Source organism: Arthrobacter alpinus (assembly GCF_900105965.1).
GTDB lineage: Bacteria > Actinomycetota > Actinomycetes > Actinomycetales > Micrococcaceae > Specibacter > Specibacter alpinus.
Window position 1 is genome coordinate 3,328,232 of the sequence record NZ_FNTV01000001.1, and the last position, 55,935, is coordinate 3,384,166.

General features: G+C 61.0%; 56 protein-coding genes (2 of these 56 only partly in view). 22 read left to right on the top strand and 34 right to left on the bottom strand.

What is annotated here, in order from left to right; genetic code table 11:
• From BLV41_RS15215 to BLV41_RS15225, 3 genes are all read right to left on the bottom strand, one after another.
• Nucleotides 1–453: the 5' end (the start) of an alpha-ketoacid dehydrogenase subunit beta gene (locus BLV41_RS15215; RefSeq protein ID WP_044574702.1), read on the bottom strand. 522 nt of this gene lie to the left of the window's left edge; 453 of the gene's 975 nt are visible here — the first part of the coding sequence; it begins with the start codon at nt 451–453; its stop codon lies beyond the left edge, outside the window.
• Nucleotides 450–1,715 carry a pyruvate dehydrogenase (acetyl-transferring) E1 component subunit alpha gene (gene pdhA / locus BLV41_RS15220; RefSeq protein ID WP_083360813.1) on the bottom strand — a complete coding sequence of 422 codons (1,266 nt, stop codon included), beginning with the start codon at nt 1,713–1,715 and terminating at the stop codon, nt 450–452. Before pdhA ends, BLV41_RS15215 begins: the two co-directional genes overlap by 4 nt.
• A 165-nt stretch (nt 1,716–1,880) precedes the next feature.
• Nucleotides 1,881–3,002: a histidinol-phosphate transaminase gene (locus tag BLV41_RS15225; protein WP_074712354.1), complete on the bottom strand. Its 1,122-nt coding sequence runs from the start codon at nt 3,000–3,002 to the stop codon at nt 1,881–1,883.
• Nucleotides 3,003–3,067: 65 nt separating this feature from the next.
• Here BLV41_RS15225 and BLV41_RS15230 point away from each other — a divergent pair, with 65 nt between their 5' ends.
• The gene (locus tag BLV41_RS15230; RefSeq protein ID WP_074712355.1) at nt 3,068–3,496 is read left to right on the top strand and encodes a phage holin family protein; all 429 of its coding nucleotides are present in this window, start codon (nt 3,068–3,070) and stop codon (nt 3,494–3,496) included.
• Nucleotides 3,497–3,522: 26 nt separating this feature from the next.
• On the opposite strand, the gene BLV41_RS15235 is transcribed toward BLV41_RS15230, so the two are convergent.
• On the bottom strand, nt 3,523–5,037 hold the full coding sequence (locus BLV41_RS15235) for a PGAP1-like alpha/beta domain-containing protein (protein WP_074712356.1): 1,515 nt from the start codon (nt 5,035–5,037) through the stop codon (nt 3,523–3,525).
• Nucleotides 5,038–5,155: 118 nt separating this feature from the next.
• The gene (locus BLV41_RS15240) at nt 5,156–5,548 is read right to left on the bottom strand and encodes a hypothetical protein (protein WP_074712357.1); all 393 of its coding nucleotides are present in this window, start codon (nt 5,546–5,548) and stop codon (nt 5,156–5,158) included.
• 140 nt (nt 5,549–5,688) lie between these two features.
• On the opposite strand from BLV41_RS15240, the gene purB reads away from it, so the two are divergent.
• Nucleotides 5,689–7,131: an adenylosuccinate lyase gene (purB, locus tag BLV41_RS15245; protein WP_074712358.1), complete on the top strand. Its 1,443-nt coding sequence runs from the start codon at nt 5,689–5,691 to the stop codon at nt 7,129–7,131.
• Between the two features lie 132 nt (nt 7,132–7,263).
• Here purB and BLV41_RS15250 read toward each other — a convergent pair whose 3' ends face one another.
• Entirely contained in the window at nt 7,264–8,040 is a 777-nt protein-coding gene (locus BLV41_RS15250; protein ID WP_074712359.1) for a nuclease-related domain-containing protein, read from the bottom strand.
• Nucleotides 8,041–8,249: 209 nt separating this feature from the next.
• The gene (locus BLV41_RS15255) at nt 8,250–8,687 is read right to left on the bottom strand and encodes a hypothetical protein (RefSeq protein WP_074712360.1); all 438 of its coding nucleotides are present in this window, start codon (nt 8,685–8,687) and stop codon (nt 8,250–8,252) included.
• 205 nt (nt 8,688–8,892) lie between these two features.
• Here BLV41_RS15255 and BLV41_RS15260 point away from each other — a divergent pair, with 205 nt between their 5' ends.
• Nucleotides 8,893–9,327, top strand: a complete 435-nt coding sequence (locus BLV41_RS15260; protein WP_074712361.1) for an acyl-CoA thioesterase — start codon at nt 8,893–8,895, stop codon at nt 9,325–9,327.
• A gap of 23 nt (nt 9,328–9,350) precedes the next feature.
• Here the strand turns inward: BLV41_RS15260 and BLV41_RS15265 are convergent, their stop codons facing one another.
• Nucleotides 9,351–10,562, bottom strand: a complete 1,212-nt coding sequence (locus BLV41_RS15265; protein ID WP_074712362.1) for an aminotransferase class I/II-fold pyridoxal phosphate-dependent enzyme — start codon at nt 10,560–10,562, stop codon at nt 9,351–9,353.
• An 88-nt stretch (nt 10,563–10,650) separates the two neighbouring features.
• Between BLV41_RS15265 and BLV41_RS15270 the strand changes: the two genes are divergently transcribed.
• Complete coding sequence (locus BLV41_RS15270) at nt 10,651–11,343, top strand: peptidyl-tRNA hydrolase (RefSeq protein ID WP_083360815.1); 693 nt, start codon at nt 10,651–10,653, stop codon at nt 11,341–11,343.
• A gap of 51 nt (nt 11,344–11,394) precedes the next feature.
• On the opposite strand, the gene rlmN is transcribed toward BLV41_RS15270, so the two are convergent.
• The gene (gene rlmN, locus BLV41_RS15275) at nt 11,395–12,648 is read right to left on the bottom strand and encodes a dual-specificity RNA methyltransferase RlmN (RefSeq protein ID WP_074712363.1); all 1,254 of its coding nucleotides are present in this window, start codon (nt 12,646–12,648) and stop codon (nt 11,395–11,397) included.
• 200 nt (nt 12,649–12,848) lie between these two features.
• Between rlmN and BLV41_RS15280 the strand changes: the two genes are divergently transcribed.
• On the top strand, nt 12,849–13,859 hold the full coding sequence (locus BLV41_RS15280) for a YdcF family protein (protein WP_074712364.1): 1,011 nt from the start codon (nt 12,849–12,851) through the stop codon (nt 13,857–13,859).
• Nucleotides 13,860–13,920: 61 nt separating this feature from the next.
• Here BLV41_RS15280 and BLV41_RS15285 read toward each other — a convergent pair whose 3' ends face one another.
• Genes BLV41_RS15285 through BLV41_RS15295 form a run of 3 tightly spaced genes read right to left on the bottom strand, consistent with a single transcriptional unit; the run spans nt 13,921 to nt 16,326 of the window.
• Entirely contained in the window at nt 13,921–14,112 is a 192-nt protein-coding gene (locus tag BLV41_RS15285; protein WP_044574733.1) for a hypothetical protein, read from the bottom strand.
• Nucleotides 14,113–14,164: 52 nt separating this feature from the next.
• Nucleotides 14,165–14,551, bottom strand: coding sequence for a DUF1304 domain-containing protein (locus BLV41_RS15290; protein ID WP_074712365.1), 387 nt, complete (start codon nt 14,549–14,551; stop codon nt 14,165–14,167).
• A gap of 26 nt (nt 14,552–14,577) precedes the next feature.
• Complete coding sequence (locus BLV41_RS15295) at nt 14,578–16,326, bottom strand: pyruvate dehydrogenase (protein ID WP_074713366.1); 1,749 nt, start codon at nt 16,324–16,326, stop codon at nt 14,578–14,580.
• A 167-nt stretch (nt 16,327–16,493) separates the two neighbouring features.
• On the opposite strand from BLV41_RS15295, the gene BLV41_RS15300 reads away from it, so the two are divergent.
• Nucleotides 16,494–17,975, top strand: coding sequence for a mannitol dehydrogenase family protein (locus BLV41_RS15300; RefSeq protein WP_074712366.1), 1,482 nt, complete (start codon nt 16,494–16,496; stop codon nt 17,973–17,975).
• A 100-nt stretch (nt 17,976–18,075) separates the two neighbouring features.
• Here BLV41_RS15300 and xylB read toward each other — a convergent pair whose 3' ends face one another.
• The gene (xylB, locus tag BLV41_RS15305; RefSeq protein WP_074712367.1) at nt 18,076–19,482 is read right to left on the bottom strand and encodes a xylulokinase; all 1,407 of its coding nucleotides are present in this window, start codon (nt 19,480–19,482) and stop codon (nt 18,076–18,078) included.
• Nucleotides 19,479–20,432, bottom strand: coding sequence for a sugar-binding transcriptional regulator (locus BLV41_RS15310; protein ID WP_083360816.1), 954 nt, complete (start codon nt 20,430–20,432; stop codon nt 19,479–19,481). Before BLV41_RS15310 ends, xylB begins: the two co-directional genes overlap by 4 nt.
• 128 nt (nt 20,433–20,560) lie before the next feature.
• On the opposite strand from BLV41_RS15310, the gene BLV41_RS15315 reads away from it, so the two are divergent.
• The 4 genes from BLV41_RS15315 to BLV41_RS15330 all read left to right on the top strand — a co-directional run bounded on the left by BLV41_RS15315 (nt 20,561) and on the right by BLV41_RS15330 (nt 24,838).
• Complete coding sequence (locus tag BLV41_RS15315) at nt 20,561–21,949, top strand: ABC transporter substrate-binding protein (RefSeq protein WP_074712368.1); 1,389 nt, start codon at nt 20,561–20,563, stop codon at nt 21,947–21,949.
• A gap of 80 nt (nt 21,950–22,029) precedes the next feature.
• Nucleotides 22,030–22,905, top strand: coding sequence for a carbohydrate ABC transporter permease (locus BLV41_RS15320; protein WP_244517030.1), 876 nt, complete (start codon nt 22,030–22,032; stop codon nt 22,903–22,905).
• Between the two features lie 3 nt (nt 22,906–22,908).
• Nucleotides 22,909–23,796, top strand: coding sequence for a carbohydrate ABC transporter permease (locus BLV41_RS15325; RefSeq protein WP_074712370.1), 888 nt, complete (start codon nt 22,909–22,911; stop codon nt 23,794–23,796).
• A gap of 4 nt (nt 23,797–23,800) precedes the next feature.
• The gene (locus tag BLV41_RS15330) at nt 23,801–24,838 is read left to right on the top strand and encodes an NAD(P)-dependent alcohol dehydrogenase (RefSeq protein WP_211481635.1); all 1,038 of its coding nucleotides are present in this window, start codon (nt 23,801–23,803) and stop codon (nt 24,836–24,838) included.
• 93 nt (nt 24,839–24,931) lie between these two features.
• Here the strand turns inward: BLV41_RS15330 and BLV41_RS15335 are convergent, their stop codons facing one another.
• The 3 genes from BLV41_RS15335 to BLV41_RS15345 form a co-directional block, all read right to left on the bottom strand.
• Nucleotides 24,932–26,074 carry a mannitol-1-phosphate 5-dehydrogenase gene (locus BLV41_RS15335; protein WP_074712371.1) on the bottom strand — a complete coding sequence of 381 codons (1,143 nt, stop codon included), beginning with the start codon at nt 26,072–26,074 and terminating at the stop codon, nt 24,932–24,934.
• Entirely contained in the window at nt 26,074–27,999 is a 1,926-nt protein-coding gene (locus BLV41_RS15340; protein ID WP_074712372.1) for a PTS mannitol transporter subunit IICBA, read from the bottom strand. The genes BLV41_RS15335 and BLV41_RS15340 overlap by 1 nt, the downstream gene beginning before the upstream one ends.
• Before the next feature lie 62 nt (nt 28,000–28,061).
• On the bottom strand, nt 28,062–28,784 hold the full coding sequence (locus BLV41_RS15345) for a TetR/AcrR family transcriptional regulator (protein WP_074712373.1): 723 nt from the start codon (nt 28,782–28,784) through the stop codon (nt 28,062–28,064).
• Between the two features lie 145 nt (nt 28,785–28,929).
• Here BLV41_RS15345 and ptsP point away from each other — a divergent pair, with 145 nt between their 5' ends.
• Both ptsP and BLV41_RS15355 read left to right on the top strand, forming a co-directional pair.
• Nucleotides 28,930–30,615, top strand: coding sequence for a phosphoenolpyruvate--protein phosphotransferase (gene ptsP, locus BLV41_RS15350; protein ID WP_074712374.1), 1,686 nt, complete (start codon nt 28,930–28,932; stop codon nt 30,613–30,615).
• 45 nt (nt 30,616–30,660) lie between these two features.
• Entirely contained in the window at nt 30,661–30,939 is a 279-nt protein-coding gene (locus tag BLV41_RS15355; RefSeq protein WP_044574758.1) for an HPr family phosphocarrier protein, read from the top strand.
• Between the two features lie 14 nt (nt 30,940–30,953).
• Here the strand turns inward: BLV41_RS15355 and BLV41_RS15360 are convergent, their stop codons facing one another.
• Together BLV41_RS15360 and BLV41_RS15365 are read right to left on the bottom strand one after the other, a co-directional pair.
• Nucleotides 30,954–31,244 carry a MoaD/ThiS family protein gene (locus tag BLV41_RS15360; protein WP_074713369.1) on the bottom strand — a complete coding sequence of 97 codons (291 nt, stop codon included), beginning with the start codon at nt 31,242–31,244 and terminating at the stop codon, nt 30,954–30,956.
• A gap of 10 nt (nt 31,245–31,254) precedes the next feature.
• A complete protein-coding gene (locus tag BLV41_RS15365; RefSeq protein ID WP_074712375.1) occupies nt 31,255–32,367 on the bottom strand; it encodes a WD40/YVTN/BNR-like repeat-containing protein in 1,113 nt (370 codons plus the stop codon).
• 115 nt (nt 32,368–32,482) lie between these two features.
• Here BLV41_RS15365 and BLV41_RS15370 point away from each other — a divergent pair, with 115 nt between their 5' ends.
• Genes BLV41_RS15370 through BLV41_RS15380 form a run of 3 tightly spaced genes read left to right on the top strand, consistent with a single transcriptional unit; the run spans nt 32,483 to nt 35,373 of the window.
• The gene (locus BLV41_RS15370; protein WP_044574765.1) at nt 32,483–32,797 is read left to right on the top strand and encodes a metal-sensitive transcriptional regulator; all 315 of its coding nucleotides are present in this window, start codon (nt 32,483–32,485) and stop codon (nt 32,795–32,797) included.
• 5 nt (nt 32,798–32,802) lie between these two features.
• Nucleotides 32,803–33,030 (top strand): heavy-metal-associated domain-containing protein, encoded by a 228-nt coding sequence (locus BLV41_RS15375; protein ID WP_044574767.1) that lies wholly within the window; start codon nt 32,803–32,805, stop codon nt 33,028–33,030.
• A 24-nt stretch (nt 33,031–33,054) separates the two neighbouring features.
• Nucleotides 33,055–35,373, top strand: a complete 2,319-nt coding sequence (locus BLV41_RS15380; protein WP_074712376.1) for a heavy metal translocating P-type ATPase — start codon at nt 33,055–33,057, stop codon at nt 35,371–35,373.
• On the opposite strand, the gene BLV41_RS15385 is transcribed toward BLV41_RS15380, so the two are convergent.
• Nucleotides 35,347–36,369 carry an EamA family transporter gene (locus tag BLV41_RS15385; protein ID WP_074712377.1) on the bottom strand — a complete coding sequence of 341 codons (1,023 nt, stop codon included), beginning with the start codon at nt 36,367–36,369 and terminating at the stop codon, nt 35,347–35,349. The two genes, BLV41_RS15380 and BLV41_RS15385, sit on opposite strands and share 27 nt — an antisense overlap.
• 72 nt (nt 36,370–36,441) lie before the next feature.
• Between BLV41_RS15385 and BLV41_RS15390 the strand changes: the two genes are divergently transcribed.
• The gene (locus tag BLV41_RS15390) at nt 36,442–37,014 is read left to right on the top strand and encodes a CGNR zinc finger domain-containing protein (protein ID WP_074713370.1); all 573 of its coding nucleotides are present in this window, start codon (nt 36,442–36,444) and stop codon (nt 37,012–37,014) included.
• Between the two features lie 81 nt (nt 37,015–37,095).
• On the opposite strand, the gene BLV41_RS15395 is transcribed toward BLV41_RS15390, so the two are convergent.
• The 5 genes from BLV41_RS15395 to BLV41_RS15415 all read right to left on the bottom strand — a co-directional run bounded on the left by BLV41_RS15395 (nt 37,096) and on the right by BLV41_RS15415 (nt 42,266).
• Entirely contained in the window at nt 37,096–37,887 is a 792-nt protein-coding gene (locus BLV41_RS15395) for a carbohydrate ABC transporter permease (protein WP_425284296.1), read from the bottom strand.
• A gap of 101 nt (nt 37,888–37,988) precedes the next feature.
• The gene (locus BLV41_RS15400) at nt 37,989–38,888 is read right to left on the bottom strand and encodes a carbohydrate ABC transporter permease (RefSeq protein ID WP_083360977.1); all 900 of its coding nucleotides are present in this window, start codon (nt 38,886–38,888) and stop codon (nt 37,989–37,991) included.
• 92 nt (nt 38,889–38,980) lie between these two features.
• Entirely contained in the window at nt 38,981–40,396 is a 1,416-nt protein-coding gene (gene ngcE / locus BLV41_RS15405; protein WP_044574779.1) for an N-acetylglucosamine/diacetylchitobiose ABC transporter substrate-binding protein, read from the bottom strand.
• 141 nt (nt 40,397–40,537) lie between these two features.
• Nucleotides 40,538–41,311, bottom strand: coding sequence for a sugar isomerase domain-containing protein (locus BLV41_RS15410; protein WP_244516933.1), 774 nt, complete (start codon nt 41,309–41,311; stop codon nt 40,538–40,540).
• Complete coding sequence (locus tag BLV41_RS15415; RefSeq protein ID WP_044574782.1) at nt 41,295–42,266, bottom strand: MurR/RpiR family transcriptional regulator; 972 nt, start codon at nt 42,264–42,266, stop codon at nt 41,295–41,297. The genes BLV41_RS15410 and BLV41_RS15415 overlap by 17 nt, the downstream gene beginning before the upstream one ends.
• Before the next feature lie 92 nt (nt 42,267–42,358).
• Between BLV41_RS15415 and BLV41_RS15420 the strand changes: the two genes are divergently transcribed.
• Entirely contained in the window at nt 42,359–43,390 is a 1,032-nt protein-coding gene (locus BLV41_RS15420; protein WP_074712379.1) for an N-acetylglucosamine kinase, read from the top strand.
• A 76-nt stretch (nt 43,391–43,466) separates the two neighbouring features.
• Here BLV41_RS15420 and BLV41_RS15425 read toward each other — a convergent pair whose 3' ends face one another.
• From BLV41_RS15425 to BLV41_RS15440, 4 genes are all read right to left on the bottom strand, one after another.
• The gene (locus BLV41_RS15425) at nt 43,467–43,817 is read right to left on the bottom strand and encodes a hypothetical protein (protein ID WP_074712380.1); all 351 of its coding nucleotides are present in this window, start codon (nt 43,815–43,817) and stop codon (nt 43,467–43,469) included.
• A 73-nt stretch (nt 43,818–43,890) separates the two neighbouring features.
• Nucleotides 43,891–44,487 carry a hypothetical protein gene (locus tag BLV41_RS15430; RefSeq protein WP_244516934.1) on the bottom strand — a complete coding sequence of 199 codons (597 nt, stop codon included), beginning with the start codon at nt 44,485–44,487 and terminating at the stop codon, nt 43,891–43,893.
• A 9-nt stretch (nt 44,488–44,496) separates the two neighbouring features.
• Entirely contained in the window at nt 44,497–45,870 is a 1,374-nt protein-coding gene (locus tag BLV41_RS15435) for an MATE family efflux transporter (RefSeq protein WP_074712381.1), read from the bottom strand.
• Nucleotides 45,863–46,804, bottom strand: a complete 942-nt coding sequence (locus BLV41_RS15440; RefSeq protein WP_074712382.1) for a LysR family transcriptional regulator — start codon at nt 46,802–46,804, stop codon at nt 45,863–45,865. The genes BLV41_RS15435 and BLV41_RS15440 overlap by 8 nt, the downstream gene beginning before the upstream one ends.
• 92 nt (nt 46,805–46,896) lie before the next feature.
• On the opposite strand from BLV41_RS15440, the gene BLV41_RS15445 reads away from it, so the two are divergent.
• Complete coding sequence (locus BLV41_RS15445; protein ID WP_211481636.1) at nt 46,897–47,826, top strand: DMT family transporter; 930 nt, start codon at nt 46,897–46,899, stop codon at nt 47,824–47,826.
• Here BLV41_RS15445 and dnaB read toward each other — a convergent pair.
• On the bottom strand, nt 47,823–49,202 hold the full coding sequence (gene dnaB / locus BLV41_RS15450) for a replicative DNA helicase (RefSeq protein ID WP_044574795.1): 1,380 nt from the start codon (nt 49,200–49,202) through the stop codon (nt 47,823–47,825). The two genes, BLV41_RS15445 and dnaB, sit on opposite strands and share 4 nt — an antisense overlap.
• A gap of 528 nt (nt 49,203–49,730) precedes the next feature.
• Between dnaB and BLV41_RS15455 the strand changes: the two genes are divergently transcribed.
• Nucleotides 49,731–50,177 (top strand): DUF1801 domain-containing protein, encoded by a 447-nt coding sequence (locus BLV41_RS15455; protein WP_074712383.1) that lies wholly within the window; start codon nt 49,731–49,733, stop codon nt 50,175–50,177.
• 73 nt (nt 50,178–50,250) lie between these two features.
• Here BLV41_RS15455 and rplI read toward each other — a convergent pair whose 3' ends face one another.
• The 4 genes from rplI to rpsF form a co-directional block, all read right to left on the bottom strand.
• Nucleotides 50,251–50,700, bottom strand: coding sequence for a 50S ribosomal protein L9 (rplI, locus tag BLV41_RS15460; RefSeq protein WP_044574800.1), 450 nt, complete (start codon nt 50,698–50,700; stop codon nt 50,251–50,253).
• 15 nt (nt 50,701–50,715) lie between these two features.
• Entirely contained in the window at nt 50,716–50,955 is a 240-nt protein-coding gene (gene rpsR / locus BLV41_RS15465) for a 30S ribosomal protein S18 (RefSeq protein WP_003800144.1), read from the bottom strand.
• 91 nt (nt 50,956–51,046) lie between these two features.
• On the bottom strand, nt 51,047–51,655 hold the full coding sequence (locus BLV41_RS15470) for a single-stranded DNA-binding protein (RefSeq protein ID WP_044574803.1): 609 nt from the start codon (nt 51,653–51,655) through the stop codon (nt 51,047–51,049).
• A gap of 62 nt (nt 51,656–51,717) precedes the next feature.
• The gene (rpsF, locus tag BLV41_RS15475; protein WP_044574807.1) at nt 51,718–52,023 is read right to left on the bottom strand and encodes a 30S ribosomal protein S6; all 306 of its coding nucleotides are present in this window, start codon (nt 52,021–52,023) and stop codon (nt 51,718–51,720) included.
• Between the two features lie 324 nt (nt 52,024–52,347).
• On the opposite strand from rpsF, the gene BLV41_RS15480 reads away from it, so the two are divergent.
• The 3 genes in view from BLV41_RS15480 to BLV41_RS15490 are tightly spaced (each overlapping or abutting the next) and all read left to right on the top strand, a layout consistent with a single transcriptional unit that may run on beyond the window.
• Nucleotides 52,348–53,805: a DUF3375 domain-containing protein gene (locus tag BLV41_RS15480; RefSeq protein ID WP_074712384.1), complete on the top strand. Its 1,458-nt coding sequence runs from the start codon at nt 52,348–52,350 to the stop codon at nt 53,803–53,805.
• Nucleotides 53,802–54,554, top strand: coding sequence for a DUF4194 domain-containing protein (locus BLV41_RS15485; RefSeq protein WP_083360820.1), 753 nt, complete (start codon nt 53,802–53,804; stop codon nt 54,552–54,554). Before BLV41_RS15480 ends, BLV41_RS15485 begins: the two co-directional genes overlap by 4 nt.
• Nucleotides 54,551–55,935, top strand: the 5' portion of a protein-coding gene (locus tag BLV41_RS15490; RefSeq protein WP_074712385.1) for an ATP-binding protein. The gene runs 1,912 nt beyond the window's last position; only the first 1,385 of its 3,297 coding nucleotides appear in the window; it begins with the start codon at nt 54,551–54,553; its stop codon lies beyond the right edge, outside the window. The genes BLV41_RS15485 and BLV41_RS15490 overlap by 4 nt, the downstream gene beginning before the upstream one ends.

The following is a 55,935-nucleotide window of genomic DNA, read 5'->3' on the forward strand; positions in this document are numbered from 1 at the left end:
GGCGTTGGAAGGGGTGATGATGCGCAGACCCGGAGTGTGGGCGAAAAGTGCTTCAGGGGATTCCGAGTGGTGCTCGATGGATCCGATTCCGCCTCCATAGGGGATGCGAATGACAACGGGTGCACTGAGTTGACCGTCGGTACGGGTGCGGATTTTGGCCAGCTGCGTGGTGATCTGGTTGAAGGCCGGGAAGACGAAACCGTCGAACTGGATCTCGCAAATGGGTCGGTGTCCACGCAGGGCCATGCCGATCGCGGTGCCAATGATGCCGGATTCAGCCAACGGAGTGTCCATCACGCGGTGGGCACCAAATTCCTTCTTGAGCCCCTCCGTGACACGGTAGACGCCGCCGAGAGAACCAATGTCCTCGCCCATGAGGAAACTCTTGGGGTCGTTGGCGAGCTTTGCACGCAGACCCTCGTTAATAGCCTTGGCAATGGTCATTGTGCTCATGCTGCACCACCCTGAGTTTCAGAAGTTGAGGATTGTGCATCAACAAATGACGCCTCGTACTTTTCAAACCACGCAAGTTCTTCGGCCACCAACGGGTGGGCCTCGGCGTAGACCGTGGCGAACTTCTGACGGATGTCGGCCCCGCCCAGCGCCAGCGTTGCGCGACGGACATGGGCAGCCAGCTCGTCGCCGTCGTTCTTGACCTGGGCAAAGAAGTCATCGTCAGCCAAGTTCTCGGCACGCAGGTACGTCTCCAGACGCTGCAGTGGATCCCGGGTCTTCCAGAGCTCTTCTTCGGCGTTCTCCCGATACTTAGTGGGATCGTCGGCCGTGGTGTGTGCCCCGACGCGGTACGTGGAAGCCTCAATCAAAACTGGGCCGTGGCCGTCGCGGGCATGGTCAAGGGCCCACTTGGACACCGCGTAGACGGCCAAAACATCGTTGCCATCAACACGAATTCCGGGGATGCCGTAGCCCCCGGCACGGTTCACGAGCGGAATCTTGGACTGCACTTCAAAGGGGACCGAAATGGCCCAGTTGTTGTTCTGGCAGAAGAATACAACGGGCGCGTTGTAGGAGGCGGCGAAGACCATCGACTCATGAACGTCGCCTTCGCTGCTTGAGCCGTCGCCGAAGTAAGCCACGACGGCGGCCGGTTCAGTTGTGGGGTCGGCGGCCAGGTCTCGCTGGATGCCCATGGCGTAACCCACCGCGTGAAGCGTTTGGGCGGCCAGAACCAGCGTGTAGAGGTGGAAGTTGGTCTCGCGAGGATCCCAGCCACCGTTGGAAACGCCACGGAAGAGTTTGAGCAAGTCGGCAAGATCCAGCCCGCGCGTCAAGGCAACACCATGTTCGCGGTACGTGGGGAACGCGTAGTCGGCCTGGTTCATGGCACGGCCAGAACCAATCTGCGCAGCTTCCTGACCTACAACCGGCACCCACAGGGCCAGTTCACCCTGGCGCTGGAGGGCCGTAGCCTCGGCGTCAAAGCGCCTAACCACTGCCATGTCGCGGTAGAAGCCGCGGAGCATCTCCGCGCTGAGCGCTTCTATGTAGGGGCTAAAGGTCGCGTCGTGGACGGAGTTACCCTGCTCATCCAGAAGCTGAACAGCGTCCTGGGGGCCCACTGCGTTGGTGCGCAGGACGCCCGCAGCCCCTCCAGCCTGCGGGCGCACCGAGGCAGCCTGAGGCGTGTTGATTGAATCTGTGCTTACTGAAGCGTCTTCGCGTGAATCACTGGCAGCTTTTTGGGCGGCGCCCATGCTGTCTCCTCGTCTGCCGAATCCCAGGGGCATCATGCTCCCCGTCCCGACTCGTTGGTGCCGATATATGCCTCTTCGGGAATGCATTCCTTTTGGCGCATATATATACGTTTTCGATTTACAACTGTATCCGTACGTGTAGGCAAATCATGCCTTTGTTAATCGCTAGGAACGTCGTGGCTCTTTTGTATAGGCCGCACAGATTTTTAGGAAACGAGTATTGGCGGCTACTTCGCCGATGGTCACGCGCACTCCCTCATCGCCAAAGGGCCGTACAGAGAGGGCGTGTTCCAACGCCACTGCCGCAAAGTCCTGGGTGTTGGGGCCAAGGTCCAGCCAGATGAAGTTTCCTTGGGCGTCAGGAATTTCCCAGCCTAGGTCCTTCAAGCCAGCAACAACGCGGGTGCGTTCATCCACCAGGCTTTGTACTCTTTCTACAACTTGGCTGTAGTTCTCCAAGGATGCAACGGCCGCCTGTTCCGCGATGCCCGATACGGCGAATGGCGTAGACGCCGCACGCAGATACTGAGTGATCTCCGGCTGGGAAAGGGAGTAGCCAACACGCAGCCCGGCCAGTCCATGCGCCTTTGAGAATGTGCGCAACACCATGACGTTGGGGTACTTGCGGTACAGCTCTACCCCGTCCACGGCATCTTGGGCCCGAACAAATTCTTGGTAAGCCTCATCAACAACAATGACCACGTTGGTGGGGATGCGGCGGATGAAGTCTTCGGTTTCCTGCGAGCGCAGCGCCGGTCCGGTGGGGTTGTTGGGCGTGCACAGCAAAATTACCTTGGTGTGTTCGGTAACGGCGTCGGCCATGGCCTGAAGATCGTGACTGCCGTCGGCCAGGACGGGAATCTGGACGCTCGAGGCACCAGCAAGACCTACGCAGATTGGGTACGCCTCAAAGGACCGCCAAGCATAGATGACTTCATCGGGCACACCATCGGTGTTCTGGCCGGAAAATGCTGCCAAAATCTGATTCAGGGCGCCCAGGCTTCCTGCCCCTGTAACGATGTCCTCGGCGGGGACGTCCAGGAATTTCGACAACGCATTGCGCAGGAGGGTGCAGCTGGAATCCGGGTAACGGTGGACTTCCACCTCGCCGCGGAGTACCTCAAGAACAGCCGGGACCGGCCCCAACGGATTCTCGTTGGAGGAGAGTTTAAAACTTTCCAAACCGGGAATTTCCGCCGGCGGTTTGCCTGCCGCGTATTTAGGCAATCGGCCCACAACGGGTCGAGGTTGCACGCCGGTTGGTCCAGTGCTGTTTGTCTCGGTCATGCCACAAGCTTATGACAGCGCCGCCAGACAGGTTCTCCGGGTCTGAAATGTGGAACTATGGAGTCATGGGAAGAATAGTTATTCGAGTTGCCATCAACGCCCTTGCCTTGTGGGTTGCCGGCTGGATCCTGCCAGGGATGGATATTGCCTCAACAACGATTGTTGGCAATGACGTCGCCGGTGCAAGTGGCAGCGCCAACGTGATCAACACTGTTTTGGCCTATCTCTTTATTGGCCTGCTCTTCGGCATCGTCAATGCGCTGGTCAAACCCGTGGTGAAGTTACTGTCCCTGCCGGTTACGGTGCTGACCCTTGGCCTCTTTACGATTGTCATCAACGCCGCCATGCTGTGGCTGACGGCGTGGGTCACGACCTTTACTCCGATCTCACTAACTATCGACGACTTCTTCTGGACAGCTATCTTGGCCGCATTGATCATCAGTGTGGTGTCGATGCTGGCCGGCGGCCTGGGTAAATCCGATTCCCGCCGCTAGTTAGTGCGCCGTCGAGTGCTGTCTTGTCAGCGGACGCCAAGACTGTAGCGTTCAGTTTCTCCGGGCTTCTTAGTGCCAGGTGTTTGCCCCTTTTGCTTCGGCCAATCATCAACATCGCTCCCTTGATAGACCCACTTGGCACCTACCATGGCAGTTCCGCCGGCCCCAGCTCCAAGGACCGCCTGTAACTGTTGCCGCGAGGCCACCATCGAGGGATCGTCGCTTTGATCCAGTGCCGCGGCATCGTCCATGTAATTCTCGAGGGAATGGGCCTGGGCTAAAACACCAAAGAGGTCGTCCGCCTCGCCTGTTGGCGGTCGGCGGGAGGTCACTGTCACCCAGTTTTGGGTGGCAGCCGGGGGGCCAAAGTCAACGGCCGTAACAATGTCATCCTCGTTCTGCAGGTCCACGACGTTTATGCCCTCCCCCACACCGGTATTCTTTGCTGGCGATCCCGCGATCACAATCATCTTCACGTTCACTTCCGCTAGGAATGCCGGATCGGCTGCCGCCGCCGCGGCATGGATACCCCCACCGCTGTGTCCGGTGAGCACTACATCTTCCCCAGGTAGTGCTCCAGATGCCGTGAGGGATTCCTTAATCAGCTCCTGCACCAACACCTCTTGCTGCTTGAACTCTTCCTGGTGGGCCGCCGTCATACCTTCCATATTCCCCTCCATGTCAAAGGGGTTTGAGCTATCAAAGGTTGACCAGTCCTCCGTGCCGGGCAAATGAACCACCCAAGCCGTGCTGCCATCGGGCCTGTCTACCCGAACGACCCCGATGGAACCCGGCGGGTAACCATAGGCATCATTGCTGCCACCGAGCATGGCCTGAAAACTGGCGAGCCCGCTCCAGGGCTCTCCTTCCGAAGAAATTGCGTGCCCGGGTGGATAGAAATCGGCATGAGCCGGGTTCCATTCTTGTTCAGGTACTTGCCGCACCACAAGGTGTCCGGGGCGGGCAAGTCCCCCTGCATCGGCGACTTTCCTCAGACCCCAGGCTGAGGCGGCCCCCGCCGAACCAGCATCTCTTTTTCGCAGTTGGGCGAGCATGTAGATGAAAGCTACTCCCGGCCCCAAGGCGCCTGCGGTGTAGGCACCGCCATCGTTAAGGGCCGTTTCCATCATGTCGCGAAACCCTTGTTCCTTGCCGGTTTTCAGCAGGCTAAGGAGGTCATGGCCAATCTTGAGCGCGGCAAAGGTTCCTAAGCCCCACGTATTTTGGCCGCTGCCCAGGGCCTTCATACGCCCAGCCCGATCCACAGCGTTAGCATTGCGAGCTTCCGCCTCGGCGTAGTTCACGCTCGCCTGACCCGACTTTTCGGCCAGCTTCAAGATACTTCCGTGCAGATTCATCGAGTGAAAGTAGGCGTCTCGCATGGCCTCCAGACTGGAGAGGGGATAGACAGGCGCACCAACGGCAGCATCCCCCAACCACGTCCATTCTGAGCGTAGGCGGCTTTCCAAAGAATCGATGAGCTGGGCGATCCGGTGCAACTCGTCGGCGGCGGCCGTAATTTCGGCGAACGTGACGCTCATGGACCCTAGACCACCTGAATAAGTAAATGAGGTCCCGTCTTGGCTACACAGCCCCATGACACCCTGCTCTCTTTTTCAACGCCCTAGATTAACTTGCCTGCCCTGAGAAACCGTTGGCCTAAAATCGGGGCCACACCCGGCTCGTGCCTAAATTGCCGCCCCAGCCGGGCCCAATACCGGGGTTCGCACGCCAACAAACTTCGCCGCCTGCGACGGGATCGGCGGCAGCGCGTAGATATTCGGCGTAGTTGCCGAGTAGCTCCACGGCAGTGCCAATTTGCTTACTGGCGTTGATGAACCTGAAATCAACATCGTCGAGAGATTTTCGGAATGCCTCGGCCGCAACAGAATGCCAATCCACGCCATCGAGCTGGGCTGTTCTCAAACGCAGGGCATCCAGCTCCTGTGCCACGCCCGCCAGCCGCTGAGCAACTACCACCACGGCGTCCGCCGATGGTCCGGCAGTCGCAACTCCGAGCGGTCCCGGAGCAAAACCTCCTGGGTATCCCATTGCTGTCCCCTTCTCCCATGTCTTAACGCCAGCCTAGAAAATCCCACAGGAGGGGACTAGGGCGGCCCTGCGGATTGTGGAATATTGCCCTCATGGACCCCGCTGTGGAGGAATGGGCGGTTCATGGAAGAATTAGGGGCATGTCTGATTCAGCAAACGCCACAGCCCGCATCCCTTCCGGCCGCCTGTCCTTGGCCGCTTCCTCCGAGCGCATCGCGCTGGGTCCCCTCGATGGCCGCTACTCCGGTGCCGTTGCCCCGCTGGTGGACTACCTGTCTGAAGCGGCCTTGAACCGCGACCGCGTTGGCGTTGAAGTCGAGTGGTTCATCCACCTGACCAGCAACAATGTACTTCCCGGAACCGAACCGTTGACCGCGGAGCAGCAGGCCGGCCTGCGCGCCATCGTCACCGAATTTGATGCCGCAGCCGTGCAGGAATTGGCCGACATTGAAAAGGTCACTGTCCACGACGTCAAGGCCGTGGAATACTTCATCGGCAACCGCCTGGCCGCCCTGGGCCTGGAGCGCTTGAAGCCGCTGGTTCACTTTGGCTGCACCAGCGAGGACATCAACAATCTTTCCTATGCGGTGGGCATCAAGGGTGCCGTGGAGGACGTGTGGCTGCCCGCAGCACGCTCACTTGTTGCCAAGATTGCAGCCATGGCCGAAGAAAACCGCGCCGTGCCCATGCTGTCCCGCACGCATGGCCAGCCGGCCACGCCCACCACCTTGGGCAAGGAATTGGCCGTCACGGCGCACCGCCTGACCCGCCAGCTGGATCGCATTGCAAAGACCGAGTTCCTGGGCAAGATCAACGGCGCCACCGGAACCTACGCGGCACACTACGCGTCCGTCCCCGCCGCCGATTGGCAGGATGTTGCCAAGGGCTTCGTCGAAGCATTGGGCCTGACCTGGAACCCATTGACTACGCAGATCGAATCGCACGACTGGCAGGCCGAACTCTACGCAGACATGGCCCGCTTCAACCGCATCCTGCACAACCTGTGCACCGACGTGTGGAGCTACATCTCCATTGGCTACTTCGCGCAGATCCCGGTCCCCGGTGCCACTGGTTCCTCCACCATGCCGCACAAGGTCAACCCGATCCGCTTCGAGAACGCGGAAGCAAACCTGGAGATCTCCAACGCCCTGCTGGACACCCTGGGCGCAACGCTCGTGACCAGCCGCTGGCAGCGCGACCTCACTGACTCCTCCAGCCAGCGCAACATCGGAGTGGCATTCGGCCACTCCCTGCTGGCCATCAACAACGTGCTGGGCGGTTTGGGCCGCCTGGACACCGCCGAGGCCGTGCTGGCCGATGACCTTGACCACAACTGGGAAGTTCTCGCCGAGGCCATCCAGATGGTCATGCGCGCCGAGGCCATTGCCGGCGTCGAAGGCATGGAAGATCCCTACGAGCGCCTCAAGGACCTGACCCGCGGACAGCGTGTGGACGCCGCCCGCATGCAGGAGTTTGTCTCCGGTCTGGGCCTGTCCGACGGCGCTCAGGAGCGCCTGCTGGCCCTGACCCCAGGCAAGTACATTGGCATCGCCGAGTCCTTGGTGGACCACCTGAATAAGTAACTCCTCGCCCGCAAGGGCATGAATGTTCGACGGCGGCACCTCGGCTTGCGCTCAATGCGCAACCGAGGTGCCGCGTCCGTTTGTGCCGCTGGACCGCGCGGTACGAGGAAGGGTTGCGGGGACAGGTCTGCGCTAGCCGCCTGCGAGACCGGCGAGAAAGGTCCCCAGAATCGGCGGGAGCAATGTGCCGCCCACCATTGCCGCTGTCAGAAATGCCGCGCCCACGCCCAACCTCCAAACAGTGCGCCGCACCGTCGACTTCTTGACGTGTCTGTTCAGGGATGCGAACCTGGCTTCCACGGCGGTTGGCTCGTCGCCGATTTGCGGGTTCTCGTGCCACGCACCGGGTGCGCGCGCGGCGGCGGCAAGACGCTCGACTTCCGCAGCGTGGAGAATGTGCGGCTGCCGCGAAAACCACCGCCGCAGGTTGCCGGCGTTTACGATCTCCACACCGTCGAGGCCCGTCTTGACAGTCAGGCTCCGCGGCTCAATCAACACCAGCAAAGCTGCCACGTTCACCTCGCGGCCGGTCGCCTTGCCCAGCACACGAGCCGCCCGCCGGGCCTCGGACACCGCTTTGGAGATATATGTGGTCTTCGTGCCGTTGACCATGAACGTGTTGCCTCCCACCCAGACCTTTTGGCCGGAATGGTTCTTGGTGTTGAGGGTGAAGACGCCTGCCGGCCCAATAACCACGTGGTCGATGTCGGTGTCCGCCTTGCCGACGGGCACGGAATGGAGCACCTCCCAACCCGATCCCATCCCTGCCAAGACCTTTCCCACTTCAATCTCTCCCAGGGCGCCCTTGTACCAGGATTTCGAATCCGGCCCCAGTGGGGTGGTGCCAAACAGCCGAGCCATGAACCGCTGCGGTGGCAACTTTGCCTGTTCGTCTAGGAGCTTGGCCATGACAGACTGTCCTGCAATCCTTTCACTCAGGTCTCTAACCGGGTCCGGGCCCAAATTCCCACGCCCGCTACTATCCGTGTCCACGTTCGCCGCCTGCCCGGCTGGGGGAGTGTGCGCCACACCGTAGTGACTCATTGGCCGAGCCTGGTCTCCAGAGCCTACGTCACTGCTCACAACTCGACCAGGGCGATGGCTAGCGGCCCACATCCCTAGTGGACGCGGTCCTGCCACTCCTGGAACATCTCGATCGCCACATCGCGCCGCCACCGCCAGAGCTTGCAAGGCTGGGTCGAGCCGCGCCGTACTTCAAGACAGTCCGGAACTACTTCGGGGATGCCACAATCCGGGCAACGCTCCGCATCCCAGATGGCCAGATTCATCACCACACCGTTTTGGATCAGCTGACAGTCACCATGGACACCCAGGCGTGCCAGCCGACCGCCCAGATTGGTGGCGCGCGGCGCGTTGTGATTTCGGTAGATAGCCGTCAGAGCAAACCCTGATGGCGTTAGAAACGCCATCGCCCGCATGAGAAAACAAATGATGCACTCGTTTCTATGCGGAACCATGAAGTTGTCCGTCAGCTCCCGGAACTGCCTCGTTAATTCCTCGCTCGATTCCCTCGGCGCACCGCCACATTGATCCATGGGTTTTCCTTTCCACACAACCAATGCTGGGCTCAGGCGCCGAACCTGGAAAGAGCGTCAATGGCAATTGTGGATAGCGCACTCCCGGACTCCGGGATGTGGAGGAATGAGCACACCACGACAACTGCAAAGTGGTACAAAACATGGTGTGTCCTCGCCAACAATACGGGTACGCAACCCCAGTTGTCCCGGTACATTTACAGCTATGAACTCTGGTGATATCACGTTCCATACCCGCAAATGGGTCCGCCCTGAAGACCTCAACGCCAACGGGACACTGTTTGGCGGCAGCTTGCTGCGATGGATCGATGAAGAAGCGGCAATCTACGCAATCGTCCAGCTGGGGAATGGACGAGCCGTCACCAAATATATGTCTGAGATCAACTTTGTTTCTTCTGCGCGGCAAGGCGACTTGGTAGAGATGGGCCTCACGGCCACCCATTTTGGCCGGACGTCGCTGACCATGCGGGCCGAAGTGCGCAATATGTTCACCCGCGAATCAATTCTCACCATCGAGAAGATCGTGTTTGTGAACCTTGGCGATGACGGTAAGCCGGCCGCGCACGGCTTCGATTCCATCACGTACAGCAGGGACCGGGTGCCCACGAAGCATTTGGGACATTTCGAGCCCCAGGACTGAGCCACCGGCCCGGACGCCGGGCGTCACCCACGTCCGTGACGCTGGAAGCGTTCGATCCGTGCAATAGCCTCACGGACGGCGTCGTACCCGGCGGCGAAACTTAGCCGAACCGTGGTGAACCCACTCACACCATCAAAGTCGCCGCCGGGCACCAATGCAACGCCCTCGCTTTCCAGCAGTGCCGCACAGTACTCACGCGAGTCCGCGAACGCTGCCAAAGCCGGGCCAAGATTTGCGTAGAGGTAGAAGGCGCCGTCGGCAGGGGCTACGTCCACCCAGCCCAGGTCCGCGACCTTCTCTAAGAGAAAATCGCGAGTGAGTGAAAAGTCCGCCACGGCAGCGTCCGCCTCGGCATAGGACTCTTCACTGAACGCCCCCAAAGCCGCCAGCTGGGCCGGTGCGGGCGGGCACAACGCAACGTTCCCGGCCAGTGCGTCGACGGCCTGCACCAGGTCGTCGGGAACCAGCGCCCACCCCAGCCGCCACCCTGTCATTCCCCAGTACTTTGAAAAGCTGGAAATCACCGCACCCGTTCGTTCCAGTTCCCAGGCACAGATCCCCTTCGGATCAGGACTGCCCGGAACGGGATAGGTGATGCCGTGATAAATTTCGTCGCTGATCAGCCGCACCCCATTGTCCCCGCACCACATGCTCAGTCCGGTCAATTCTTCGCGCGAAACCATGGTTCCCGTGGGGTTGGCGGGCGAGGCCAGGACCAGACCCGCCAGCGGACCGTGTTCCTCCACGGCGGCGTCCAGCAGCTCGGGTGTGGGCTGAAAGTGGGAGTCAGGACCGGCGTCGAGCTCAATGACATCAATGGCCAGGGCCTTGAGGATGTTCTTGTACGCGGGGTAGCCGGGGCGGGCCAAGGCAACCTTGTCACCTGGGTTGAACGCGGCGAGGAAGAGCAACATGAAGGCCCCGGACGATCCGGTAGTCACGGCAACGTTGCGCGCAGGAACATCGATTCCGTACCAGCGCTTGTAGTGCCCTGCGATGGCTTCGCGCAGCTCCAAAGTGCCAAGCGGCGGCGTATAGGTCAACGGCATCCCGGATCCGTGAATCTCCGCGGCCCGAGCCGAAACTGCAGTCGGCGCGCCACCACTGGGCTCACCGGCACATAGCGAGATGATGTCCCGGCCGGTTGCTCGCAGCTGCGCCACCCGCTGCAGAATATCCATGACGGCAAAGGGCTGCACGTTTGCACGGTCTGCAACGGTGAGGGTTTTTCGCATGGAGACTCCTGAACAAAGGCTTGTGCGGCTAAAGGGGACCGGCCTCCAGCTTGTCACACAGCGATGCCGATGCCCCTAGGCTTAACGTGTGAGTGAATACACCGAACGCATTGCACAGGAACTCGTCCAGCCCATCATTTTGCTCGTTGACCGGGAGGAACCGGCCAGCGAGCAGCACGGTATTGCCGCCGCAGCCTTGGCCTCGGCCCAGGCATTTCTGCGCGACCCCGCGAATCCCGATTGGCAGCAATGGGCGCAGGGTGCGTTCGCCAAGTCCGTGCGGCGTGCCGACGCGAAGATGTTCGCCAAGGTCCTCGCGGCTTTCCCGGACCACGCACCGTCAATGGTTGGTGAGGCCCAGGCCGTCGGCCTGCCGCCCATGCCAGCTGCAGAACTGCCCAAGTTGCTCAGCAAGCTGCAGGTTTCCGGCACGCAGCTCCCCAGCGGCGCTCCCCTCCCGGCGCAGCCGCTGACCATAGTTTTAAATGCGTCCCTGGAAATGTCCACCGGCAAGGCCGCCGCACAGGCCGCCCATGCGCTGCTTGCGTGGGTCCTGGAAAGCAAGCCAGCCGCCGTCGAGGCGTGGGCAGCGAACGGATTCCCCGTGGGCATCGCCGAGATGCCGGCCAAGGAGTTCCGCAAGGGCGCACGGAAATCGGCCGGACCTGTCATTCAGGACGCCGGGCGCACCGAGATTGAGCCCGGCTCCACCACCGCCTATGTGGCAGTGGCCAAGGAGCCCGTCAAGTCCCGGCTGTGGCGCAGGAAAGGTACCGTTTAACTAAAGAACGACGCCGGAACGCAAGTTTCGGCGTCGTTCTTTGGTCAAGCTTTACTCGGCGGCGGCGAGCTGGCCGCAGGCGCCGTCAATTTCCTTGCCGCGGGTGTCGCGCAGGGTGGTGGGAATGCCATTGTCAATGAGCGTGTCAATGAATTCCTGCATCACTTCGGGCTCCGAGGAGGTCCAGATGGAGCCGGGAGTCGGGTTCAGCGGGATCGGGTTTACGTGCACCCAGCCACGTCCGCGCTGGTTGAGCTTCTTCGCCAACAACTCGGCACGCCACGGGTGATCGTTCATGTCCTTGATGAGCGCGTACTCAATAGACACGCGACGGCCGGTGACCTTGTAGTAGTTGTACGCCGCATCCAGTGCGTCATCAACCTTCCACTTGTCGTTGACCGGGATGAGCTCATCTCGCAGCTCATCGTCAGGAGCGTGCAGGGACAGCGCAAACGTGATGGCCACGCCTTCCTCGGCCAGCTTATTGATACCCGGGACCAGACCTACTGTGGAAACCGTGATACCGCGGGCAGACATGCCCAGGCCCTCGGGACCCTCGGCCACCATGCGGTGCACTGCATTCATGACGCGCTTGTAGTTGGCCAGTGGCTCACCCATGCCCATGAAAACGATGTTGGTGACCCGCTCGGCGTCGTGCCCGCCATCGCGGCGCAGGTGACCCAGTCCGCCCTCGGCGATGACCCGGTTGGCCTGGACAATCTGGTCAAGGATCTCCGCGGTGGACATGTTGCGGGTCAGCCCGGCTTGGCCCGTGGCGCAGAACGGGCAGTTCATGCCGCAACCACACTGGCTGGAAACGCACAGGGTCACGCGGCCCGTGTAGCGCATGAGTACGGACTCCACGAGGGAGCCGTCAAAGAGGCGCCACAGGAACTTGATGGTGTCACCGTTGTCCGTGGTGAGGCGCTTGACCTCGGTCAGGAGCTTCGGGAACATGGTGTCCACAATCTCGGCACGGCGGTCCTTGGGGAGGTCGCTCATGAGCTCGGGATCGGTGGTGTAGTGCTGGAAGTAGTGCACGGAGAGCTGCTTGGCGCGGAACGCCGGCAGGCCCATCTCCTTGAACTTCGCCTCACGCTCGGCCAGCGTCAGATCCGCCAAGTGCACCGGCGGCTGAGATACCCGCGGGGACTTGAACTGCAGCAGCGGGCGACCCTCAGGATCCTTGGCCTGCTTCCAGCCCTCGGTCGCAGGCATAACCTGGGCCGGGCGGCGGGCAGGTCGAGTCTTCGGGGCTGTCGCATCGGTTGCGGCGGGGCTGGGGGTGTTTTTGGGGGAAGTCATCCTTTCCATTGTCTCTCACATACCCTCTGCTGTCCCGCGTTGGCCGCCAAGATCACATTTCGGCCTTTTTGGAAGGTCGGTACGAGGTCGGACCCCTCCGCTGCGCGCCCTTAACCTACCGCTGTGGTTGGGCCTGGTCCACAAGATTCTCAGCCTGCGGCAGCATGCGGACGAGATGTGCAACCACGTAGGCTGGCAGCATGATTTCGCTGATTTTGGCCGCGGTTCTTGGCTGTGTTTATGTTTACTTGCGCCGCAAGGACGCCCGCATGCTCCGAAATGGAATTGTTCTCGTGGCCGCCTGCTGGTTCGCACTAGTGGGAATTACGGAGATTCTGGCGCAATGGTTTCCGTGGACCCAGTGGATTGGTTTCGGCATCGTGGCACTCTCCCCCTTTGCCATTGTGGTGCTGGCCGGATTCCTCATTAGCAACGGCGCAACCATGATGCGCAAAGAAGGACGCAGCCTCGGCAACCTGCTTTCGCTTCTTGCCGGGCTGGCCCTGCTGGGGTTGCCCGTGCTCGCCGCACTACTTGTAATCACGCTGAACCCCGTGGCGATTGGCCTGGCAGCCTTGCTGTTCTTCTTGTGCAGCTACTTTGGCGTGGTGTTTGTGGTCTTTCTGGCCTACGCCGTGGCTTACGGAAAGATGAAGCACACTTCGGTTCCCGCCGCCGTGGTCATCCTTGGCTCACAAATCATCAACGGGAAGGTTCCGCCGCTGCTGAGCTCACGCCTCGACAAGGGCTTGGAGATTTACCGGGAGTCACCTCCGGAGGCCTCGCCGCTACTCATTCCCTCGGGCGGCCAGGGGGCGAATGAATCTCGCCCAGAGGGAGTCGCCATGGCCGAATACCTGGTGGCCGCGGGCGCACCTCACGACCATGTCGTGGCGGAGGACCAAGCGGTCAACACGGCCCAGAACCTGAAATTCTCTGCGGCCGTGGCCCGCAAGGAAGGCCGCGACGGCCCCTTGGTGGTGGTCACGAACAACTATCACGTCCTCCGCGCAGCCCTACTGTCGCGCAAGTTGGGAATCCCTGCCCAAGTGGTGGGCTCTCCCACGGCACGGTACTTTTTGCCCAGCGCGTTCCTGCGTGAATTCGTGGCCATTCTCAAGGAACACAAGCGGCTCCATGTCCTCATGTGCCTGCCATTCATCGCGTTGACAGCGTTCCTGACGGCGGCCATCATCGCCGTATCGCAGTAGCGGCTGGAAAACTGCGCCAAAGAGGATGGCGCGCTAAAAAGGATCACGCCTGGCACGCGCCTTAGTCAACAAACTCCGACTGGGTCACGATGAAATCCCACTCTCGCTGCGTCAGCGTTCCGCCGCTCAAGCTGCCACCGGCCGCAGCCACGGCCTCCGCAACACTTTCAGGTACTTCTGTCGCACCGGTATTCTCACGGAACCACTGCTTGGCTCGCAGCTCGAGCTCAAGCCACCACAGATGAATTTCCACTTTAGCCACCCCCTCGGATGTACCTCAACGCTATGCCCCTTGCCGAACGCGTTCAAGAGGCCAGCGACACCAAAACAAGCACGACGGCGAGCAACGGAAACGCGAGCTGCACCAGGGCCGCTTTTGCTTTAGAGGGCGATGAAATGAGCAAGACCAGCCCGGCGGCAAGCATGGCTCCCGCCCCGGCCAGAACCAGCGCCGCGCCCACCCCGTGGTGGCCTGCGGCGGCAGCGATGATGCCGGCCACGGCCACCACCGCGAGGAACAAGTTGTAGAAACCTTGGTTGAAGGCCAGTTCCTTGGTGGCATCGGCTTCCGCAACGGACGTCCCGAACGTCTTCCTGGTGCTGTCTGCTGTCCAACGCAGCGATTCCAAGACAAAGATGTAGACGTGAACCAAGGCGGCCAAGCCGGCGAAAATGAGTGCTGCGGTGAACATCGGGATCCTTTGTTGGGGAATGCGGGTTAGCCGCGGGGAATGTTGCGCAGATTGGAACGGGCCATGCTGACAGCCTCGCCGGCACCCTTGTTCAGGACGATCTTGGACATGGCCGTAGCAAAGCCAAGCACCTGTCCGCCCTTGATTTTCGGCGGAATGGAGAGCGCATTGGGATCGGTGATCAATTCCACGAGGGAGGGCCCATCATAGGCAAAGGCGGCCCTGTAGGCGTCTTCGATATCGGCCGGATCGGTGACACGGACAGCATGGAATCCCATCGCTGCGGCAATCGCGGCGTAGTTGACATCCGGAACATCCACGCCAAAGTCTTGCAGCCCGTCGACCAGCATTTCCAGCTTCACCATGCCGAGAGTGGAGTTGTTGAACACCACCACGTTGATAGGCAGCTTGTGAGTTGCTGCCGTGATCAACTCGCCCAGCAGCATCGACAGTCCACCATCGCCGGAGACGGAGATGACCTGCCGATCCGGGTAGGCCGACTGGACACCAAGTGCTTGAGGCAGCGCATTGGCCATGGAACCGTGAAGGTAGGAGCCAATCAGGCGGCGGGTGCCCAACGGGTTGATGTAGCGCGCCGTCCAAACGTTGCACATGCCCGTGTCTGCCGTGAATACTGCGTCGTCAGCAGCTATCTCATCAAGCAGGGACGCCGCATATTCCGGGTGAATGGGCACCAATTTGTCAGCCTTGCGGGTGTAGGCACCGACTGCCTTATTCATGAGGCGATCATGTTTTTTCAAGATTGCATCCAAGAATTTGGAATTTTCCTTCGCCTCTATCAAGGGCAGGAGCGCCTGAATAGTGGGCAAAACCTCGCCATGAACGGCAATGTCGACGTCGGTGCGTCGCCCCAAATGTTCCGGCGCCCTGTCCACCTGGGCAGTCCTTGTGGACGGCAGGAACTGGTCATAGGGGAAGTCCGTGCCGAGCATGATCAGCAGGTCAGCGTCCTCAATGCCCTCCGCCGCGGCCCCGTATCCCAGCAGCCCGGTCATGCCGATGTCGTACGGGTTGTTGTATTGGATGAAGTCCTTGCCGCGCAGGCTGTGCCCAATGGGAGCCTTGATTTTCGCGGCTAAGGCCACCACCTCATCATGGGCGCCTTGCACCCCGGCGCCGGCAAAGATGGCAACCTTGTCCGCTTGGTTGATGGCCTCGGCCAGCTCCGCCACGCTTTGGGCTGCCGGCACCAGGGCAGCCGGATGAAGTGGGCGCTGCAGCGGAGATGGCGCGGTGGCAGGCAGGCTGGCGATGTCACCTGGCAGCGTCACCACAGCCACTCCCCGCAAGCCCACGGCATGTTGAATGGCATTGTGGAGCACCCTTGGTGCCTGGTCAGAGGTACTGATGAGCTCCGAGTACACCGAGCACTCGCCAAAGAGCCGGTCGGGGTGGGTCTCCTGAAAGAATCCGCTGCCTATTTGGACGCTGGGGAGATGGGACGCGATGGCCAACACCGGCGCACCGGTGCGGTTGGCGTCATATAGCCCGTTCATCAAGTGCAGATTTCCGGGACCACAGGAGCCGGCACAGACAGCCAATTCACCAGTGAGCTGCGCCTCGGCACCGGCCGCGAAAGCGGCGGCTTCCTCGTGGCGGACATGGATCCAGTCGATCCCGCCTTTGGCGGAGCCACCGGTTTTCCGCACCGCATCCACCAAAGGGTTGAGGCTGTCCCCCACTATCCCGTAGATGCGCCGCACTCCCGCTGCCTGTAATTGTTCGATGAGCTGACTGGCAAGTTCCTTGGCCACGTGGCCCTCCTGCTGCAAATAGTCCTGCGTCGGATACTGGCCAATATAGCCCCCATCCGCCGTCATGGCCCGATCCACCTGAAATTCACAAAGCGCTCATTTGAGTCGAATCTTTGCGCTCATTTGATACAGTGGGATGAAGATCACATCTTCAAAGGAGCGCCACCATGCCACAACTCAATGCCGAGAACCTCGACCACCTGCCGGAAACGGTCGCGATTCCCAGTTATGACCGCGCCAAGGTCACCACGGGAATTGTGCATTTTGGTGTTGGCGGATTCCACCGCGCCCACCAGGCCATGTACCTTGACCGGCTCATGAACGCCGGCAAGGCGCTCGACTGGGGTATTTGCGGTGTTGGCGTGCTGCCCCACGATGCGAAGATGTCCCAGGTCATGGCCGAGCAGGACTGCCTCTACACAATGCTCCTCAAGCACCCGGACGGCAGCCGCGAGGCCCGCGTCATTGGCTCCATGACCGAGTATCTCTTTGCCCCGGCCGACCCCGAGTCCGTCATTGAAAAAATGGCATCCCCGGACACTCGCATTGTGTCCCTCACGGTAACCGAGGGCGGCTACAACTTCCACCACGTAACCGGAGATTTCGACGCCGAGAACCCGGACGTGGTCCATGACCTCGCGCCAGGAGTGGCCCCGCGCACCACGTTCGGCCTCGTCACGGAGGCGCTGGCCCGCCGTCGAACACGTGGAATTGCACCCTTCACGGTCATGTCCTGCGACAACATCCAGGGCAACGGCGATGTCGCCAAGAAGATGTTCACGGCCTTCGCCGAGCTCAAGGATGCGGACCTTGCGGCGTGGATGCGTGAAAACGTCGCGTTCCCGAACTCCATGGTGGACCGCATCACCCCCGTCACCACCGATGATGACCGCAGCGCCATCGCCACGGAGTTCGGCGTCGTTGACCAGTGGCCCGTGGTGTGCGAGCCGTTCGAGCAGTGGGTGCTGGAGGACCACTTCACCCTGGGCCGCCCTCCGTTCGAGCAGGTTGGCGTGCAGCTGGTGGACGATGTGGAGCCGTACGAGCTCATGAAGCTGCGCCTGCTCAACGTCAGCCACCAGGCCCTGTGCTACTTCGGCACGCTGGCCGGCTACACGTACGCACACGAGGTCTGCCAGGACCCGCTGTTTGTGCAGTTCCTGCTTGACTACATGGACCTCGACGGCACGCCCACTCTTTCCCCGCTCCCCGGCGTGGACCTCCCTCTTTACAAGCGCACCCTGATCGAGCGCTTCGCCAATGAGCACGTCCGCGACACCCTGGCCCGCCTCTGCGCAGAGAGTTCGGACCGCATTCCCAAGTGGCTGGTTCCGGTCATCTGGAACAACCTGGAGAACGACGGCGGGATCTCCCGCTCCGCTGGCATCGTCGCCTCCTGGGCGCGGTATGCCGAGGGGACGGACGAAAACGGTGCACCCCTGAACGTTGTTGACCGGTTGAAGGAGCCGCTCATGGCTGCTGCCGCACAACAGCACGAGGACAAGTTGGCGTTCCTGCGCAACCGCGACGTCTTCGGCGACCTCGTGGACAACGAACGCTTCACCGAGGCTTACCTGCGCACCTTGGACACCCTGCACAACAGTGGTGCCCGTGCGGCAGTCGAGGAGCTGGTGGCCCTGGGCCGCTAACAGGCCCCGCAATTCAGTGAGGGCGTGCCAAATGGGCGGTGGCGTATGAAACTTCATATGTCACCGCCGGCTTGGCACGCCCTCGGCAGTTGTACGGCAGTTACACCCCGTAAAAGGCCTGCCGCGCCGCGATGTACCGTCCGCGCACGGTGGCGCCCCATCCGCCGTCGGGCGTGAAGGACTCCTCGATCCGCCGGCCCCACACGGGAAGCTCGCCCGTGGCAACCCAGGCGGCCTGGCGGGCGGCACCGAGCGCCACATATTCGCGCTGCTCAGGCTGGTCAACCGGAACCCCAAAAATGGTGGCAGCCGCCTCGCGCAGCGCCCGGGACTTCGAACCGCCGCCTATCAGCAACACGCGCTCCACCGGGACGCCAAAGGATGTAAGTGCGTCCAAGGCGTCGGCCAGGGAGTTCAGCACGGCCAGCACCGAGGCCCGGGCCATGTTCTCCGGGGTCATGTTGGCACGGGTCATGCCCACCAAGGTTCCTGTGGCATCTGGCAGGTTGGGGGTGCGTTCGCCGTCAAGGTAAGGCAGAAGGGTCAGGCCGCCTGCATCAGGCGCGGCGGCGAGCGCCAACCGGTCAAACTCCGCCAAGTCAACGTTGAGCATGGCCGCCCCTGCCGCCATGACGCGGGCGGCATTGATCGTGGCCAGCAGCGGCAGGTGCCGGCCCGTGGCGTCGGCAAATCCGGCCAATTGGCCGGACGGGTCTTGGATCGGAGCCTCCGAGACGGCAAACACAGTGCCCGAGGTGCCAATCGAGACCACCACCTCGCCCGGCGCCAGTTCCAGGCCCAGCGCCGCCCCGGCGTTGTCACCCATGCCGGCACCCACGACGGCGGCACTTGGACCCCAGCGCGGCAGCAGCTTTCCGGCGCTTTCGTGGGGCGCGAGCACCTCCGGCAAAACGGGAACGGAACCAAAGAACTTTTCCAGCAGTTCGGGCCGGTAGGAGTTGCCCACCGGATCGAAGTAGGCGGTTCCGGAGGCGTCGCTGCGGTCGGTTGACCAGGCACCGGTGAGTTGCAGGTTCAGCCAGTCATGCGGGAGCCCCACGGCCTCCACACACGCAGCAACCCCCGGCTTGTTCGCAGCCAGCCAGGCCAACTTGGTCAGGGTGAAGGAGGCCACGGGCACCACGTTGACGGAGCCCACCCAGGCCTCTGCACCGAGTTCGGCAACCATGCGGGCGGCGTCGGTGGCACTGCGGACGTCATTCCAGAGCAGCGCATCATGTACCGGGTTGTCGTTGCCGTCCACGCCCACCATGCCATGCTGTTGGGCCGCCACCGAAACACCGGCCAACCGCCCGCTCAGTCCTTCAACACCGGCGGCTGACCAGGCTTCGGCGAGCGCCTGCGTCCACAGCCGCGGATCAATGGCAGTGCCGTCGGGGTGGCTTGCCGAACCCGCAGCAAGCTGCGCGCCGGTGGCGATGTCTACCGCCACCACCTTGCAGGACTGCGTGGAGGAATCGATGCCCACCACCAGATCGGGGCTCACTCGGGCACACCCTGGCCATCCATGTCGCGTCGCAGTTGCACGGCCAGCGATTCATCCATCACCAAGGTGTGGATGATGCCTGCCGCGATGCAGGCCCTTACCGCGTCAGCCCTGCCTGATCCATGGGCGACTCCAATCACCTTGGGCGTGCGGCGCAGCTGCGCAACGGTAACCGCAAGAACCCGGGAGTCCAGTTCAGAGGGAACCGGAGTGCCGTCAGCGGCGATCAGCCGGCCAGAACATTCCGCAACCGCACCATTGCGCATTCCTTCCTGGCGAACCGTGTTGTCGACACGGTCCCAAACGGTCGAAAGGTTGGGGGCCCAGGCCCCGATGGCCACGATGGCCAGGTCCAGCGAATCTGCCTGGCGCATGGCATCGGCAATCTCAGGCTGGCGCCGCAAGCCAGTGGCCGTCGCCGCACTGTCAACCACTAGCGGCGCCCACATGGGCCATGTCAGGCCACCACCCACACGGCCAAGACGCTGGATGATTTCCAGGGGGTTGCCACCTCCCGGGACAGGCAGCGCACCTGCCAGTTGCACAATGTCGCATTTGGGCAGCTTGCTCACATGCCGTGCGGCGAGATCCAGGGTCCTGGACCAGGAGATGCCAATTGTCATGCCGGTACGAGCCTCGCCCATGAGTTCCTCGGCCACCGCCTTGGCATGACCGTCCCGATGTTGGAGATCGTCTTCCATGGTCTTGACAACCACCACCCTGTGGATGTTTAGGGCGTGCGCCAAGGCACCGGCGTCGATCGCCGCCTCATGGCCGGGGTGGCGGATTTCAATGTGAACGATGCCTTCGGCACGGGCCTCGTCAAGGAAGCGGGCCACCTGAAACCGCGAAATCCCGTGTTCGGTTGCTATTTCAACCTTGGATTGGTTGTCCAAGTAATATGCCTGCCCAATACGGGCAAGCAACTCCTCATGGGATATTTCCGGCACGGTGCGCCTTCCTCAACTTAAAACATTTGAGCCTTAGCTCTTGCTCAAATGAGTATATATGACTAGAGTCACTTAACAAATGAGCAAACATTCGTTGCTCAAATGAGCGACTAGATTGCGAGCGACCAATGAAGTTCCCCCAATTTCGTGCCAAGCCGGCGCGCCGGAAACAAAGCCAGAACCAGGCCGGCAAATGGCTGGCCGTTGCCGCCACTGCCGCGCTTGCCCTCAGCGGTTGCGCACCCGCCGGCCCCGCCAAGGACACCATTGTGGTGGCCATTGTGGCGAACCCGCAGATGAAGGACGCAATCTCCCTTCAGGACGACTTCACCGCCAAACACCCCAACGTCAACGTCAAGTTCGTGACACTGCCGGAGAATGAGGCCCGCGCCAAGATCACGGCCTCGGTGGCCACCGGCGGCGGCGAGTTCGACGTCGTCATGATTTCCAACTACGAGACCGAAATGTGGGCGGCGAACGGCTGGATCGAGAATCTCCAGCCCCTCGCGGACACCACAACCGGCTATGACACCGACGATTTCATCCCCACCATCAAGGACGCACTGAGCTACCAGGACAACATGTACTCGGTGCCTTTCTACGGCGAATCCTCCTTCCTGGTATACCGCGAAGACCTGTTCAAACAGGCCGGGATCACCATGCCGGAGAACCCCACGTGGGAGGAAATCGGCGCCATCGCCCGCAAGCTCAATGACCCGGCAAAAGACTTTGCCGGCATCTGCCTGCGCGGGCTGGCAGGCTGGGGCGAGGTCATGGCCCCGCTCAGCACAGTCATCAACACCTACGGGGGCCAATGGTTCGACTCGGATTGGAACGCCAAGCTGGACACCCCCGAGGTCAAGGCGGCAGTCACCGACTACGTTGACCTGCTGCACGACGCAGGCCAGCCGGGCGCCGCAACCAGCGGCTACGGCGACTGCATCACCCGCTACAGCCAGGGCCAGGCGGCCATGTGGTACGACGCCACAGCCATGGTCTCCAGCATTGAAGACCCCGCATCCTCACTGGTTGCCGGCAAGTCCGCGTACGCCCCGGCGCCCGTGAAGAATACGGATTCGGCCGGCTGGTTGTACAGCTGGTCATTGGCCATCCCGTCCACCAGCGAACACAAGGACGTCGCCTGGGACTTCATTTCCTGGATGACCAACAAGGACTACATCAAGCTCGTCGGCGAGAAGATCGGCTGGGAACGGGTGCCCCCTGGCAGTCGCAAGTCCACCTACGAAATCCCCGAATACGCCACCGTCGCCAAGGCCTACGCCAAGCCCACCCTTGACGCCATGTACGGCGCCAAGCAGGAGACGTCCATGGTCAGCTCCGTCCCGTACCCGGGGCTGCAGTTTGTGGCCATCCCGGAATTCCAGGACTTGGGTACCCGGGTAAGCCAGCAGGTCTCGGCAGCCATTGCCGGGCAGAAAACCGTTGACGAAGCTTTGAAGCAGGCCCAGCAGTACGCCGAACCCGTCGCAAAGTCCTACCAAGAAGGAGGCAAATAGTGGCTACCACCATGGTTGATCGACACAACCTCAAACAGCACAAACGCAAGCGCTCCACGAAGCCACAACACGGCCCGGGCATGTCCAAGGCCGAAGCCTGGCGCCGCCGCGGCCCGATGCTGCCGGCCCTGATTTTCACCATTGTCATCACGCAGCTGCCGTTCCTTGTCACCATCTGGTACTCGCTGCGGAACTGGAACCTGCTCCGCCCCGACGGGAACCAGTTCAACGGACTGCAAAACTATGTGGACATCTTCATGGACTCCACGTTCCGCAGTTCCGCACTGAACAGCATTGTCATCACCCTGGGCTGCGTTTTCTTCGCCATGGTTTTGGGCATCATCTTTGCCCTGCTGCTGGACCGCAAGTTCCGCGGCCAGGGGGTTGTCCGCACCATGCTCATCACACCGTTTTTGATCATGCCGGTCGCCGGCGCCACGCTCTGGAGCATCTCGATGCTGAACCCGAGCTTCGGCCTGGTGAACTGGGTGATCTCTCTGGCGGGCATCCCGCCCGTCGACTGGACGGCCCAGCACCCCGTCGTCTCCATCCTCATGGCACTGGTATGGCAGTGGACCCCGTTCACCATGCTGCTGGTGCTTGCCGGACTGCAGTCCCAGCCCAAGGACGTCCTCGAGGCCGCGCAGATCGACGGCGCCGGCTGGACCAAGACCTTCTTCTGGGTCACGCTGCCCCAATTGCGCCGCTACATTGAGCTGGGCGTGCTGCTGGGCACCATTTATGTGGTCAACACCTTCGACCAGATTTACCTCATGACCGCCGGCGGGCCTGGCACCGCCAGCGCCAACCTGCCGTTTTACATCTACCAGCGGGCTTTCCTGGGTTTCGACATCGGCCAAGCTGCCGCGATGGGTGTTGTGGTTGTCATCGCCACCATCGTCATCGCCACCTTCGCCCTCCGCCTGATCTTCCGCAGCTTTGACGCAAAGGACTAAGCCGTGACCACCACCGTCGCTCCCCCTGCCCCTGTTCCTACGGCCAAGAAATCCGCCGAGCGGAAATCTCGTGAAGCCCGACGGCGTTTCGCAGGTTCCAGCATCACCACCGTCACGTGGCTGCTCGCCTTTGTGTTCTTTGCACCGGTGATCTGGCTCGTCATGACGGCGTTCAAGCCCGAATCCGCCGCGGCGTCCAACCCGCCCGTGTTCTTATTCACGCCTACTTTTGAACAGTTCGAGGCCGTGCTCAGCAACGGCGCCGGCACCTATTTTCTCAATTCGCTCATCGCCACGGGTGTCTCCACCATTCTTGTGGTGCTGCTGGCCGTGCCTGCGGCCTATGCCGTGAGCATCCGGCCCGTGAAGAAGACCCAGGACGTGCTGTTCTTCTTCATCTCCACCAAGATGCTTCCCGTGGTGGCCGTCATCATGCCCATCTATGTGATCGCCGGGCAGCTGAAGGTGCTGGACAATATTGGGACGCTCATTGTCCTGTACACGGCCATGAACCTGCCCATCGCGGTGTGGATGATGCGCTCCTTCTTCCAGGAGGTCCCCGGCGAGGTCCTGGAGGCTGCGGCCATGGACGGCGCCGGGCTGATCAAGACCCTGCGCACCATCCTGATCCCCATGGTCACACCCGGCCTGGCCGCCACGGCGCTGATCTGTGTGATCTTTGCCTGGAATGAGTTCTTCTTTGCCCTCAACCTCACGGCCGCCAACGCTGCAACAGTTCCGGTGTTCCTGGTCTCGCAAATGACCAGCGAGGGCTTGTTCCTGGCCAAACTCTCGGCAGCCTCCGTCCTGGCGTCCCTGCCCGTCGTCATCGCCGGCTGGGTGGCCCAAAAACAACTTGTCCGCGGACTCTCGATGGGTGCGGTGAAATAGGAAAATGACTACACCAGAATCAACAACGCACAGCATCCCAGCCACGATGGCCACCTCAGTCCTGGTCCGCCAGGGCGAGCTGCGCACCGAACAGCGGCCGGTTCCCGCACCGGGGCCCGGCGAGGTGCTGGTGCGAATCGCCTCGGTGGGGGTCTGCGGATCGGATACGCATTACTTCAATGAGGGCCGCATCGGCAGCTTCGTTGTGGACTCCCCGCTGGTGCTGGGCCATGAGCCTTCCGGCGTCGTCGTGTCACTCGGCGAAGGTGTCACGGACCGTTCGGTGGGCCAGCGCGTGTCACTCGAGCCGGGCATCCCCGACCCGCTCTCGAAGCAGTCACTGGCTGGCTGCTACAACCTGGACCCGGGAGTGCGCTTTTTTGCCACCCCGCCCATTGACGGTGTCTTCGCCGAATATGCTGTGCACCCAGCGGCGTTCTGCCACCCCGTCCCGGATGCCGTTTCCAACGACGCTGCAGCATTGCTGGAGCCGCTCAGCGTGGCCTTGGCTGCACGTGCGGCGGGCAAGATCCAGATCGGTGACAAGGTCCTTGTGGCTGGCGCCGGCCCCATCGGGCTGCTGGTTTCGAAGGTGGCCCAGCTCGCCGGGGCCACCGTCACGCTCACTGATGTGCGGGCCGAACGCCTCGAAATTGCCGGAGCATACGGCGCAAGGCATACCTTTACGGCGGCAGAACAGCCGCCTGTGGAGCCGGAGTTCGATGTTTTCATTGATGCAAGCGGAGCCGAGCGGGCCATCCTGGGCGGGCTGGCCCGTCTGGCCCCGCGCGGCCGCGCCGTCCTCGTCGGCATGGGTGCGGACACCATTGCGCTGCCCGTGCCACTCGTGCAAGGCCGGGAACTGACAATTACGGGTACATTCCGCTACGCGAATACTTGGCCAACTGCCATCGAACTGGCGGCTTCCGGCCAGGTCGATCTCGACGGGCTGGTCACCTCAACCCACGGCCTGGACGGTGTGGAGGCCGCCCTTGCTGCCGGCGGCAACCCTGGCGCGCTGAAGGCAGTGGTGCGTCCGTAGGCGTTGCTCCTGGGGCCCTGCCGGAAATAGAAGCACTCATGCACGCGAAGGGCCGGACGGCAACCCGTCCGGCCCTTCGTGCATTCGTTGAACTTACTGCTTCCGGGCACCAATCAAGGTGCTGACAGCAGAAAACAGCGGATGCTCCGGAGCCAGTCCAGTGATCCGCACCGTTGCCTCATCGGCCGTGTTGGCAGCAATGATCTCGGCCAACTCCGCTGCCTCGGCGTCGCTGGTGTCGTCAAAACGCAGTGCTGCGCCGATTGCTTCGAGCAGGGCCAGCGGAACGGTCCCGTTCTCGGCAAGCTCGGCGGCCGGACCGATGAACCGTTCGTGCCGGCTGAGCTTGCGCATCGGGGCGCGGCCCACTCGTGTCACAGTGTCGGGCAGGAATTCATTGGAGAACCGCACCAGGATCTTCTGGACGTAGGCTTCCTGTTCCGCCTCGGCAAACCCATGCTTGGTCACCAACAATGCCTTGGTCTCTTCCAGCACCGCCCGGACCTTGGCCTTGACCGCGGGGTCTGCCATGGCGTCGGAGATTTTTTCAATGCCTGCGGCGTAGCCAAAGTAGGCCGTGGCCGCGTGGCCGGTGTTGACGGTGAACAGCTTGCGCTCAATGTAGGGGCCCAAGTCATCGACGAACGTGGCCCCGCCAATGGCAGGCTCGCCACCCTTGAACGGGGTCCTGTCGATGACCCATTCAAAGAACGTCTCCACCGTGACGTCCAAGCCCTGGCCTGCAGCCTGGTTCGGCACGATCCTATCCACGGCCGTGTTGGCAAACACGGCAACTGCATCGACCTTGGCATCGTCCACCGCGTCATCGCCGCGGACTGCCGCTTCGAGGATGTCCGTGGCGTTGATGGCGTTCTCACAGGCCATGACCTGCAGGGGTGCCAGGCCGGCGTCACGGTCGGCGATGGCCCGTGCGATCAGCGGCGCAACGAACTTGAGGATGTTCGGCCCCACAGCGGTGGTGACCATGTCCGCCGTCGCAATTTCTGCGACCACTGCATCAGTTGCGGTGGCGGAGTTCAACGCCCGGAAGTTCGTGACGGTGCGCACGGTCGCGTTCTCGCCCACTTCGTGGACGTCGTAGCTGTCCGCCGCGGCCAGGTCATTGATCAGGGCCTCGGCCACGTCGGCAAAGACAATCTCATAGCCGGCGTCGTGGAGCAACAGCCCCACGAAGCCACGGCCAATGTTGCCGGCCCCAAAGTGTACTGCTTTCATTACGCGTTTACCTTCCCAAAAATGTCCAAAATCTCCTCCACTGTGGTGGCGGCTTCCAGCCTTGCTACCTGTGCCTTGTTGGTGAAGACGCGGGCGATGGAAGACAGGATGGCCAGGTGTTCGTTGTTCACGCCGGCGATGCCAACGACGAACTTCACGGGCTTGCCGTTCCAATCGATGCCGTTGGGGTAATGGATGATCGAGACGGCAGAGCTGGTGATGTTGCCCTTGGCCTCGTTCGTTCCGTGCGGGATGGCAAGGAAGTTGCCCATGTAGGTAGAGACGGAGGCTTCGCGCTCGTGCATCGCCTTCACGTAGACGGCATCCACGGCACCGCGGGCCATCAGCAGGGCTCCGGCCTCTTCGATCGCATCATCCCGGGTGGTGGCCGTGCCGCTCAGGATCACGCTTTCGCGGGCCAGAATGGTGCCACCGCCAGCGGCGGAAACTTCTTCAACTTCCTCAACAGCCGGCTCCGTGGCCTGTCCGTCAGCAGAATTCCTTGAACGGACCAGCTCGACGATCTCCTCGTAGCGGGGGCTGTTCATGAAGTTGTCCACGGCGACGTGGACGGCACTTGCCGTAACCGGCGTCGCACGGGCGGCCAGGTCCTGGTGCGTCACGACGACGTCGTAGGTGTCTGTGAGGTTTGAGATGGCCGAGTTGGTGACCTTCACGTCCGGGAAGCCGGCCTTCTTGATCATGTTGCGCAGCACCGAGGCGCCCATGGCGCTTGATCCCATGCCGGCGTCGCAGGCGAAAACGACAGTGCCAATCGGACCGCTGGTTCCGTCACCGGCCAGCGCAAACGCAACCGAGCTCTTCTTGCCCTTCAGCGCTTCCATCTTGGCCGTGGCATCGCCCAGACCATCGCTGTCGGCGGGAATCGGGCTGATCTTGAGAATGAACGAACCAATGAGGAACGAGACTGCTGCCGCTGCCACAACGGAAAGGGCAAGGCCAAAGTAGCTGTCCTTGGACGCCATGGCAAAGACGGCAAAGATGCTGCCAGGGGCCGCGGGGGCCACCAGGCCGGCATTTGTCAGCACCAGCATGAAGATGCCTGTCATGCCACCGCCAATGGTTGCCAGAATCATGGCCGGCTTCATTAAGATGTACGGGAAGAAGATCTCGTGGATGCCGCCGAAGAACTGGATCACGGCAGCGCCCGGAGCCGAGGCCTTGGCCAGACCGCGCCCAAAGATTGAGTAGGCCAGCAGCAAGCCCAGGCCGGGGCCGGGGTTGGCTTCGAGCAGGAACAGCATGGACTTGCCATTGGCGAGCGCCTGCTCGGTGCCAAGCGGGGTCAGGATTCCGTGGTTGATGGCATTGTTCAGGAACAGGACCTTTGCCGGTTCAATGAAGATGCTGGTCAGCGGCAGCAGGCCGTGGTTGACCAGGAATTCAACCACGTTTCCGGCACCGTTGCTGAACGCTATGACGAGCGGGCCAACCGCTTTCAGACCCACAATGGCCATGATGCCTGCGAGGATGCCTGCGGAGAAGTTGTCAATGAGCATCTCAAAGCCGGGCTTGATACGGCCTTCCCATACCTTGTCCAGCTTCTTCATGACCCAGGCCGTCAACGGGCCCATGATCATGGCACCGATGAACATTGGAATGTCGGTACCGACAATGACACCCATGGTTGCCACGGCGCCGACCACGCCGCCGCGGACACCGTGGATCATCTTGCCGCCGGTGTAGCCGATCAGCAGGGGCAGCAGGTAGGTGATCATGGGGCCCACCATGGCGCCCAGCGTCTCATTGGGGAGGAACCCCGCCGGGATGAAGAGAGCCGTAATGAGGCCCCAGGCGATGAACGCGCCAATGTTGGGCATGATCATGCCGGAGAGGAAGGTGCCAAATTTCTGCACCCCCACTCGCACACCGCCCTTCGGGGCGGCCACTGTTGGTGTTGCCATGAGAGTTTCCTAACGGTTGGTCCCGCGCCGATGCAGGAATTGTTGTGGTGCTCAGTCGAGTTTCAAGAAGTTTTTGCAATGCGGTCAAGCCATTCCAGGAACATTTTCAACTCGGTGGTTGAGAGCTGTTCCGGCCTGGATGATTCAAGTGCGGCGTTGAGGGCGATGGCCGCCACAACCACTGAGGAGGCGCCCACGGGCGTCGCCGCCGTGCTCAGTTCGGTTTCGGAGCAAACAGCGGAGATCACGGCTTCGCGGGTCATATTTGACAGGTCAAAATTGCGCTGGTCCGCAGGTTCGGAGATGAGCATCAAGGTGACCCCCACATTGGCAGCCAAGATGCTTCTGGCTGCTTCCTTGGGTGAAACGCAAAGCTGTCCGGCCGCGGCCGCCTTTTCCAGCATTTCCTCCATAAATCCTTCAGCCTCGGCGACTCGCACCGGACGGCTTTCCGGGCGAATATTGCCGAACATCACCGAATACAGCTGTGGGTTGTCCAGGCCGAACTGGAGATGGTTGTCCCAAATTTGGCGAACATCCTGCAGCGGATGGCCAGAGGGCGCAAAGTTGCGTTCTCCAGCCACGTACTCTTCAAAGCCTGCATCGATGACGGCGTTGAAGAGCCCTTCCTTGTCGCCAAAATGGTGATAGAGCGTTGGTGCCGTCACTGCCGCCAACTTGGTAATTTGCCGCGTTGAGACCGGTCCACCACTTGAATCCGCCAACAATTCGGCCGCAGCTTTAAGCAGCCGTGCCTTGGGTGGAAGCTGGCCGTCGTAGTTCATGACTGCTACCCTAGCATCTATAGCATTGCTATATGAAGTGAATCACAGGATAAATTTTGGGACATTCCGCACACGTGGCATGCGCCCCCGGCAGGCACCGGAGAACAAGTGCCACCGTCAGAAACTAAGGAGTTGAGGACGTTCAATGCAGAATTTCTCAGGAGTAGGTGTCAGCCCCGGACGCATCACGGGGATTATCCGTCAGATGCCCAAGCCCCTGGCTGAGCCGCCCGCAGGAGAGAAGCTGGGGGCCGGCACCGATCCGGCGGACGCCACCACCTCACTGAAAGCTGCAGCCAAGAGCGTCCAGGCAGAACTCCAAGAACGCTCCACCACTGCCCGCACCGATGCCAAGGCAGTCTTGGAAGCAACGGCCGTCATGGCCGTGGACCCCATGCTCATCAAGGCCGCCGTCAAGCTGATCAACGGCGGCACCTCGGCCGAACGCGCCATCTGGGAAGCTGCTGAGACCGTCGCTGCGATGCTTGTGAACCTGGGCGGCTACATGGCCGAACGCGCCACCGACGTTCTGGATGTCCGGGCGCGGATCGTAGCCGCGCTGCGCGGCGTGCCAGCCCCCGGCATCCCCTCCTCCAACACCCCCTTCATCCTGATTGCCGAGGACCTTGCGCCGGCCGACACCGCCACACTGGACCCGGCAGTCGTTGTTGCATTGGTCACCTCCGGCGGTGGCCCGCAGTCGCACACGGCCATCATTGCCCGTTCCCTCGGGCTGCCCGCCGTGGTGGCGGCCACCGGCGTCGATCACCTGGCCGAAGGCACGGAAGTGTATGTCGATGGAGCGGCCGGCACCCTGGCCACCGAACCTGGCGACACCGAGCGCGCCTCGGCGGCCGCCTGGGCCGCAAACGCCTCACTGATCTCGATCTTTGACGGAAATGGCACCACGTCAGACGGCCATCTGGTGCCGCTGCTTGCCAATGTGGGCGGGGCCGACGACGCCGTGAAGGCCGCGGCCGCGGGCGCCCAGGGCGTGGGCCTGCTGCGCACCGAGTTCTGCTTCCTGGAACGCGAAACCGAGCCCAGCCATGGGGAGCAGGTAACTGCGTACCGTGGCGTGTTTGACGCCTTCCCCGGCAAGAAGGTGGTCGTTCGCACACTGGACGCCGGTGCCGACAAACCCCTGCCGTTCCTGACTGATGCGAGCGAACCGAACCCGGCACTTGGAGTTCGCGGCTACCGCACCGACACCACCTCTCCCGGCGTGCTCGAGCGCCAGCTCGCGGCCATTGCCGAGGCCACTACGGGCACCACCGCCGATGTCTGGGTCATGGCCCCCATGATTTCCACCCCGGCAGAGGCGGCCGACTTTGCCGCCATGTGCAAGACCGCCGGGCTGAAAGTTCCGGGCGTCATGGTGGAAGTTCCCTCCGCTGCAGTGACCGCCGAATCCATCCTGGCCCAGGTGGAATTTGCCAGCCTTGGCACGAATGACCTGACGCAGTACGCCATGGCCGCCGACCGCCAGTTGGGGCCGCTCGCGGCACTCAACAATCCGTGGCAGCCGGCAGTTCTCCAGCTGGTCCGGCTGACAGTGGCCGGCTCCATTGCCGAGGGCAATTCAAAGCCCGTGGGCGTTTGCGGTGAGGCTGCCGCCGACCCGGCCCTCGCCGTCGTTCTTGTCGGCCTGGGAGTGTCATCACTGTCCATGACGGCCCGCTCTCTGGCAGGTGTCGGCGCGGTCCTTGCCACCGTCACGCTGAAAGAAGCTCAGGAAATCGCTACACTTGCTCTACGCGCCACCAGCCCTGCGCAGGCCCGGGAGTTGGCACGCGCCAAGTTGCCGGTCCTGGCCGAGCTTGGCCTCTGATTCACGCCCAACCCCACCCCCAAACCAGCTCCTACAGGAGGAACCATGTCCGAACGCAAAGCAACCGTCGCCAGCAGCTCAGGCTTGCATGCCCGCCCCGCCTCACTTTTTGCCGCAGCTGCGGGAGAACTGGACGTTGAAGTCACCATTGCCCTGGACGGCACCCCGGCAGAAGATGCCATGGACGCCAGCAGCATGCTGTCCCTGATGACCCTGGGCGCCGAGCACGGCGCCGTCGTGGTCCTGCGCGCCGAGGGCGAGGGCGCCGATGCTGCCCTTGACCAGCTTGCCGCAATGATCGAGACCGATCTGGACGCTGTCTAAGACCCTGCGCGGCGTCAGCCGCCGGCCACGGACTGAATAATCATCAGTTCCTGGCCGGCGGCTATTCTCGTTTTAAGGCCCTGCAGGCGCCGGACGTCGTCACCATCGACGTAGATGTTCACAAAGCGGCGCAGCGTCCCGGTTTCATCGCGCACGCGGCGGCCAAAGATGGGGAAATCGGCGGCGACGGCGTCCAGCAGCTCCGACAATGGCGCACCCTCCCCCACATCAAGGCGCAATTCAGAACTCCCGCCCACCAACGGCTGGAGCAGCCGCGGGACCAAGACCGTCACTTCGTTCGCCACGACGGCCTGGCTAAAGTTCGACGACGGCGGCACGGACACACAAAACGTCCGGAAGGTGGGTGAGAACCTCCGTGAAATGATTCCCTTCGTTGGCGCTGGCGTAGACCGAGCCGCCACGGGTGCCAAAGTAAACACCCGCCGGTTCTGCGCTGTCAACGGCCGCAGCATCGCGGAGCACCACGTTGAACTCGGGCTGGAGCAAGCCGTCAGTCAAGCGCGTCCAGGAATTACCGGCGTCGTCCGTCCTGTGCACCGCCAACTGTCCCTCCGGAGGGATGCGCTCACCATCGGCCTTGATGGGGATGACCCAGGCGGTGCCGGAGCGGCGGGGGTGGGTCAACATGGTGAAACCAAAGTCGGTGGGCAGCCCCTCGGCAATGGACACCCAGTTATCACCAGCGTCATCGGTGCGGTAAACACCATGGTGGTTTTGCGCATACAGGGTGTCGGGATTGTTGGGGTCGCGGGCTATCTTGTGCACGCATTGGCCAAATTCCGGTGGCGGTTCCGGCATGAAGGGAGCCCCTATGCCGTTGTTCCGCGGCTCCCATGACGCGCCGTCATCAGTGCTCCGATAGACGCCACCGGTGCTCATGGCGATGTGGATGGTGGAATCGGCCGGGCTGGGAAGGACCGTGTGGGCCGCAGCGCCGCCAAATCCGGCACCCCATTCGCTGCGGTGTGGATGGTCCCAGAGGCCCCGATTTAGCTCAAAATGTTCGCCGCCGTCGGTGGATTTCCAGACGGAAATTGGCTCGCACCCCGCCCAGACCACGCCGGGGCGGTCTTCGGTGTCGGGCCGTATCTGCCACACACGCTCTAACGCGGCACCCGTATCCTCAGGAAAGGTGATGGCACCGTTCTCAGGTTCCTGCCACGACACCCCAAAGTCGTCCGAATGGGCAACGGTGGGACCCCAGTGCTCACTGCGCAGGCCAACCATGATGCGCGTCTGGCCACCGCGGGTGTCGATGCCAATACTGGGGATCTCCTGCATGAGGAAATGCGGGCCGGTGAAGGAGTAATTCACCCGGTCTTCACTGGTGCCAAGCCACAGGCCCTTTTTGGTGCCCACCGCTAGCAGGGTCAATTGGCCATCGGCATTCGTCGCATCATTGCTCATGGGCTTAATTCGAGCACCGCAGGCGCCGGGCAACAAGGGTTACTCGCAGGTAACATGCGCAAAGTGTGATCAGAACCCACTTGAACTATACCCCCAGGGGGTATAGATTGATGGCATGAGCACAGAACACAGCACCCACGGCTATTCGGACGAGAAGCAGGCTTACCTGAGGCGCCTCAAGCGTGCCGAGGGACAGGTCCGGGGCATCGCCCGCATGGTCGAGGAGGACAAGTACTGCATCGATATCCTCACCCAGATGGCAGCGGTCAACAAGGCCCTGCACGCGGTGAGCATCGGTCTGCTCGAGGACCACATTGCCCACTGTGTGGTCAATGCAGCCAACGAATCAGCCGAAACCGGCAACCCGGAGATTGTCTCCGAAAAGGTTTCCGAGGCAACAGCAGCCATTTCACGCCTACTAAGGAGCTAATCATCATGAGCCACACCATCACCGTCAACGTTTCCGGCATGACCTGCGGCCACTGCGTCAGCTCCGTCACGGAGGAACTAACGGGCCTCAAAGGCGTACAGGACGTCGCCATCGACCTCAATGCCGGCGGCATTTCCGAAGTCACCATCACCTCATCCCTGACACTTGATCCCGCGGAAATCGGCGAAGCCGTCGCGGAGGCCGGCTACGTTGTCGTTTCCAACAATGCATAAACTACCCACAGATTAAGGAGCGCCATGAGCGCCTCAGAAATTTTGTCCCAAACCGCCACACCCGGCCCCCGCATGGTCGAGATCGACATTGAAGGCATGACCTGTGCCTCGTGCGTCAGCCGGGTTGAACGCAAGTTGGGCAAACTCGAAGGCGTCAGCGCTTCCGTGAACCTCCCGCTGGAATCAGCCCAGGTCACGGTCCCCGCCGGCATGTCAGACCAACAAATTATCGACACCGTCAAGGCCACCGGATACACGGCGCGCCTGAAGAATCCACCCGCTCCCCCAGCCGTGAAGCACGACGCCGGGCACCACCTTGCGCACGGATCCCACCCGGTTCCCGCGCAGGAAAGCACCCAGCACGGCGAGCCCGAGGACCACATGGCCCACGGCGGCACCGCAGCCTCGCTGCGCCCGCGGCTCATTGCCGCAGCCATACTGACCATCCCGGTGTTCCTCATCTCCATGTTCCCGGCATTGCAGTTCCCGCACTGGGGCTGGTTTGCCGGCTTCCTGTCACTGCCGGTGGTCACGTGGTCGGCCTGGCCGTTCCACAGGGCCGCGGCCGTCAACGCCCGGCACCTCGCCTCCACGATGGACACCCTGGTGTCCATCGGCGTCAGCGCAGCTTTCCTGTTCTCGGCCGCGCAACTGGCCTTGGACCCCATGATGACGGCCCACGGCGCCCACATGTCAGGGCACGCCCCGCTGTACTTTGAGGTTGCAGCCGTTGTGGTGACGTTCCTGCTGCTGGGCCGCTACCTGGAGGCGCGGGCCAAGTCCAAGGCAGGCGACGCCCTCAAGGCGCTGCTGGGCCTGGGGGCCAAGGAAGCCACGGTGCTGCGCGATGGCGTCGAGGTCAAGATCCCCGCCGCCGAGCTGGCCGTGGATGAAATCTTCGTGGTCCGCCCGGGCGAGAAGATCGCCACCGACGGCGTGGTTACGGACGGCACCTCAGCCGTGGACACCTCCCTCATCACGGGCGAGTCCCTGCCCGTGGACGTCACCGTGGATGATGCCGTCACCGGCGCCACGATCAACACCTCGGGCCGCTTGCTGGTTCGGGCCACCCGCGTTGGCAGCGAAACCACGCTGGCACAGATGGGCAGGCTCGTCAGCAACGCGCAGGCAGCCAAGGCACCCATTGCCCGGCTCGCCGACCGCATCAGCGCCGTCTTCGTGCCGATTGTGCTCGTCATTGCCGTCATCACGTTCGCGCTCTGGCTGGTATTCACCGGCGACATCCAGGCTGCCTTCACGGCCGCTGTGGCCGTGCTGATCATCGCCTGCCCCTGCGCCCTGGGCCTGGCCACACCGGTGGGCCTGCTGACCGGAACCGGCCGCGCCGCACAGCTCGGCATTCTCATCAAGGGCCCACAGGTCCTGGAGGACACCCGCACGGTGGACACCATCCTGCTGGACAAGACCGGAACCGTCACCGAGGGCAAGCTGTCAGTGGTCGAAGTCGTCACCCTCGCCCGGGTGCCGGCAGCCGAGCTCTTGCGCCTGGCTGGTGCGGTGGAATCCCACAGCGAACACCCCATTGCCCACGCCATCACGGCGCATGCCCGTGCGGCAGGCGAACTCCCCGAGCTGGCGGACTTCATGTCCGCTCCAGGCGGCGGCGTCCGGGCCGTCATTGAGGGCCGCACCGTGCTGGCCGGCCGCGCAGGCTGGCTGGAGGAGAATGGTGCAACCCTCTCCCCGGAGGCCCGCGCGTCACTGGTTGAGCAACAACAGCGCGGCACCACCGCCATCTGGGTTGCCGTGGACGGTGAGGCCGCTGGCCTCATTGCACTGAAGGACACCATCAAGGCGGGGTCCAAGGAGGCCATTGCCAAGCTCAAGGAACTGGGCCTGCGTCCCATCCTGCTGACCGGCGACAACACCGCCGTTGCCACCCAGGTGGCCGCCGCCGTGGGCATTGCCCCGGAGGATGTGTTTGCCGACGTCCTTCCCGAGGGCAAGGTGGAAGCCGTGAAGAAGTTGCAGGCCGAAGGGGCCACGGTGGCCATGGCCGGCGACGGTGTGAACGACGCCGCCGCGCTGGCCCAGGCCGATCTGGGCATCGCCATGGGCTCGGGCACGGATGTGGCCATCGCCGCCGCCGACCTCACGGTCATGGGCAGCGATTTGGGCCACGTGGCAACAGCAATTGCCCTGTCCCGCAGGACGCTGGGCACCATCAAGGTGAACTTGTTCTGGGCCTTCTTCTACAACGCGATCGGCATCCCGGTAGCCGCACTGGGGCTGCTCAACCCCATGATTGCGGGGGCCGCCATGGCGGCCAGTTCGGTGCTGGTGGTGGCGAACTCCCTACGGCTGCGGCGCTTCCGCCGCTAACGGTTTCTGCAGGTCCACGGCATAGCTCCCACCGCGCTTGGACGAGCCGCGCAGCTCGTCCAAGCGCACCATGACCACACCCAGCATGATGAATACACCGCCGAGCAGCTGGATCAACAGGGGCAGCTCACCCAACAAGATCCACGCCCAGATGACGGCAAAGAGAACCTCAAACAAGGCAACGAAGGATGCCACCTTCGAACCTAGGCCGCGGGTGGAAATGATCCCCACAAGATAGGCGAAGACAGTGGTGATGAGCACCAAGCCCAGCACGGGGACCAGCCAGTGCACCTGCACCCCGGCAAACACAGGACTATTGAAGGTGAACACCATGGGCAGCACACCAACCACGCCAAGACCCACAATCATGAGCGCACCAACGGCCATGCCCCCGCCCGCCATGAGAATGGGCGGCACATTGTCGCCCGTACGGGAGGACATGATGAAGTACACGGCCGAGCACACTGCCGCAGCAAGCCCCCAGAGAATGCCCTCAACGCTCACCTTCTGATTTCCGGCCAAGTCCAAGACGAGCACTAGACCTGCCATGGCGCAGGCTGCGCCGAGGATTGTCAGCAGTCTGGGCCTCAGCCGGGTCGAGGCCCAGGCCCAGCCCACAAGCAGGACGGGCGAAAGGTACTCAAGCAGCAGCGCCACGCCCACCGAAAGATGTTGAACGGCATTGAAGAAAAACAGCTGGCACAGGGCAATCGGCACCACACCGTAGATCGCAATGCGCACAATCGAGCCCTTAACTTGTGCCCAGTTCCGCACCAAGGTGAGGGTGACCGGGATCAACAGAACCGCGGCGGCGCCACCAATACGCGCGGCCACGGCCGCTCCCGGGGACCAGCCAACATCAAAAAGTGACTTGGCGAATGAACCTGACAGGGCAAATGCGGCAGCGGAAACAAGAGCCAACATCAGGACCGGCGAGGCCATGACCTTCCGGGCATCGGCAGCAGGCAGCACTGAGGGTGTTTGTGAAGAGGTCATGGCAAGTCCCATTGTCAGCAGTGAACGGCGTTAGACTAATGACAATACGCTCAAGCAATGTCAGGAGTCAACGTGATCTTTAGTCATGACACCGAGGTGGCGCTGCTGTCTGCCGCCAACCTCATCAATACGGCCCCCACCTCAGTTGACGAGTCCAACTCGGCGACGGGACCGGACAGGCTGGAGACGGTGGCCGATCTTGACGCCTTCGTAAAGCAGGAGCAGTTCTCGGGTTCGCGGGAACATTCCGCTGACGAGGTCGCGGCCGTACGAGAGGTACGCCAAGAATTGCGGCGCATCTTTACCGCTGATGAGGCCACGGCCGCCAACATGATTAACGAACTTCTGGCCAAGGCACACGCCTTGCCGCAGCTTGTCAGGCACGATCAATGGGACTGGCACCTTCACGCAACCGCGCAGGCCGCCCCGCTCGCCCAACGCATGGGCGTGGAGGCGGCCATGGCACTTGTAGACGTCATTCGCGGCAAAGAACTTGAACGCCTCAAGGTATGCGCGGCCCCGGATTGCAGTGCAGTGGTAATTGACCTGTCCAAAAACCGTTCCCGCCGGTATTGCGATACCGGCAACTGCGGCAACCGCGCCCACGTGGCCGCCTACCGGCGTCGTAAGTCAGCTGTCGAATAGGCCTGCCGCACCGCGCTAAACGCAGCAATGGCCCGCATCTACGCAAGATGCGGGCCATTGCCATGTGCCAGGGAATGCTGATTACTTCATGGTTCCTGCAGACACCGAGCCCTGGAGCTGGCGCTGGAAGAGGATGTACATGATCAGTACGGGTACAACCACAATGATGGCGGCCGCGAAAAGCGAGCCAAAGTCCACGGCGTAACCCTGCTGGCCTGCGTAGGCAGCAATACCCTGCGAGAGAACATAGTTTTTCGGATTGGTATTGATGGCTACCGGGATCAGGAACTGGTTCCACAAACCCAGGAAGTTGAAGATGGCAACGGAGGCCAATCCGGGCTTGGCCATGGGCAGCATGACCTGGAAGAAGGTGCGCCATTCGCCGGCACCGTCAATCTGCGCAGCTTCACCAATCTCGTGCGGCAAAGCCTTGAAGAAGGAAAAGAGGAAGAACACGGTAAATGGGAGCGCAAACGCCACATAGACAATGATCAAACCGGGCAGCGTGTTCAGCAGGCCAAGGTTCTTGAGAATGAAGAACAAGGGCACGATAGCCAGGAAGATGGGGAAGGTCAGTCCGGCGAGCAGCAGGTAGTAGATTGCTCGCGAACCCGGGAATACGTAACGAGCCAGCACGTAGGCGCACATGGCGCCAAGCACCATGACAATCACTAGGGCGAAGCCCACCACGATCACCGTGTTGAAGAAGTAAAGGCCAATCCCGGCCGTATTCCAGGCGTTGACATAGTTCTCAAACTTCCAAACGGCAGGAAGGGAGAACGGAGACGCGAAGATTTCGGAGGTCGTCTTGAAGGACGACATCAAGGTCCACGCCAAGGGGATCAATACCAATAGGGCCCAGAGGCTGAGCATGGTGTGCGAAACACCGGCTACAACCTTGTCATCCTTTGTTTCTTGGGTCTTTCGCTCAACGTGGAGGTTGGCTGCAGATTTTCTTGAGAGATTTACTGACATTATTCAGACACGTCCTTGCTACCGCCGGTGAGTCGGTTCACCATGAATACCAGTGCCGAGAAGAGCAAGGTAATGACTGCCAGCACCACGCCCATGGCGCAAGCCAGACCAAACTGACCCTTTGAGAAGGCTGTCGTGAACAGCTTCTGGGACATGACAAGTGTGGAGTTTTCCGGGCCACCTGTGGAGTTCAAGATGGACATGTAGACAAATGCATCCAAAGCCAGGATGCCCATGTAGACATAGGCCGTCTGAATGTTGTCGCGAATCAACGGGATAGTGATGCTGATAGCCGTGCGGAAGCGTCCGGCACCGTCAATGCGGGCAGCCTCAAAAGTCTCCGCGGGAATACCCTTGATGGCGGCAATGAAGAGGATCATGTAGAAGCCAACGAAGCCCCACACAATGACAAACATCGAGGCGATCAAGGCCGTACGGGCGTCACCGAGCCAGGGGAAGTCCTTGACGCCATCAAAGCCGATGGCCATGAGGATGCCGTTGAGCAGACCATTGCTGGGGTTGAAAATCTGCTGCCAGATAATACCGATGACAACGGCGGGAATTACATATGGGAAAAAGGAAATAACGCGGTAGAAACCAGCACCCTTCATGCCCTTGATCTGACCGCGGCTGCTGCCGCCGATCGTAACGAGGGTAGCCAGAATCAGGGACAAGATGACTGTGACAACCGGCAGGAAGACCGCCAGGACCACGCTATTGCGAACTGACAGCATAAAGATGTCATCTTTGAAGAGTTTGACGTAGTTGTCGAAGCCCACGAACGGCATATTGTTGTCGAAGCCGCCCCAGCTGGTCATGGAGTAATACACAGCCTGAGCAAAAGGCGAGATTACAAAGACCAGATAGATCGCCAAGGGCAGTCCCAAGAAGACTGCCATGAAGCTGACCTTGTCGAATGTCAGTTTTTTCCGGCGCCGCCGGGCAGTGGCGACAACGCCACTGCCCGACTGCACTTCATTTGTTACTTGAGTCACTTCACTTCAATCTTCTTGACCGAATCGTCAGCCATAACCTTGTCAGTGATGGCCTGCAGGGCCTTCGTCAGGCCTGCGGTGTCCAGTTTGCCGTCGAGGAACGAGTTCCACGGAACCAACTGATCGGGGTTCATGCCGTACGTGTCAACAAAGTTCCAGGTGAAGATGTCCTTGCCGGCCTTCTCCAACATGTCTGTCTGCGACACCAATGCTGTTGAGCCGAAGCCATCAGCCGGGACGGTGCCCTTGACGACAGTCGGAGCCAACTTTTCCTTGGCGAAGTTGGTTGCCGCATCCTTGGAGAGCATGATGCGAAGCAGTTCCTTACCCGCGGCGACGTTTGCACCCTTGGTGGGAACAACGAAGGGCTCACCGCCGGCGGAACGTACGCCGGTCTGTGCGATCTTCGGGCTGGCAGAGACAACGGGAACCGGGGAACCTGTCATTTCAAAGCCGGCCTTGGTCTGGTCCTTCATCTCGTTTTCGATCCAGGAACCTGACGGGTACAGGAGTGCTTCCTGGCCGTTGCTCCAAGCAGCCTGAGCTGCCGTGAAGACGGTTCCGGAGCCACCGGGCTTGAAGAATCCGGCCTTGACGATCTTCTCCATTGCGGTGAAGACACTCTGGACGGCGGGAAGTGACCAGCAATCGGGCTTCAGGTTTTCAAGGGCGAGACGAACTTCATCGCCACCTTCCTTGATAGCTGATTCGATGGCCATGGTCTGGTAGTACGTGGCGGCTTCCTTGCCCCAGACGAAGAGGTACTTGCCCTTTTCCTTGGCCTTGACACCCAGCTCATAGGCTTCGTCCCACGTGGTGGGAACGGTCCAGCCGTTTTCCTTGAACAAGCTAGCGGAGTGCCACCACGCGTAAACCGTCAGCACGTAGTTGATGGCGGCCAACTTGCCGTCGAAGGTACCCGGTGCCAGTACGCCGTCGAACAATGTGTCGGCAATTTTGGTGCCTTCAAGGTTGTTCGAGTCCACAACGGACTGGAGGTCCTCCAGCTGACCAAGAATGGTGCTGAAGCCAATGGACTTCGCGCCCGAGTTGTCGATTAGGTCAGGCGGGGTGCCGCCGGCGAAGCGTGGCTGCAGTTCCTGGGCAATATCGGTGGAGGGGTTGATGGAAACTTCAACGCCGGGGAAGTTCTTGGCAAATGTCTTGCCTGCGAACTCTACGTAGTCAATACCGTAGCCACCCTTGAAGATGACGGCGTCCAGCTTGCCGGAGTCTGCCACACCAAACGGGTTCTTGATGGGATCAACCTCGCCGGCGGGAGCCTTCGATGCGCCGGAGTCTCCGCCGCCTGCACAGGAAGCCAGGGCTCCACCGAGAGGCAACAGGACGGCGGTGGCGAGCGCTCCGCGGAGGAATCCACGACGCTGCAGCGGCTTATTTTGAATACTCATTCTATGTACTGCCTTCCATTGATGGGTACGAGCGCTAAATCTCTACTGCTTGGTACTGCCTTGTCCATTCACTGCATTCCGCTGCAACTCGTTCGCCTAACTTCACGTGCCGCAGCGTTCCTCAACAAGATCTTGTTGGAATCACGCATCACGCCTGAGCCGGCCAACATACTGGCCAATCAGTGCGTTATTGTGGTCGTCGCCGCCCGGAATATTTGCCGAAATATAGATGGGCGGCTTCTTCCCCGCACGGACCAGACGCTGGACTGTCTCGATCGTGAGCAACTGCGCAATATATGCAGCCGTGATCGATGAGACGGCACCAACACCTCCTCCGCCGGAAACTTCAAGGGTTGTATCGCCAAACGGCGCCCTGTTATCGATAACAATATCGGCAATTTCGCTCAGCCGCATCCCACTGGGGTGCTTTGTTTCGACAGCATTGGTATGTTCCAGGCTTGTGATCGCAATGACCTTGTGGCCGCGCTCCTTGGCGGCCAACGCCAAGCCAACGATTGAACCATTCACCCCGGAATTTGAGGCAATCATGAAGATGTCTCGTGGATCCACCAGCGAAAGATTGAAGAGTTCCTCGGCAACTCCGGTCTCTCGTTCAAGAACGGATCCCTCGAGTGAGTCAAGTTCCGCCACATTTCGATCACCATGGAGCACCAGATCACGCAGGGCAATCTTGCTCGTGGGAATCAATCCACCGGCACGTCCGGCAATTTCCATGGCAAAAGCCTCAGAGTGACCGGTACCAAAAGCCTGAATAACGCCACCATTGTCCAGCGTCTCAACCAAGGCCTGCGCGGCCGCGTCGACGCCTCCTGCCAGCGCCCATTCAGTGATGCCATCCAGCCGGGTTGATACCTCGGAACTGAAAGCAGTAATTGACTCAGAGATGACTCTCACCCTTTCCTGTAGAGCGCGACGACCGGTGCGAACCCGCATCGGCCCGCGCACTCCTCGTGGGGCGCCGATGCGGGGAAACGGCCATGGCCGAAGCTGCAAGCTTTGACGTGGTTTGAGCGAAATTCACCTGGGCCACGAGCAAATAGATCAAATCGAGCACGAGCAGCTGGACGTGCTTAGCGGACAAGTCGTCCGGTTGCAGGAATTGCTCATGCACCGAGGTGATGATGGAAGCATCCGCACTCTCGGCCAGAGGAGATCCAGGATTGTTACTCAAGGCAATCGTCAGGGCGCCAGCCTCACCGGCCTCACGAAGCATTTGCAACGTCTCTTCGGTGCGCCCGGTATTGGAAATTCCGATCGCCACGGAGTTCGTATCTTGAATGGCCGCACTTGTTAGACCGGCATGAACCTCTGACCAGTGGTGGGCATTGACGCCTATTCGGTACAGCCGGGACTGCAATTCCTTGGCCATGACCGCACTGCCGCCAATACCGTAGATATCAACATGAGAAGCCATGGCGATGCGGCGGGCAATCTTGTTCATTAGCGCCAGATCCATGACTGCCGCAGTTTCCTGAAGCGATCGAGTATGCGCGTTAACCAGGGTGCTCAGGACATCCTTGGCGGAATCGTCGGGGCCAAATGCGCGCCCAATGTCAGCCTTCCACGACTCCCGCGCATCGCTTCGCCCGAGGTCCGATGCGATACTGACCCTGAACGGAACAAATCCCGCGTAACCGAGCAGGCGGCAAAAGCGCGTCACGGTGGCGGGGGATGTTTTGGTTTTCTCCGCAAGTTCCATGATGGATAGCTCCAAAGGCGCCTGCGGATGCTCCAAAAGGTAGGAACCGATCTTCGCCATGGCAGCGGGCATATCGGGCAACTTGGCCTGAATGCGGTTCACGACACCTGCGGCCGAGGCGGCCACTGGCGGGGGCGTGAAATCTGACATGTGAAATTCCGTTTCTTTTTGACGTTTACATAATGAAAACTATTATCGTCGTAGATGTAAGTCAAGTCACACTGAGACACGGAATGGTAACGATGCTTAATTTCCTTGCAATCGACGCTGGCGGAACGTCCACCAGGGCGATCTTTTTGGACGCCTCAGGACGGTGCGTTGGCTACGGCACTGCAGGTGGAGGAAACCCGGTTTCACGCGGAATAGGGCCCGCATTGGATGCCTTGATCGAAGCTTCAGGCAAGGCCCTTTCAGGCACCAGGGAAGTGCCCTCCCAGGCCTTGGTTGCCATGGCCGGCGCATCACTGGAACTACCCACCAATCCATACCGAACCAGGTTCCTCACGCTGGGCCTGACCGGAACGGTCATGATTGAATCTGATTTATTGGCCGCTTTTTACTCTGGAACCTTTCATGATGATGGCCTGGCCCTGATAGCCGGCACCGGCGCTGTTGGCGCACGCATTGCCGGCGGTCAGCTCGCCGAGGTAGCAGACGGAACCGGCTGGCTTTTGGGAGATGCCGGCTCCGGATTTTGGATTGGCCAGGAGGTTGCGCGTGCCGTTGCCGCCGCCCTTGACGGACGCGGCCCGGCCACTTCACTGACAGACCTGGTCATGGCTGAGCTGGCGATTGACGTTGACCCGCTGGCGCGAGCCCATGGGCGGCTCCGGACCCAGCAACAGTTGATTCTCAAGGTCTACGAACGCAGCGCCATAGAGCTCTCGCGCTTTGCCCCGTTGGTTTTTGTTGCCAAGAACGACGCGGTTGCCCAAGACATTGTTGAGCGCGCGGCTACCGCTTTGGCTCAAACACTCCAGGCCGTCAGCCCCAACAGCACTGCGAGCGAAGGGCCCGGGGCTGATTATGGCGATGGGCATGGCACAGAGCTGCCACTGGTGTTTGGTGGGAGTGTGCTGACAAAGGGTGGTTCCGTGGCAGCAGCGGTGGCCCGAATGGTTGCGACCACGGACACCGTGAACACAACAAAACCCGTTCTAGTTCACGACGGCGCAGTGGGTGCTGCCGTGTTGGTCCTCAAACGCCATGGAGTTGAGGTAGATGCCGGCGTTTTCACTCGGATCCAGGAAAGTCTGGCTGCGCTGCGGGGTTGAGTCACCACAGGGTGCGGGCCTACGCCGACCCTAGCGGCGTTGAACCGCCGTCCCAGCAGTTGGCGACGTGAGGCGCTTAGGCCTGTTCGCCGTCGTTCTTCTTGTCGGCTTCCGCCGCTGCCTTGGCGGCGTCCTCTCGGTGCTGCTGAAGGCGATCGGAGGACTTCCGATTTACACCCGAGCCTTCGCTGAGTGAGGGGTCGTTGTCCTTGTGGCCCATCACAAGCAGGGAAGCGACCAGCAAGGTAGCAATGAAGGCGATTCCGAAGGCGATGGCACCAAGGTCCCAGCGGAGACCATTTCTCGTGCCACCGGCGGAGACTACCAGCGTGACTATGCCGGCAATGGCCGCCAGTGCGAAGGAGAAGCTGAGGGGGAACTTGATGGAATTGCCCGACTTCGGGTTCTGCGGCTCTACACTGCCCACAATTTATCCTTTGCTTGGTCGGTGTTGTGCACACCACGTGTTTCTACGCAAAGTAGAACATACGCTATCTAGTTTACTGGGCTTTTGCCTTGCCGCCGTCATGGCGCATTGTGAGGGCTGACAAGGTCCAGAGGGCACCAGACATAAGTGCGCCGCCACCGGCGACTCCCAGCAGGCCATGCGGACCCGCCTGGATGAAGAATGGCAGCAACAAGCCCGTACCCAGGCCCAAGACGCCCGAGATTATCCAGTCGCTGCGCAGTACTGACGTGCCGGCGGACTTGCTCAGTGCTGAGTAAAGTTCAGCGGCTCCGAGCACGGCGAGCGCCGCGGCTGCAAACCATGCGGCATAGAGATCGCTCACGAAGATGGCCACGGCCACTGCGCCCATCGCGAGCAACGCGGTGGCCCCAAGGAGCACCAGGCGTCGATTGTCTCCGCGAGGCAAGGCTAGTGCTCGGACCGTCAAGAATTCGGTGCCTGCAAGAGCTAAGAGGTAGAGGGCGAAGGCTACGCACAATCCCACGGCTCCAGGTTCCGCCCAAAATACTGTGACGAGCCCGAAAGCGAGCGCGACTAATGCCCTCCACAGAACTGCCTGCCACAGCGAAGGACCGCTGGAGGCTGTTGCGTGGGCGTTGACGGGCTGGGGAATGGCTGTTTCACTCACCTTTCCAGTCTAGCCGCGGCTGGCAGGTGCGCCGACCTGCATCCATTGTCCGGTTCGGGCACGCAGCCCCAGCGTCAAACCCCGGGCGCCCATGTAAGCAACGCTGAACGCCACCCACACCCACAGAAGACCAGGTGCCGAATCGCCAAAGTTCACGTGGCTGATCCAGAAGAGCAGCGGCAAGTACACCACAAGGTTGCCCACCCCGGCGAGCGCGAGATAGCGAGCATCCCCCGCTCCGATGAGAACACCGTCGAGCACAAAGACATAACCTGCAAGCGGCTGACCCACCGCCATGACCAGCAGGGCCACCGTGAGACCGGCGTGGACGCCGGGGTCCGTCGTGAACAGCCAGCCAACGCTTGTTGAGGCCGAAGCCAGCAACAATCCCGTCAGAACACCAAAGCCAAGCCCCCATTGAGTCATGGTCTTGGTCAAGGCACGCACCTCGGGGACATTGCTTGCCCCCAGCTCCTTTCCAATCAGCGCCTGAGCCGCAATTGCGAGGGCATCCAGGGCAAAGGCCAAGAATGTGAAGATCGTCATCGCCAGCTGATGGGCGGCGAGGTTGCTCGAACCTTGGGCCGTAACCACCAGGACAGTGACCAGAATGGCAACGCGCAGCGACAGGGTGCGGAGCATCAGCCAGCTGCCAACGCGCGTCACGGCCCTGACACCGTTCCAGTCAGGGCGCAGGCCAACGTCATACCGCCGCGCGGCACGCACAACGATGACCAAATACACGATCGCCATGGCCCATTGGGCTGCCACGGTGCCAAGCGCGGCGCCACTCACGGACAAGTCAAAGCCGTAGACAAGGACGAAGTTCAAAACGATGTTTACGCCAAAGCCGGCCCCTGCCACGATCAACGGAGTCTTGGTGTCCTGCAGACCGCGCAAGACGCCCATCGCGGCCATGACCAGAAGCATGGCCGGCAGTCCCGCAAGGCTGATCGAGAAGTATGCGTTGGCGTGCTCATGAAGCTCCCCTTCGGCGCCCATGACACCCAGTAGCCGGTCGCCAGCGGCCAGCCCAGCGACGGCAAGCACCACGCCGAGGATTGCGGCCAACCACAGCCCATCCCGGCCGACGGCCAGCGCCTCACCATGCTTTCCGGCACCCAAAAGTCGCGCGACCGCAGGGGTTGTGGAATATGCCAGAAACACCATAAGGCCGACTATTGTTTGCAACACCGTCGCTGCCAGACCGACACCAGCCAGCTCTGAAACTCCCAGATGTCCTACGATCGCCGAATCGGCAAGGAGGAACAATGGCTCGGCGATGAGTGCCCCAAACGCGGGTATGGCCAGTCCCCGGATGGCTCCGGCGGTGGCGCGGCGGGCCTCGCGTTTATCAGCAGTCGGTGTCACGGTTTTAGGCATCTTCCAAGGGTATCGGCCGGCGTGAGTGGGGTGGTTCGAGCAGCTCTCGCATAATGGTCTGCAATGTGGCGACGACGTGGAGGACGCCCGCGCGTTCCATGGCCTCAGGCCTGGCCAGTATATCTATTCGCCGTCCAAGCCTTGGCTCGCTCAGCGGAATCAGGATCAGGTCCGAAAAGTAACTTTGGTCAACGAGGTAGCGCGGCATTAATGACACGCACCCACCTTGCTCCACAAGGGCTGCGGCCACGAAGAATTCGTTGATGCGATGGACCACATCAACTTCCTCCCCGGCCATGGTGCCGATCATTTCAATGGCGCCCACCAGGGGGAAGCCTTGGTGGACCGAGACCCAACGTTCACCGAGAAGATCCTGCGGCTTCAGGCTCTTCCGTGTAGCCAGGCGATGATTGACGCTGACTGCAACGTCCAACGGCTCGTAGGCCAGCGGTGTAACCCTAACTGACGGCGGCCAGGGCGCACTGTTCGGCATCCGATGGGCGATCACGATGTCGTGGTCGGCCGCCAGCGTTGCAAAATCCTTCTGCGCGACGTCCTGGTCCGAGAGCTGCACAGGCGGCCCGCCACCGGCCATCACCGCCCGCTCTAGCCGGCCGAAGAAGGCCAGCCCCGCACTGTGGAAGGCCGCAACCCGGACAGGCTCCTTGGTGCTTTCCTTGAAGGAGCCGACGGCGGCATCGGCCTTGGCCAAGGCAATTTCCACCTCCACCGTGGCCGCACAGAGAGCCAGTCCTGCGGGCGTTAGGGCCGTCCGGCGCCCAATTTTGTACGTCAGTGCGGTTCCGGCTTTGCGCTGCAGGGCGGCCAGCTGTTGTGAGACAGAAGATGCCGTTACCGCCATGGATTGCGCGGCGGCGGCAATACTGCCCCTGTCGTGGACCTCACGGAGGGCGCGTAGTTGCGAAATTTCCATAAGTTCAAACTAATGTATTAGCCGCCAAATTGCTTCTGGATAATGTGTATTTCTGCGCCCAGTATGAGTAGGTGAAGAGAACCTGGGATCGCTTGAGCGTTGATATTGCCCTGCTGGCCGTGGCCTGTGTATGGGGTAGCAGCTACCTGGTTGCCAAGGAGCTCACGGCTGTAACGAGCGTCCCGTCCATCCTTGGCTGGCGCTTTCTTGTCGCATCGATTGGCCTGGGCATCCTCTGGTTGTGGCGGGTACGGCGTTTTCCCGGCCGCGCCGAGGCCTGGACAGGCGCGATTCTGGGGCTAACCCAATCCGCTGTCCTGTTCTTGGAAACCTTTGGTGTGGCACAAACCCAAGCAAGCAATGCCGGCCTGGTGATCAGCCTGACAGTCATCTTCACGCCCCTGCTTGACGCCGCAGCAACACGAAGGTTGCTGCCGCCGTCGTTTTTCGTGGCGGCAGTGGTGTCGGTGGTGGGCGTTTCGCTTTTGGTCACGGGTGACGGTTTCCGTAGTCCCAATGTGGGTGATCTGCTCATGCTCGGGGCCGCAGCGGTCCGCGCGGTCCATGTGACATTGTTGGGCGCATTAACGGCCAATAGGCCCTATAGCTCGATCACGGTGACCCTGATCCAGTCCCTCGTCTGTGCGCTGCTGGCCATCCTGATCAACCCGATGGAAATGGTTGCCTCGGCGGCGGAATTTTCTCCCGCCGCCTGGCTCAACATCGTGTACCTGGGCCTGGCCTGCAGCGTCTTCGCGTTCCTGGTTCAGTTGTGGGCTGTTCGGCGCACATCTGCGTCGCGAGCCAGCCTGCTCATGGGCACCGAACCTGTGTGGGCCGTGGCTGTCGGCGTCTGGCTAGCTGGCGAAACGTTGGGCTGGATAGGGGCCCTGGGTGCGGTTTTGATCGTTGCCGGCTGCTATGCAGGGCAAAAAATCGAATCCAGTTTCAGGTTTGCAGGCGGCCTTACAGCGGGCGGGCAGAGGCAAGCGTCACAGCCAGCACCGGAACTGACAGGTTAGTAGCCGCCGCCATTCTCACTGGCCATGTTGGCAAACCGTGAATAGTGGCCCTGGAAACCAACCACGATTGTCTTGGTTGGACCGTTACGGTGCTTGGCGACAATGACATCGGCCTCGCCGGCACGGGCTGATTCCTTGTCGTAGATATCTTCACGGTGCAGCAGGATGACCATGTCCGCATCCTGCTCAATGGAACCGGATTCACGAAGATCCGAAACCATGGGCTTCTTATCGGTTCGCTGTTCCGAACCTCGGTTCAGCTGGGACAGGGCCACAACAGGGACCTGCAACTCCTTGGCCAACAGCTTCAGGGCACGCGAGAATTCGGAGACTTCCTGCTGACGCGATTCAACGCGCTTGCCCGAGGACATCAGCTGAAGGTAATCCAGAATGACCAATTTCAGGTCGTGCTGCTGCTTCAAACGCCGGCATTTGGCACGAATTTCCATGAGTGACATGTTCGGAGAATCGTCAATGAAGAGCGGAGCCTCGTTCATTCGGCCCATGGTCGTGGCAATCTTGGACCACTGATCATCCTTGACAGTTCCCTTTCGCAGATCCTGCAGGCTGATGGTTGCCTCAGCCGAGAGGAGGCGCATGGCAATTTCGTTCCGGCCCATTTCCAAGGAAAACACCACTGTGGCCATGTTGTGGTCGATGGCTGCCGATCGCGCCCAGTCAAGGGCGAACGTACTCTTTCCAACGGCAGGCCTGGCCGCGATGACGATCATCTGGCCCGGATGGAGGCCATTGGTGAGTTCATCAAATTCGTAGAAGCCCGTGGGTACGCCCGTCATGCCTTCGGTCTTGTGCCCCGACGCCTCAATTTCATCCACAGTGGATTCCATGACGTCCTTCAGAAGCACATAGTCCTCTGTGTTTCTGCGTTCGGCTACGGCAAAGATTTCCGCCTGTGCGGCGTTGACAACCTCCTCGACCTCACCGTCTTGGGCATAACCCATCTGGACGATCTTGGTTCCGGCGGTGACGAGGCGGCGCAATACGGCGCGTTCGCCCACAATTTCCGCGTAGAAGCCGGCATTGGCAGCCGTAGGAACCGACTGGATCAACTGGTGCAGATACGCCGCGCCACCGGTTTTGGTGATCTCACCGCGCTTGGTCAGCTCATCGGCAACCGTCACGGCGTCGGCGGGCTCACCTCGGCCATAGAGGTCCAGAATGGCCTCATAGATGCTCTCGTGTGAGGGCCGGTAAAAGTCGTTTCCGCGCAGAACTTCCACGACGTCCGCAATGGCGTCCTTGGAGAGCATCATGCCACCCAAGACGCTTTGTTCTGCTACAAGATCCTGTGGCGGCGTTCTTGCGAAATCGGGTTCGCGACTGGAATTGCCTGATTCCCTGGCTGGAGCCGACATGTTTGGTGCCCTCTTTCTGCCCTGCTGGCCGGGCCATTCATCGCTTGTGGCGATGCAATTCTTGTTACTACTACTCCTTACCAGCTGATACCGACAAAGTTGTCGCGCAGGAGAGCTCATTTGTAACGTTAGACGCTTAGCTGGCATCCACCAACCCCGTTATCCACGGCCCCTGTGGATAACCGGTGCATTAACCCCTCTAGCTTGTGCACAGGATGGGGACAAGCATGTGGATAAACATATTTCTTGGCCACAAAACTACCCCTGACCTGCGGAAACGCTATCCACCCCCTGTGGAGAAGTAGAATTTTGTCACCGCGCCGCCTGTGGAAGGTGACGCTTGACGCATCTTCTAAACAGGAGTACGCACCCGAATATCCACAGATATATGTCTCGCTGTGGATATCCCCGAGCAATTATTGTTATCGCTCTCACTGGCCTGTATGCACGTCATAGTATGTACCTGCCTGATGCTGGAGGGGTCTTCGCAGCCAACGCTAAACTTCTTAGAACGAATGGAGGGCCACCATGAGCTCAGAGTACAAGACAGCACCAACCCAGGTAGACCCATGGGAATTCATCAACACCGTGGACACCTCGGCTATCCGGCGCCAGGACGCCCGCGTACTGACGGAGTTGATGGAGGAGGTCACAGGGCAGCCGCCACGTATGTGGGGGCCCACCATCATTGGCTTCGGTGAATACCACTACAAGTACGCTTCCGGACGCGAAGGTGACGCGGCCGCCGTCGGATTTTCACCAAGAAAAGCCAGCCTGGTGATTTATGGGTTGCAGTATCCGCCCAAGGCTCCGCCATTGCTGGAAAAATTGGGGAAGTTCAAATCGAGCGTGGCATGCCTGTACATCAACAAATTGGCCGACATTGACCTGGACGTGCTCCGCGAGCTCATCGCAATGACGTATGAACACTCCACCACAACAGACATCCAATCGCTGCAATCTCAGCGGGACTAGTTTCAAGCGCAGAGAACAAAAAGCCCGGCCCCCAAAAAAGGGGCCGGGCTTTTCAAAGCGGTGAAGCTGGGTATTAGCCTGCTACAACGTTCAAGGTGATAACAGCTGAAACATCTTCGTGGAGACGAAGGGTTGCAGTGTGCTTGCCGGTGCTCTTGATGTGAGCAGGCAGTTCAACCTTGCGCTTGTCGATGGTTCCGAGACCTGCAGCGGCAACAGCCTTTGCAACGTCTTCAGCCTTGACGGTACCGAACAGACGTCCAGTTTCGCCGGCCTTGACGGTCAGAACAACCGGCTGAGCCTGCAAGGCAGCAGCCTGTGCCTGAGCAGCTTCGGTCGTAGCGTGTGCGTGAGCAGCACGTGCAGCCTTGATGGCTTCAACCTGCTTCTCACCACCCTTGGACCAGGTCAGTGCGAAGCCGCGGGGCAGAAGAAAGTTACGTGCGTAACCGTTCTTTACCTCAACGATGTCGCCAGCGGCACCGAGGCCGCTTACTTCGTGGGTCAAAATGAGCTTTGCCATGTTTATTTATCTCCCTTAACCGCGGCCAGCGCCGGAGTAGGGCAGCAAGGCAACTTCGCGGGCATTCTTGATTGCCTGAGCGATCTTGCGCTGCTCCTGAACGGTTACACCCGTGACGCGGCGCGCACGGATCTTTCCGCGATCAGAGATGAACTTGCGCAGCAATGCTACGTCCTTGTAGTCGATGACAGTGATGTCAGCGGCCTTCAGGGGGTTGGACTTTGGTTTGGGCTTACGGAGTTCAGCCTTAGCCATCGTGGAGCTCCTTAGTATTCGTGGAGCCCGTGGATATTAATCCGCGGGATGGAGTGCGTACGGCGGTTGCCGTACTAAAAATGCTTGTTTGTTAGAAGGGAGGCTCGGAGTTATCCGGGCCTGCGCCCCAGCCGCCAGTTGAGCCGCCGGGCGTTGCCCAGGGATCAGATGCCGGTGCGGATTGCTGCTGCTGTTGGCCACCATTGCCGCCGAAGTTTCCTCCGCCAGCGTTGGAGCCAAAGCCGCCTTGCGCTCCGCCAGCGTTGCCGCCGCCGAAGTTTCCGCCCTGGCCGCCATTGCCGCCACCAAAGTTGCCGCCGCCCTGGGCGCCGGAGCGCTGAGTGCGGTTAACTTTGGCGTTTGCGTAACGCAGCGAGGGGCCGATCTCATCGACCTCAAGCTCCATGACGGTGCGCTTTTCGCCTTCTTTAGTGTCGTAGGTCCGCGACTTCAGCCGGCCCGAAACAATCACGCGAGTACCCTTTGTCAGGGATTCGGCAACGTTCTCGGCCGCTTCACGCCAGATCGACGCACGGAGGAACAGCGTTTCGCCGTCCTTCCACTCGTTGCTCTGACGGTCAAAGGTCCGCGGAGTCGACGCAATGGTGAAGTTCGCTACTGCTGAACCGCTCGGTGTGAACCGAAGTTCCGGGTCACTGGTGAGATTACCAATGACCGTGATAGTGGTTTCGCCTGCCATCTGCTCCTGCTTCCTGCTTGGTGTTTTCCTACAAAGAAAAAGCTATAAAGAAATTGCCGAAATTACTCGGCAACAACCTTCTGCTCTTCCGGACGGGTGATCTTGGTGCGCAGGATGGTCTCGTTGATACCAAGCACGCGGTCAAGTTCCTGAGCGGTAGCAGGCTCAGCGGTGAAGTTCACCACTGCGTAGATACCTTCAGACTTCTTCTGGATGTCATAAGCCAGGCGACGACGGCCCCAGATGTCAACCTTTTCGATGGTTCCACCATCGTTGGTGATGACATTCAGGAACTTCTGAAGCGACGGCTCAACGGTACGCTCATCAACATCGGGGTCGATGATTACCATCAGTTCGTAAGGACGCATATGTGAACCCACCTCCTTTGGTCTAGGCGGTTACGGCATTTCCGTAACAGGAGGTTCATTTGCATTGCCCGTCTGGCCCCGCGTCCACCCAATGAGTGATCCAGGTGCCAGCACAGACTTATCAAGCTTACCGTAAGCATGACACCGATGGCTCCCCCCTGTGCGTAACTCTCGCCACACGCGGCAGCTAACTTTCAAAAGGTGCGGCGTTCGCGGTTCAGTCCGGTGCTCTACCGGTGGCTTAACAGCGAACGCCGTCTTTTCCCGGACTGCCATGCCTTAAAATGGAATGAACCCCGCCCTCTTTTGCCGAAAGGCCTTGCCATGCGCTTTACCGACAACGCCGTTGCGCAGTGGCACGCCCAGCAACAGTTGCGCCTGAGCCCAGCATGGAAGCTGCTCCAAGGCGCCCCATGGACCGTGGCCTTCCTTCGTTCAGCATTCACGGCGAGCAAGCAGCGCGTGCCGCTGGAGACATTCCACGCCGATCTGGCCGATTTCATGAAGGAACTGCGAGAGGAAAACCTGAGCCTCAATGAGGCTTGGCAGGCTTCGCACTATGCCGATTCCTGGGTGCGCAGCCAGTTTCTTTCCCGACCTATGGTGGATGGCAAGTTTTTCTACGAACCCACGGCCGGCACGGCACGGGTGTTGGCGTTCATTGACACGCTCACGGGTAACCGGACCAATCTGAACAGCTCGCGCCTCAGCACACTGCTGAACAGCATCGAGACGCTGTCTGCGCAAAGCGACCCCAATCCTGAATCCCGAATTGCCACCCTTGAGGCGGAAATTGCCGAGCGCGAAAGCGAGCTCTCCTCCCTGAGGGCCGGCGCCAGCCCTGCAGTGCTATCGGATGATTCCGCCGTTGCGGCCACGCGCAGCGTGCTGGATCTGGCGGCGGGCCTGCCGGCGGACTTCAAGCGCATGCGCGACGGCGTCGAGGTCATGTTGCACTCGATTCGCCAGGAAATCATGGAATCCTCCGTGACTAAGGGTGTTGCAGTTGGCCAGGTTTTGGCCGGGGACAAGGCTTTGCGCGGAACCGCAGAAGGTGAAACTTTCCAAGGCTTCACCGAGTTCCTCAACGACCCCGTTCAGCAGGCACGCTTTAGGCAGTCAATCAATGAGGTGCTGGAGCGTGACTTTACGGACCAGCTCAGCTCTGAGGAGCGCGGCAACTTGGCCTCACTCCTGCGTGAGATGCGCAGGCAGGCCGGCGAGGTTCACGCGATTTATGGGCGCCTGTCTGAAAGTTTGCACGCCTACGTTCAATCGGCCGAATTCAAAGAGTCGGTCCTGCTGCGCAAGGCGATTCATGCAGCCGAACAGGCCGTGGCGTCGGCCGCGTTGGGTTCGCGCACCGGCGTTGTTGAACCGCTTTTGTACAGCCCTGAATTTGAAACCCTGGCCGGGTTGGGCATCTTCAATCCGGAGGATCATGTGCCACCACCCAAGCTCGCCGCACCACCGGCGTTGAGCGGCGCTGATATCCACCGCACACCTGTCACCCCGGCACCGGACATGCCAAGGCTGCATGCCGCCGTCGAGCATGCCCGTCAAATCCGCAATGGATCCGCCACCCTGCATGAGGTTTATGCATCATTGCCAAGCGAACTTCAGCACATCAACACCATTCGCGGACTGATTCTTGCTGCCCGCAGCTCCGATAACAGCGTCGACCCGGAGCAAAGTGAAACACTGACCTTCACCCAGATCGACGGCAGCACCCGCACAGCGCGTGTCCCGTTGTTCACCTTCACTAAGGACTCCGCATCATGAGCACCAGTTCCCAGTCAACCCCTCAACTGCGCGGCGCCGGCGCGTCAGCGCGTGCGGGAAATACAGGCAGCACCGAGCGGATCCTGTTCGACGGCGACACCGGTTCCTTCCCGTTGGAACTGCGCCAGGGGCTTGTGCGGCTGTTGCGTGGACCTTACGTTGACGGCGCGGCAGAGCCCGCACTCTGGAACACCATTCTGACCCACTCCGTGTCACTGCAGCAGTACTTCAGTGAGATCTTTTTGCTGCTGACGGTGGATTCCGAACGCAAGATCGCCCTGCTGGCCCCGGCCGGGATCGATGCCGTTCACACGCAGCCTATCGTGGCCCGAAAGCCCCTGCGGCGTGAGGAAACCCTGCTTGCCCTGCGCCTGCGGGTCCTGCTCGATCGGCACGCCGGATCTGGCACCGATGTGGGCATTTCGCGCGCCGCCGCCCGTGAGATTCTGGCCGAACACCGCCAGCCTGGCACGGTTGATGACAAGCGACTCGACGAACAGACAGACGCGGCACTGGCCAGGCTGCTCAATCTCAAACTGATCCTGCCCACGGAACTCGAGCATGAATACCGGGTCAGCAATGCGCTTGCCCTGGCGCTGCCCTTTGACTCGATCGACCAAATTCCCGCCTACCTGGCCGCATTGGAGAAAACTGCCGGAAGCGATCTCTTTGAAGCCACCGCTGACGGCAGCCAAGACGAGAACGACGCAGAAGAGACCATCAACGCAGCGCAGGAGATCCGCCAGTGAGCATTGCAACCACCCTGCCAATTGGCGAAGACGTCAATCCGGGGCAATACCGTCTAAGTCAGATCCAGATCATTAACTGGGGTACGTTCCACGGCCGGCACAGCATGTACGTGGACCGTGCAGGAACGCTGCTCACGGGTCACCCCGGTGTGGGAAAGTCCACGCTCTTTGACGGCATTCAGCACATCTTCTATGCGGCTCCGCGTTTGAATGAGTCGGCCCACGAGGCCTCGAATCGCAAGGACCGCCGCACCACCTTCAGCTACATGCGGGGGCGCAAGATCAAGACGGGCGACGGCGTTGTGTACCAGCGCCCCAGCGCAACCTGGTCGGCAACTGCCCTGGTCTTCGAGGACGGGCTGGGCAGGCACGTCACTATTGCAGCGCTCTTCGACCTTCCCGCCAACGGGCTCGAAGGGCAGGTGGGAAAGCACTATGTCATCCACGACAAGCCGCTGGACACCGAGGCGCTGGAAAGCCACGGCAGCCGGCGCTTTTCGCCGTCGTCCCTTCACGCTGCATTGCCGGGGGCTGAGGCATTCGATGTTCACAAGACTTTTGCGGAACGGTTCCGGCGCAAACTGGGCATCCACAATGACAAGGCCTTTAGCCTGCTGCGCACACTTCAAAACGGCAAGGGCCTGGACAAGGGCGTCAACCGATTCTTCCGCTATGAGGTGCTGGACAAGCCTGCCACGGTGACCGCAGCTGCGGCGGCAGTGGAGGACTTCAACCACCTCAGTGGGATCTACCGCCAGCTCGAGGACGCCCGGGAACAGCGTGACACCTTGGCTCCGGTGCCCGAACTGCACGAGAAATTGCGGGAACTAACACAAAGCCAATCTCGCACAGTTGAGCTAAAAAACGTTCAGCTACCCCTCCTCCGCAAGCAATTCCAAGGCGAATTGTTGGCGGCGAAGGCTGTTGCGCTAGGCGAGGCCAGGGATCAAAAGCTCACACAAATAGCGTCCGCCACGCAGGCCAAGGATGCCTTGGCGGAATCCGCTGCGTCGCTGGCCGAGCAGCACGCCAACCACGGCGGGCGGGCCATCGAGGGCCTGGAGAAGGACATTCGGACCGTCAAGCGTGAACTGGCCGAGCGCCAGCGCTTAGAGGCTGAAACCCGGGACGATCTCGTTGGTGCCGGACTCGAGTATGACTGGACTGCGCAGGGCCTTGCCGATGCGCGTGCGGCGGCGGCCTCCGGCGTCGAGCGTCAACAGGAAGAGACCGAATCGGCCCGGACTCGCGAATACCAAGCCGTTGCCGCGAGCGTGAACGTCAAGGCGCAGGAGAAAGCGCTCCGGGCCGAGATCGAGTCCTATCAGCGCCGGGGTTCCAACATTGATCCGCGCAGCGCGGCAGCCCGTCGAGCCATCAG

What these genes read in the sequence shown, in the direction of transcription:
- BLV41_RS15230 (WP_074712355.1), top strand. Translation starts at nt 3,068, where the DNA reads ATGGGAAGAATAGTTATTCGAGTTGCCATCAACGCCCTTGCCTTGTGG.
- BLV41_RS15335 (WP_074712371.1), bottom strand. Translation starts at nt 26,074, where the DNA reads ATGAAAGCAGTACACTTTGGGGCCGGCAACATTGGCCGTGGCTTCGTG.
- BLV41_RS15385 (WP_074712377.1), bottom strand. Translation starts at nt 36,369, where the DNA reads ATGACCTCTTCACAAACACCCTCAGTGCTGCCTGCTGCCGATGCCCGG.
- BLV41_RS15345 (WP_074712373.1), bottom strand. Translation starts at nt 28,784, where the DNA reads ATGAACTACGACGGCCAGCTTCCACCCAAGGCACGGCTGCTTAAAGCT.
- BLV41_RS15395 (WP_425284296.1), bottom strand. Translation starts at nt 37,887, where the DNA reads ATGCTCAGCCTCTGGGCCCTATTGGTATTGATCCCCTTGGCGTGGACC.
- BLV41_RS15480 (WP_074712384.1), top strand. Translation starts at nt 52,348, where the DNA reads ATGCGCTTTACCGACAACGCCGTTGCGCAGTGGCACGCCCAGCAACAG.
- BLV41_RS15330 (WP_211481635.1), top strand. Translation starts at nt 23,801, where the DNA reads ATGACTACACCAGAATCAACAACGCACAGCATCCCAGCCACGATGGCC.
- BLV41_RS15340 (WP_074712372.1), bottom strand. Translation starts at nt 27,999, where the DNA reads ATGGCAACACCAACAGTGGCCGCCCCGAAGGGCGGTGTGCGAGTGGGG.
- BLV41_RS15240 (WP_074712357.1), bottom strand. Translation starts at nt 5,548, where the DNA reads ATGGGATACCCAGGAGGTTTTGCTCCGGGACCGCTCGGAGTTGCGACT.
- dnaB (WP_044574795.1), bottom strand. Translation starts at nt 49,202, where the DNA reads ATGTCGGCTCCAGCCAGGGAATCAGGCAATTCCAGTCGCGAACCCGAT.
- ptsP (WP_074712374.1), top strand. Translation starts at nt 28,930, where the DNA reads ATGCAGAATTTCTCAGGAGTAGGTGTCAGCCCCGGACGCATCACGGGG.
- BLV41_RS15365 (WP_074712375.1), bottom strand. Translation starts at nt 32,367, where the DNA reads ATGAGCAATGATGCGACGAATGCCGATGGCCAATTGACCCTGCTAGCG.
- BLV41_RS15440 (WP_074712382.1), bottom strand. Translation starts at nt 46,804, where the DNA reads ATGGAAATTTCGCAACTACGCGCCCTCCGTGAGGTCCACGACAGGGGC.
- BLV41_RS15290 (WP_074712365.1), bottom strand. Translation starts at nt 14,551, where the DNA reads ATGTTCACCGCAGCACTCATTTTCGCCGGCTTGGCCGCCTTGGTTCAC.
- BLV41_RS15470 (WP_044574803.1), bottom strand. Translation starts at nt 51,655, where the DNA reads ATGGCAGGCGAAACCACTATCACGGTCATTGGTAATCTCACCAGTGAC.
- rpsR (WP_003800144.1), bottom strand. Translation starts at nt 50,955, where the DNA reads ATGGCTAAGGCTGAACTCCGTAAGCCCAAACCAAAGTCCAACCCCCTG.
- BLV41_RS15250 (WP_074712359.1), bottom strand. Translation starts at nt 8,040, where the DNA reads ATGGCCAAGCTCCTAGACGAACAGGCAAAGTTGCCACCGCAGCGGTTC.
- BLV41_RS15320 (WP_244517030.1), top strand. Translation starts at nt 22,030, where the DNA reads ATGTCCAAGGCCGAAGCCTGGCGCCGCCGCGGCCCGATGCTGCCGGCC.
- BLV41_RS15400 (WP_083360977.1), bottom strand. Translation starts at nt 38,888, where the DNA reads ATGGCAGTCTTCTTGGGACTGCCCTTGGCGATCTATCTGGTCTTTGTA.
- BLV41_RS15280 (WP_074712364.1), top strand. Translation starts at nt 12,849, where the DNA reads ATGATTTCGCTGATTTTGGCCGCGGTTCTTGGCTGTGTTTATGTTTAC.
- BLV41_RS15315 (WP_074712368.1), top strand. Translation starts at nt 20,561, where the DNA reads ATGAAGTTCCCCCAATTTCGTGCCAAGCCGGCGCGCCGGAAACAAAGC.
- purB (WP_074712358.1), top strand. Translation starts at nt 5,689, where the DNA reads ATGTCTGATTCAGCAAACGCCACAGCCCGCATCCCTTCCGGCCGCCTG.
- BLV41_RS15415 (WP_044574782.1), bottom strand. Translation starts at nt 42,266, where the DNA reads ATGTCAGATTTCACGCCCCCGCCAGTGGCCGCCTCGGCCGCAGGTGTC.
- BLV41_RS15485 (WP_083360820.1), top strand. Translation starts at nt 53,802, where the DNA reads ATGAGCACCAGTTCCCAGTCAACCCCTCAACTGCGCGGCGCCGGCGCG.
- BLV41_RS15380 (WP_074712376.1), top strand. Translation starts at nt 33,055, where the DNA reads ATGAGCGCCTCAGAAATTTTGTCCCAAACCGCCACACCCGGCCCCCGC.
- rplI (WP_044574800.1), bottom strand. Translation starts at nt 50,700, where the DNA reads ATGGCAAAGCTCATTTTGACCCACGAAGTAAGCGGCCTCGGTGCCGCT.
- BLV41_RS15455 (WP_074712383.1), top strand. Translation starts at nt 49,731, where the DNA reads ATGAGCTCAGAGTACAAGACAGCACCAACCCAGGTAGACCCATGGGAA.
- pdhA (WP_083360813.1), bottom strand. Translation starts at nt 1,715, where the DNA reads ATGGGCGCCGCCCAAAAAGCTGCCAGTGATTCACGCGAAGACGCTTCA.
- BLV41_RS15300 (WP_074712366.1), top strand. Translation starts at nt 16,494, where the DNA reads ATGCCACAACTCAATGCCGAGAACCTCGACCACCTGCCGGAAACGGTC.
- BLV41_RS15355 (WP_044574758.1), top strand. Translation starts at nt 30,661, where the DNA reads ATGTCCGAACGCAAAGCAACCGTCGCCAGCAGCTCAGGCTTGCATGCC.
- rpsF (WP_044574807.1), bottom strand. Translation starts at nt 52,023, where the DNA reads ATGCGTCCTTACGAACTGATGGTAATCATCGACCCCGATGTTGATGAG.
- BLV41_RS15420 (WP_074712379.1), top strand. Translation starts at nt 42,359, where the DNA reads ATGCTTAATTTCCTTGCAATCGACGCTGGCGGAACGTCCACCAGGGCG.
- BLV41_RS15225 (WP_074712354.1), bottom strand. Translation starts at nt 3,002, where the DNA reads ATGACCGAGACAAACAGCACTGGACCAACCGGCGTGCAACCTCGACCC.
- rlmN (WP_074712363.1), bottom strand. Translation starts at nt 12,648, where the DNA reads ATGACTTCCCCCAAAAACACCCCCAGCCCCGCCGCAACCGATGCGACA.
- BLV41_RS15370 (WP_044574765.1), top strand. Translation starts at nt 32,483, where the DNA reads ATGAGCACAGAACACAGCACCCACGGCTATTCGGACGAGAAGCAGGCT.
- BLV41_RS15435 (WP_074712381.1), bottom strand. Translation starts at nt 45,870, where the DNA reads ATGCCTAAAACCGTGACACCGACTGCTGATAAACGCGAGGCCCGCCGC.
- BLV41_RS15265 (WP_074712362.1), bottom strand. Translation starts at nt 10,562, where the DNA reads ATGCGAAAAACCCTCACCGTTGCAGACCGTGCAAACGTGCAGCCCTTT.
- ngcE (WP_044574779.1), bottom strand. Translation starts at nt 40,396, where the DNA reads ATGAGTATTCAAAATAAGCCGCTGCAGCGTCGTGGATTCCTCCGCGGA.
- BLV41_RS15375 (WP_044574767.1), top strand. Translation starts at nt 32,803, where the DNA reads ATGAGCCACACCATCACCGTCAACGTTTCCGGCATGACCTGCGGCCAC.
- BLV41_RS15260 (WP_074712361.1), top strand. Translation starts at nt 8,893, where the DNA reads ATGAACTCTGGTGATATCACGTTCCATACCCGCAAATGGGTCCGCCCT.
- BLV41_RS15255 (WP_074712360.1), bottom strand. Translation starts at nt 8,687, where the DNA reads ATGGATCAATGTGGCGGTGCGCCGAGGGAATCGAGCGAGGAATTAACG.
- BLV41_RS15235 (WP_074712356.1), bottom strand. Translation starts at nt 5,037, where the DNA reads ATGAGCGTCACGTTCGCCGAAATTACGGCCGCCGCCGACGAGTTGCAC.